The 57,671-nt window shown below is 55.2% G+C and carries 49 protein-coding genes (1 of these 49 cut by a window edge); 30 read left to right on the top strand and 19 right to left on the bottom strand.

Annotated features, from left to right (window positions below; all coding sequences use genetic code 11):
• Positions 1 to 34: 34 nt before the first annotated feature.
• Together EYC98_RS09170 and EYC98_RS09175 are read right to left on the bottom strand one after the other, a co-directional pair.
• A complete protein-coding gene (locus tag EYC98_RS09170) occupies positions 35 to 964 on the bottom strand; it encodes a PEP-CTERM sorting domain-containing protein (RefSeq protein WP_279245047.1) in 930 nt (309 codons plus the stop codon).
• Positions 965 to 1,311: 347 nt separating this feature from the next.
• Positions 1,312 to 2,544 (bottom strand): saccharopine dehydrogenase family protein, encoded by a 1,233-nt coding sequence (locus tag EYC98_RS09175; protein ID WP_279245048.1) that lies wholly within the window; start codon positions 2,542 to 2,544, stop codon positions 1,312 to 1,314.
• Between the two features lie 388 nt (positions 2,545 to 2,932).
• On the opposite strand from EYC98_RS09175, the gene EYC98_RS09180 reads away from it, so the two are divergent.
• The 20 genes from EYC98_RS09180 to EYC98_RS09275 all read left to right on the top strand — a co-directional run bounded on the left by EYC98_RS09180 (position 2,933) and on the right by EYC98_RS09275 (position 24,346).
• On the top strand, positions 2,933 to 5,083 hold the full coding sequence (locus EYC98_RS09180) for an ABC transporter substrate-binding protein (protein ID WP_279245049.1): 2,151 nt from the start codon (positions 2,933 to 2,935) through the stop codon (positions 5,081 to 5,083).
• Positions 5,084 to 5,085: 2 nt separating this feature from the next.
• Positions 5,086 to 6,063: an ABC transporter permease gene (locus EYC98_RS09185; protein WP_279245050.1), complete on the top strand. Its 978-nt coding sequence runs from the start codon at positions 5,086 to 5,088 to the stop codon at positions 6,061 to 6,063.
• Entirely contained in the window at positions 6,063 to 7,433 is a 1,371-nt protein-coding gene (locus EYC98_RS09190) for an ABC transporter permease (RefSeq protein ID WP_279245051.1), read from the top strand. The genes EYC98_RS09185 and EYC98_RS09190 overlap by 1 nt, the downstream gene beginning before the upstream one ends.
• Positions 7,430 to 9,046 (top strand): ABC transporter ATP-binding protein, encoded by a 1,617-nt coding sequence (locus tag EYC98_RS09195; RefSeq protein WP_279245052.1) that lies wholly within the window; start codon positions 7,430 to 7,432, stop codon positions 9,044 to 9,046. The genes EYC98_RS09190 and EYC98_RS09195 overlap by 4 nt, the downstream gene beginning before the upstream one ends.
• A gap of 178 nt (positions 9,047 to 9,224) precedes the next feature.
• Positions 9,225 to 9,470 carry an OadG family protein gene (locus EYC98_RS09200; protein WP_279245053.1) on the top strand — a complete coding sequence of 82 codons (246 nt, stop codon included), beginning with the start codon at positions 9,225 to 9,227 and terminating at the stop codon, positions 9,468 to 9,470.
• A 3-nt stretch (positions 9,471 to 9,473) separates the two neighbouring features.
• Complete coding sequence (gene oadA, locus EYC98_RS09205) at positions 9,474 to 11,273, top strand: sodium-extruding oxaloacetate decarboxylase subunit alpha (RefSeq protein WP_279245054.1); 1,800 nt, start codon at positions 9,474 to 9,476, stop codon at positions 11,271 to 11,273.
• Positions 11,274 to 11,277: 4 nt separating this feature from the next.
• The gene (locus tag EYC98_RS09210; RefSeq protein ID WP_279245055.1) at positions 11,278 to 12,579 is read left to right on the top strand and encodes a sodium ion-translocating decarboxylase subunit beta; all 1,302 of its coding nucleotides are present in this window, start codon (positions 11,278 to 11,280) and stop codon (positions 12,577 to 12,579) included.
• Between the two features lie 152 nt (positions 12,580 to 12,731).
• Positions 12,732 to 13,739, top strand: coding sequence for a type II secretion system protein GspC (gene gspC, locus EYC98_RS09215; RefSeq protein WP_279245056.1), 1,008 nt, complete (start codon positions 12,732 to 12,734; stop codon positions 13,737 to 13,739).
• Entirely contained in the window at positions 13,736 to 15,775 is a 2,040-nt protein-coding gene (gene gspD, locus EYC98_RS09220) for a type II secretion system secretin GspD (protein WP_279245057.1), read from the top strand. The genes gspC and gspD overlap by 4 nt, the downstream gene beginning before the upstream one ends.
• Positions 15,775 to 17,238: a type II secretion system ATPase GspE gene (gene gspE / locus EYC98_RS09225; protein WP_279245058.1), complete on the top strand. Its 1,464-nt coding sequence runs from the start codon at positions 15,775 to 15,777 to the stop codon at positions 17,236 to 17,238. Before gspD ends, gspE begins: the two co-directional genes overlap by 1 nt.
• Before the next feature lie 6 nt (positions 17,239 to 17,244).
• On the top strand, positions 17,245 to 18,456 hold the full coding sequence (gene gspF, locus EYC98_RS09230; protein WP_279245059.1) for a type II secretion system inner membrane protein GspF: 1,212 nt from the start codon (positions 17,245 to 17,247) through the stop codon (positions 18,454 to 18,456).
• Positions 18,457 to 18,891 carry a type II secretion system major pseudopilin GspG gene (gene gspG / locus EYC98_RS09235; protein WP_279245060.1) on the top strand — a complete coding sequence of 145 codons (435 nt, stop codon included), beginning with the start codon at positions 18,457 to 18,459 and terminating at the stop codon, positions 18,889 to 18,891.
• Positions 18,872 to 19,468, top strand: coding sequence for a GspH/FimT family pseudopilin (locus EYC98_RS09240; protein ID WP_279245061.1), 597 nt, complete (start codon positions 18,872 to 18,874; stop codon positions 19,466 to 19,468). The genes gspG and EYC98_RS09240 overlap by 20 nt, the downstream gene beginning before the upstream one ends.
• Positions 19,446 to 19,895 (top strand): type II secretion system minor pseudopilin GspI, encoded by a 450-nt coding sequence (gene gspI / locus EYC98_RS09245; protein ID WP_279245062.1) that lies wholly within the window; start codon positions 19,446 to 19,448, stop codon positions 19,893 to 19,895. The genes EYC98_RS09240 and gspI overlap by 23 nt, the downstream gene beginning before the upstream one ends.
• The gene (gspJ, locus tag EYC98_RS09250) at positions 19,885 to 20,526 is read left to right on the top strand and encodes a type II secretion system minor pseudopilin GspJ (protein ID WP_279245063.1); all 642 of its coding nucleotides are present in this window, start codon (positions 19,885 to 19,887) and stop codon (positions 20,524 to 20,526) included. Before gspI ends, gspJ begins: the two co-directional genes overlap by 11 nt.
• Positions 20,504 to 21,544: a type II secretion system minor pseudopilin GspK gene (gene gspK, locus EYC98_RS09255; RefSeq protein ID WP_279245064.1), complete on the top strand. Its 1,041-nt coding sequence runs from the start codon at positions 20,504 to 20,506 to the stop codon at positions 21,542 to 21,544. Before gspJ ends, gspK begins: the two co-directional genes overlap by 23 nt.
• Before the next feature lie 34 nt (positions 21,545 to 21,578).
• The gene (gene gspL / locus EYC98_RS09260) at positions 21,579 to 22,772 is read left to right on the top strand and encodes a type II secretion system protein GspL (RefSeq protein ID WP_279245065.1); all 1,194 of its coding nucleotides are present in this window, start codon (positions 21,579 to 21,581) and stop codon (positions 22,770 to 22,772) included.
• A gap of 1 nt (position 22,773) precedes the next feature.
• Positions 22,774 to 23,241 (top strand): type II secretion system protein GspM, encoded by a 468-nt coding sequence (gspM, locus tag EYC98_RS09265; RefSeq protein ID WP_279245066.1) that lies wholly within the window; start codon positions 22,774 to 22,776, stop codon positions 23,239 to 23,241.
• 2 nt (positions 23,242 to 23,243) lie between these two features.
• Positions 23,244 to 23,990, top strand: a complete 747-nt coding sequence (locus EYC98_RS09270; protein ID WP_279245067.1) for a type II secretion system protein N — start codon at positions 23,244 to 23,246, stop codon at positions 23,988 to 23,990.
• A gap of 176 nt (positions 23,991 to 24,166) precedes the next feature.
• Positions 24,167 to 24,346, top strand: coding sequence for a rubredoxin (locus EYC98_RS09275; protein WP_279245068.1), 180 nt, complete (start codon positions 24,167 to 24,169; stop codon positions 24,344 to 24,346).
• Positions 24,347 to 24,386: 40 nt separating this feature from the next.
• On the opposite strand, the gene ppdK is transcribed toward EYC98_RS09275, so the two are convergent.
• The gene (gene ppdK, locus EYC98_RS09280) at positions 24,387 to 26,993 is read right to left on the bottom strand and encodes a pyruvate, phosphate dikinase (RefSeq protein ID WP_279245069.1); all 2,607 of its coding nucleotides are present in this window, start codon (positions 26,991 to 26,993) and stop codon (positions 24,387 to 24,389) included.
• A 183-nt stretch (positions 26,994 to 27,176) separates the two neighbouring features.
• Here ppdK and EYC98_RS09285 point away from each other — a divergent pair, with 183 nt between their 5' ends.
• The 4 genes from EYC98_RS09285 (at position 27,177) to EYC98_RS09300 (ending at position 32,711) form a co-directional block, all read left to right on the top strand.
• The gene (locus EYC98_RS09285; RefSeq protein WP_279245070.1) at positions 27,177 to 28,253 is read left to right on the top strand and encodes an MBL fold metallo-hydrolase; all 1,077 of its coding nucleotides are present in this window, start codon (positions 27,177 to 27,179) and stop codon (positions 28,251 to 28,253) included.
• Positions 28,254 to 28,258: 5 nt separating this feature from the next.
• Entirely contained in the window at positions 28,259 to 30,049 is a 1,791-nt protein-coding gene (locus EYC98_RS09290) for an aminopeptidase P family protein (protein WP_279245071.1), read from the top strand.
• Between the two features lie 77 nt (positions 30,050 to 30,126).
• The gene (locus EYC98_RS09295; protein ID WP_320415548.1) at positions 30,127 to 31,299 is read left to right on the top strand and encodes an acetyl-CoA C-acetyltransferase; all 1,173 of its coding nucleotides are present in this window, start codon (positions 30,127 to 30,129) and stop codon (positions 31,297 to 31,299) included.
• 56 nt (positions 31,300 to 31,355) lie between these two features.
• Positions 31,356 to 32,711, top strand: coding sequence for a sodium-dependent transporter (locus tag EYC98_RS09300; RefSeq protein ID WP_279245073.1), 1,356 nt, complete (start codon positions 31,356 to 31,358; stop codon positions 32,709 to 32,711).
• Positions 32,712 to 32,757: 46 nt separating this feature from the next.
• Here EYC98_RS09300 and EYC98_RS09305 read toward each other — a convergent pair whose 3' ends face one another.
• The 3 genes from EYC98_RS09305 to EYC98_RS09315 all read right to left on the bottom strand — a co-directional run bounded on the left by EYC98_RS09305 (position 32,758) and on the right by EYC98_RS09315 (position 35,636).
• Complete coding sequence (locus EYC98_RS09305) at positions 32,758 to 33,189, bottom strand: universal stress protein (protein ID WP_279245074.1); 432 nt, start codon at positions 33,187 to 33,189, stop codon at positions 32,758 to 32,760.
• A gap of 117 nt (positions 33,190 to 33,306) precedes the next feature.
• Positions 33,307 to 34,446, bottom strand: a complete 1,140-nt coding sequence (locus EYC98_RS09310; RefSeq protein ID WP_279245075.1) for an acyl-CoA dehydrogenase family protein — start codon at positions 34,444 to 34,446, stop codon at positions 33,307 to 33,309.
• Positions 34,447 to 34,454: 8 nt separating this feature from the next.
• Positions 34,455 to 35,636: an acyl-CoA dehydrogenase family protein gene (locus EYC98_RS09315; RefSeq protein ID WP_279246060.1), complete on the bottom strand. Its 1,182-nt coding sequence runs from the start codon at positions 35,634 to 35,636 to the stop codon at positions 34,455 to 34,457.
• Between the two features lie 223 nt (positions 35,637 to 35,859).
• Here EYC98_RS09315 and EYC98_RS09320 point away from each other — a divergent pair, with 223 nt between their 5' ends.
• On the top strand, positions 35,860 to 36,609 hold the full coding sequence (locus EYC98_RS09320) for an SDR family NAD(P)-dependent oxidoreductase (RefSeq protein ID WP_279245076.1): 750 nt from the start codon (positions 35,860 to 35,862) through the stop codon (positions 36,607 to 36,609).
• 27 nt (positions 36,610 to 36,636) lie between these two features.
• Here the strand turns inward: EYC98_RS09320 and EYC98_RS09325 are convergent, their stop codons facing one another.
• Both EYC98_RS09325 and EYC98_RS09330 read right to left on the bottom strand, forming a co-directional pair.
• Complete coding sequence (locus tag EYC98_RS09325; RefSeq protein ID WP_279245077.1) at positions 36,637 to 37,683, bottom strand: S1C family serine protease; 1,047 nt, start codon at positions 37,681 to 37,683, stop codon at positions 36,637 to 36,639.
• Positions 37,684 to 37,685: 2 nt separating this feature from the next.
• Complete coding sequence (locus EYC98_RS09330; RefSeq protein ID WP_279245078.1) at positions 37,686 to 38,414, bottom strand: DUF1499 domain-containing protein; 729 nt, start codon at positions 38,412 to 38,414, stop codon at positions 37,686 to 37,688.
• A gap of 167 nt (positions 38,415 to 38,581) precedes the next feature.
• On the opposite strand from EYC98_RS09330, the gene EYC98_RS09335 reads away from it, so the two are divergent.
• Positions 38,582 to 39,358, top strand: a complete 777-nt coding sequence (locus tag EYC98_RS09335; protein ID WP_279245079.1) for a glucose 1-dehydrogenase — start codon at positions 38,582 to 38,584, stop codon at positions 39,356 to 39,358.
• Here the strand turns inward: EYC98_RS09335 and alr are convergent.
• From alr to EYC98_RS09375, 8 genes are all read right to left on the bottom strand, one after another.
• The gene (gene alr, locus EYC98_RS09340; protein ID WP_279245080.1) at positions 39,355 to 40,458 is read right to left on the bottom strand and encodes an alanine racemase; all 1,104 of its coding nucleotides are present in this window, start codon (positions 40,456 to 40,458) and stop codon (positions 39,355 to 39,357) included. The two genes, EYC98_RS09335 and alr, sit on opposite strands and share 4 nt — an antisense overlap.
• The gene (locus EYC98_RS09345; RefSeq protein WP_279245081.1) at positions 40,458 to 41,315 is read right to left on the bottom strand and encodes a D-amino acid aminotransferase; all 858 of its coding nucleotides are present in this window, start codon (positions 41,313 to 41,315) and stop codon (positions 40,458 to 40,460) included. Before EYC98_RS09345 ends, alr begins: the two co-directional genes overlap by 1 nt.
• A complete protein-coding gene (locus EYC98_RS09350; protein ID WP_279245082.1) occupies positions 41,312 to 42,175 on the bottom strand; it encodes a glutamate cyclase domain-containing protein in 864 nt (287 codons plus the stop codon). The genes EYC98_RS09345 and EYC98_RS09350 overlap by 4 nt, the downstream gene beginning before the upstream one ends.
• Positions 42,168 to 43,106: a 5-oxoprolinase subunit C family protein gene (locus EYC98_RS09355; protein ID WP_279245083.1), complete on the bottom strand. Its 939-nt coding sequence runs from the start codon at positions 43,104 to 43,106 to the stop codon at positions 42,168 to 42,170. Before EYC98_RS09355 ends, EYC98_RS09350 begins: the two co-directional genes overlap by 8 nt.
• Complete coding sequence (gene pxpB / locus EYC98_RS09360; protein WP_279245084.1) at positions 43,103 to 43,783, bottom strand: 5-oxoprolinase subunit PxpB; 681 nt, start codon at positions 43,781 to 43,783, stop codon at positions 43,103 to 43,105. The genes EYC98_RS09355 and pxpB overlap by 4 nt, the downstream gene beginning before the upstream one ends.
• A 2-nt stretch (positions 43,784 to 43,785) precedes the next feature.
• Positions 43,786 to 44,526: a 5-oxoprolinase subunit PxpA gene (locus EYC98_RS09365; protein ID WP_279245085.1), complete on the bottom strand. Its 741-nt coding sequence runs from the start codon at positions 44,524 to 44,526 to the stop codon at positions 43,786 to 43,788.
• Positions 44,527 to 44,673: 147 nt separating this feature from the next.
• Positions 44,674 to 46,137: a carotenoid oxygenase family protein gene (locus EYC98_RS09370; RefSeq protein WP_279245086.1), complete on the bottom strand. Its 1,464-nt coding sequence runs from the start codon at positions 46,135 to 46,137 to the stop codon at positions 44,674 to 44,676.
• Between the two features lie 85 nt (positions 46,138 to 46,222).
• Positions 46,223 to 47,116 (bottom strand): N-acyl homoserine lactonase family protein, encoded by an 894-nt coding sequence (locus EYC98_RS09375; RefSeq protein ID WP_279245087.1) that lies wholly within the window; start codon positions 47,114 to 47,116, stop codon positions 46,223 to 46,225.
• Between the two features lie 156 nt (positions 47,117 to 47,272).
• Here EYC98_RS09375 and EYC98_RS09380 point away from each other — a divergent pair, with 156 nt between their 5' ends.
• Entirely contained in the window at positions 47,273 to 48,124 is an 852-nt protein-coding gene (locus EYC98_RS09380) for an acyl-CoA thioesterase (protein WP_279245088.1), read from the top strand.
• 29 nt (positions 48,125 to 48,153) lie between these two features.
• Here EYC98_RS09380 and EYC98_RS09385 read toward each other — a convergent pair whose 3' ends face one another.
• Positions 48,154 to 49,383: an acetyl-CoA C-acetyltransferase gene (locus EYC98_RS09385; RefSeq protein ID WP_279245089.1), complete on the bottom strand. Its 1,230-nt coding sequence runs from the start codon at positions 49,381 to 49,383 to the stop codon at positions 48,154 to 48,156.
• A gap of 203 nt (positions 49,384 to 49,586) precedes the next feature.
• On the opposite strand from EYC98_RS09385, the gene EYC98_RS09390 reads away from it, so the two are divergent.
• A complete protein-coding gene (locus EYC98_RS09390) occupies positions 49,587 to 51,119 on the top strand; it encodes an acyl-CoA synthetase (RefSeq protein ID WP_279245090.1) in 1,533 nt (510 codons plus the stop codon).
• On the opposite strand, the gene EYC98_RS09395 is transcribed toward EYC98_RS09390, so the two are convergent.
• Together EYC98_RS09395 and EYC98_RS09400 are read right to left on the bottom strand one after the other, a co-directional pair.
• Positions 51,116 to 54,190 (bottom strand): efflux RND transporter permease subunit, encoded by a 3,075-nt coding sequence (locus tag EYC98_RS09395; RefSeq protein ID WP_279245091.1) that lies wholly within the window; start codon positions 54,188 to 54,190, stop codon positions 51,116 to 51,118. The genes EYC98_RS09390 and EYC98_RS09395 overlap by 4 nt on opposite strands.
• Before the next feature lie 2 nt (positions 54,191 to 54,192).
• Positions 54,193 to 55,266, bottom strand: coding sequence for an efflux RND transporter periplasmic adaptor subunit (locus tag EYC98_RS09400; protein WP_279245092.1), 1,074 nt, complete (start codon positions 55,264 to 55,266; stop codon positions 54,193 to 54,195).
• A 197-nt stretch (positions 55,267 to 55,463) separates the two neighbouring features.
• On the opposite strand from EYC98_RS09400, the gene EYC98_RS09405 reads away from it, so the two are divergent.
• Both EYC98_RS09405 and EYC98_RS09410 read left to right on the top strand, forming a co-directional pair.
• Positions 55,464 to 56,264 carry a glucose 1-dehydrogenase gene (locus tag EYC98_RS09405; RefSeq protein ID WP_279245093.1) on the top strand — a complete coding sequence of 267 codons (801 nt, stop codon included), beginning with the start codon at positions 55,464 to 55,466 and terminating at the stop codon, positions 56,262 to 56,264.
• Between the two features lie 149 nt (positions 56,265 to 56,413).
• Positions 56,414 to 57,671: the 5' portion of a DUF3336 domain-containing protein gene (locus tag EYC98_RS09410; RefSeq protein WP_279245094.1), read on the top strand. 380 nt of this gene lie beyond the right edge of the window; 1,258 of the gene's 1,638 nt are visible here — the first part of the coding sequence; it begins with the start codon at positions 56,414 to 56,416; its stop codon lies beyond the right edge, outside the window.

The raw sequence follows: 57,671 nt of genomic DNA on the forward strand, positions 1-57,671 counted from the left end.
AGTTCGCCCTTTTATCTGTAAGCTCAGGTATTTTCTAGGGGGTGAGACTTGAGTCACACCCTTGCTTGCGCTTGCGACGCCGCCCCACGCCGGCCAGCAACAGCGCCGCAGAGAAAAGTGCGAGCGTGCCTGGTTCGGAAACAGGTGTTCCGGGTGGCCCGCCGCAGTCAATGCAGGTGTTGTCCAGTTTACGCAGCTCAGGCGACGCGTGAGCGCCCAGTTCCTGCACGGCACCAACCAGGTCCTTGGTGAATTTGAATTCGTAGCCAACGTAGTTTAGCCAGGTACCGTTGCCTTCGTATGCTGAGCTGGCTAGCTCTTTGTCAAAGCTGGCGCCTATTTGACCAATGTTATAGGCCAAAGAAGATTCAATGCCCATGATCGCTGCGGTAAGCAGCCCGCCGCTAGAATCTGCGACCACGCGTGGTTCGTGGTTGTCTCCAGACTCATTATCCTTACCCTCAAAATCCGAGCCGTCAACCCCAGCGGAATCCCAGCCAGACCCGCTGTTGCAGGTGCTGTCACTGCATTCACTGATCAGGTCGACTACTAGAGATATGGAGTCAGTGCCATTGATATGGCCGATAACCATAGGAATGTACTTATCGTCTCCTGGATCATCATCAGGATGGGCATGGCCTAGTGAGTCACTGTCTTCAATTTTCTTGAAAGGGCGCTCTTTGTCGTATCCCTCAGCATCTGCGCCCTTGTCATAACCCGCGGTGTAGACGAGGTTGACGAATTCTTCTGAAAGCTTGACGTAGATATAATCATAGTCGGCGTCGGAGCCGTAGGAAATACTGCCTTGGCCCGGAGCGCCACTGTCAAAGTTGAAAACGACGTTGACGGTGGAGTCATAGGTTTCAGTGCCGCAGCCAAGGCAGCCGTCGACCACAAAATCACCAGCCTGGGCGGCAGCAGTGCCGAACAAAATCGATATCAGCGCGAATAGTCGCAATTTCACCGTAGTACTCCTTGGGGGAACTTGGTTCCCTGAGGCTAAGGAAAAGCAAGTTTCAGGCCAAAAATATAAAGTCTCTTAAAAACAATAGCTTAGCGTTTTTCGTTCTTGCCTATTTAGGGTCATTGTAAAATTTGCTGACACAAGATGCCCACCCCGTGGGCGGCAGTCACATGGCGTCAAGGCACCCTCTACTATCTGTATTTTAGCTGCTGTCGGCGATGACGACCATTTAAACAGCGCTTTATGGCCGCCGTTTACGCCAAACTGTGACCCAGTTCCGTCGCGATGGCTCTTTTTCGACTGCAGCGCCTCTCAATAGTACCGATCCTGCGGCCATAGCCGCTGATTTATTCAACCGTGAAGCTTACACCGGCATTTTGCTGCAGACGCTCAATCAGTCGCGTGCCCATGGCGGAGGCCGGGGTCCAGAAACCGCCACTCACGGTAAGGTTGTCTCGAGCCAGGCATACTGCGCACTCAGCGAGCATTTTTGAGGTTGAGCCATAGCCCGGGTCCATGTCACCGCTGACTTTGACGCGGATATCTTTTTCCATATCATCGGGGTGGTTTGCGTGCAGCAGGATATTGTAATAACCCTGTTCACGGGTCTCCTGATCAGGTCCTTCACCGGGTTTGGGCATAAATCGCGAGGCGAGACCACGTAGGGGGCCAATTGATAGTGCATTCGTGCCTGCGGTCATCGCCAGCGCGGTAATTTTACTCTGTAACGCTCCTTTGCCTTCAGCCAGCACTGCCTCGTCGTAATTGAAGTCTTCGCCCCAGGCGAAGTCGAGCAGTGCGTTAGAGCGGCGCACCACCCGCGTATTGATACCTGCCATCATGAAAGGGAGCGTCCAACTGGCGAAATCCTCGTCATAGATGGCGCCGGTCTGATCATTGACATCGCTGCCGGTGGGGGCACCTTGCGGGTTCAGTGCATAGGGGTCAGCCATCACATCGGCCAGGCCAGGGTCCTGCTTAACTTCCTCCATCATGTTGAGCATGCTGGCCAGCGTGCCTCCGCTGAGACCACCTCCAAAACCTGTCACCCGGTACTTGACCCGGCGGGCGGCGACGCCATGCGCTTCTTGCATCGTGTTTTGCGCAAATAGTACTCCCAGATCAGAAGGGATACTGTCAAAGCCGCAGGTGTGTACGATTCTGGCGCCACTGGCTGCTGCGGCGGCCTGATGGGCGTCAATCATGCGGCGCATCCACTGTACTTCGCCAGTGAGGTCGCAGTAATGGGTGCCATTGTGGGCGCAGGCTTCCACCACACTGGAACCATACAACGCATAAGGCCCCACCGTGGTGCAAATGACCCGGGTTTGACTGGCTAGCCCGGCCATAGCGCTGGCGTCACTGGTATCGGCCACCAGAATGGGAATAGGTGCAGCGGGCTCATAGCCCTGTAATTGCAATCGAATCGATTCCAGCTTGGCTTCATTACGTCCCGCCATAGCCCAGCGCAGGTCGCCGCCGATGCCGTATTGGGCCAACAGATACTCTGCGACCAGGCGGCCGGTGAAACCGCTGGCGCCCAGCAAAATGATGTCGTACTCACGCTCTTGAACTGGCATGCTTGATCCTCTTGGACAATGAATAGTGCGTCTTGGCTGACTGGTAAGCGCGTTCGATGAAGATGACGCCCAGTGCCTGTAGTAGTGCGCCGGCAGTTGCGACATTAAACAGCTTAAATGCGGTTACGGCCAGCCCAGGCACGAATTAGCGTGCTGTTACACCGAAGCCTCGGCAGTTACATTATCTGCGACGCACTCATTAACGGCATTGTATTGTTTTCGATCGGGTTGCCAGAGTAAACTCTGCGCCTTGCAGGGACAATTGTAACATCTTCAAGCGCAACATCTTCAGGGGATCTTTGGTGGTAAACGGCCAGACTGGCGCAAACAGAGCGCTGGGTATCAAATATGGAACTGGCTGCGGGGTTTGCGGTTGAAGCTTCGGGTAATGATACTGTTGCTACTACTGTCTGTTGCAGGAGGTTGCGGAGAAGGGGCCTGGAATAATCCCTATCCGTTGCCGGATCCAGACAAAAGCACCTATTTCTCGTTGATGTCCTCGGTACCGCCCAAGCACCTCGACCCGGCAATTTCCTACGCCTCAGATGAAAGCCTGTTTATTTCGCAAATATATGACAGCCCGCTGGGCTACCACTTTCTTAAGCGACCTTATGAGCTGATCCCGGTTGCCATGCGGAGTTTGCCAGAGACAGAATTTCTTGATGCTAACCGGGAACCCGTGTCCGTAACCGGTGAACCGATAGCTTATACCCGCTACATACTCACCTTGCGCGATGACCTGCATTACCAGCCACACCCCTCGTTTGCGACTGATGCCGACGGTGCGCCACTCTACTTGTTTAAAACTGCTGCAGAGTCCAAAGCTTATCGCGGGGTGCCGGATTTTCCCGAGAGCGGGTCACGCCCGGTTAATCCGCAAGACTTTATGTATGGCATCAAGCGCATGGCCGACCCGCGCAACAAGTCACCGATGCTGAGTTTGATGGGGCAGTACATTGTGGGTATGCCAGAGTTTTCGGAATCGGTTAAAGAGTTGCCGCGTGGTGAGTGGAGTAACCTGCACGATTATCCTATGGCGGGGCTGGAACAGCTCGACGAGCGACGTTACAGCATCACTATCAATGGACTCTATCCGCAGTTTGTCTATTGGCTGGCGATGCACTTTTTTGCACCTGTGCCCTGGGAGGCTGATCGGTTTTATCACAACCCCGGCTTTATCGATAAGAACCTGACCCTGGACTGGTGGCCGGTGGGCAGCGGCGCCTACATGATGGTCAAGAACGACCCTAACAGTGAAATTGTGCTGGAACGTAACCCTAACTATCGCGCTGACTTTTACCCGACCGAGGGCGAGGCCGGTGATCGCGAGGCGGGATGGCTTGATGATGCGGGAAAGCAAGTGCCGTTCATTGATCGCGCCCATTTTCGTCTGGAAAAAGAAATGCTGTCGCTGTGGACCAAGTTCCTGCAGGGCTATTACGATCGGTCCGGAGAGGTGCATTCCAACACCTCGGGCTTTTTCGACCAGGCTTTTGTAGTGGGCCCCGATGGTCTCGAATTATCCGCCGAACTTGAAAACCACAACCTTACCGTGTCGCCAGACGTGAAGCCCGGCATGTACTACTGGGGTTTTAATATGCGCGACCCGCTGGTGGGTGGCTATACGGAAGAAAAACGTAAGCTGCGGCTGGCGTTGGCGCTGGCCTATGATACTGAGGAATATCTGAATATATTTTATAAGGGTAATGCGGTTGCCGCGCAGAGCATTATCCCGCCGGGTATACCGGGTTTTATTGAGGGCGAGACGGGTATAGACCCACATATATACGATTGGGTTGATGGCAAGCCACAACGTAAGACGATCGAATACGCGCGCCAGCTGTTAGCTGAAGCCGGTTACCCAGGTGGACGTCATGCCACCACTGGTGAACCGCTACGTATCTATATTGATGTACAAAGTCATGCGGTGGGTAACGCCTCCATGGATTGGACCCGGCGGCAGTTTGAGCGTATCGGCGTGCAAGTAGAGTTTCGACCTGCAGACTGGAACCGCACGCGTCAGAAATATATGACTGGGAATACGCAGATATTTTCCCACGGCTGGCTGGCAGATTATCCAGACCCTGAAAATTTCCTGTTTCTGGCCTATGGGCCCGAGAGTCCATTGGTGTGTAACTGTGATGGCGCGAATAATTTCAATTACGGCAATGACGAATTTGACGCGCTGTTCCAGCGCATGCGGGCCATGGAAGCCGGCCCTGAGCGCAGCGTTATCGTCGCTGAGATGGTGTCTATGTTGCGGCGCGATGTGATCTGGATGTACGCCTTTCATCCGCTGGAGTATTACCTGAACAATGAATGGGTGCACAACACTAAACGCCACGGCATTACGAAGCGCACGCTGAAATACCTGCGCATTGATGATGAACTGCGCCTCAGCCGACAGGCACAGTGGAATCAACCGGTGGTGTGGCCTCTCTGGATTGTGCTGGGGCTGCTAGTTGCGGTCATGATACCTGCCGTCACGGCGTATCGACGGCGGCAACGCAAGACCATTCGAGCGGGGCAGGGTAGCTAGCCATGTTTGCCTATATCGTACGACGTATCCTCTACGCCATTCCCATACTCATAGGCATTAACCTGCTGACGTTTTCGCTGTTTTTCGTGGTTAACAGCCCGGACGATATTGCGCGTTCACAGTTGGGAGATAAGTATGTGACGCCGGCGGCTATTCAGAACTGGAAGGAGCAGCACGGCTACGATAAACCCTCGTTTTACAATGCTGACGCCGGTGGTGTGTCGAGTGTTACCGAGACCATTTTCTTCACCAAATCGGTGCGGCTATTTACCTTTGATTTCGGCCGTTCCGAAAGTGGTCGTGATATTACCGGTGATGTGTCTCAGCGTATGTGGCCCAGCCTGGCGCTGGCGCTTCCCAGTTTCGTATTGGGCATCTGGGTGAATATCTGCGTGGCATTGTTGGTCGTTATGTTCCATGCCACCAAGCTTGATCGCTGGGCAGTCGCGCTGTTTGTGGTGCTGATGTCGATTTCGTATCTGTTTTACATTATTGGCGGGCAGTATCTGGTGGCTAAAACCTGGCGACTGGTGCCTATTTCCGGTTTTAACGCTGATGCGCAGGCCTGGAAATTTCTCATTCTGCCGGTGATCATCGGGGTGGTTGCCGGCATTGGGTCCGGCGCGCGCTGGTATCGCACTTTGTTTCTGGAGGAGGCGAATCAGGACTATGTGCGCACCGCACGGGCCAAGGGCCTGAGCGAGGTGGCCATTTTGTTCAAACATATTCTACCCAATGCCCTGATTCCCATATTGACTGGTGTGGTGGTGGTGATCCCCAGTCTGTTCATGGGCAGCCTGTTGATGGAGTCCTTTTTCGCGATACCCGGTCTGGGCAGTTATATGCTGGATGCCATTCGCGCGCAGGATTTCGCCATAGTGCGAGCGATGGTTTTCATTGGTTCGATTCTGTATATCGTCGGCCTGATACTGACTGATATTTCTTATACGTTGGCCGACCCAAGGGTGCGGCTGGACTGATGAAATTCCTTTTGCTTTGGTCAGATGTGCTTATTTTCATGCTAGTGATAGCACTGGTGAGCTTTTTCTATACGTTGCGCAACGATCCGCAGTTGAGCGCGCGTTGGCGGCAGGTCTTCGGCAACCGGCTGGGTATGATCAGCTTCGTTATTATGGCCTGCTATATCGCGGTTGCGCTGCTTGATTCTGTTCACTTTCGTTATGCGCTGGACCGGGTGGAGGGTCAGTCCAGTGACATGGTGTCCTATGATAACCGCGTCCACAGTCTGCTGGATTTGGGTATGGGTAATATGGGGGAGTTGCATGAGCGCACTTATTCCGCGCCATTCGCACTCATCTCCTTCGAAAAACAAAACATGAAGGACGCCAACGGTAACGATATCCGTGATTTTCCGCCGTTGCTGCATGCGGGTAAGCATTTGGCGCAGCCCAGTGATCGCGGGCAGGATATTCTGCAGCAGACCTTACTGGCGCTGTTTGTGGGACTGCTGATATCACTGGTGGTGATTGCGCCGCAGTGGTGGTGGTTGCGGCATAGTAGTTTACCCTGGCATGCGGCCTGGGCAACGCAGGCAGCGGTTATCTGCCTGTTTAGTTGGGCCTTGCACCTCAACAGTCTTTACCATGTGTTGGGCACCGACCTTGGCGGCGCAGATGTGCTTTATAAAACGATCAAAGGTATTCGCACCGGCGTGTTACTCGGTACGCTGGCGACGCTGATCATGTTGCCCATCGCGGTGACTCTGGGCGTTGCCGCAGGTTATTACCGGGGCTGGGTGGATGACGCCGTGCAGTATCTGTATACCACGCTAAGCTCGATTCCCGGCATATTGTTGATTGCTGCGTCGGTACTGTTGTTTCAGGTATACATCGACATAAACCCCGATATTTTTGAGGTGGGACTGCAGAAAGCGGACGCACGCTTTGTGGCGCTTTGCTTCATTCTTGGCGTAACCAGTTGGTCCAGTCTGTGTCGCTTGATGCGGGCAGAGACTCTGAAGATAAGTCAGCTCGGCTATGTGCAGGCGGCGCGTGCCTTTGGGGTCAGTAACCCGCGGATTATTATTCGTCACATACTGCCGAACACTGTCCATATCCTGTTGATTACCTTTGTGCTGGACTTCAGTGCCCTGGTCTTGGCGGAGGCCGTGCTGTCCTATATTGGGGTGGGAATAGACTCATCTATGGCCAGTTGGGGCAATATGATCAATGGGGCGCGTTCGGAGCTATCGCGCGAACCAGCTATCTGGTGGACGCTGATCGGCGCCTTCTTTTTTATGTTCGTGCTGGTGCTATCAGCCAATTTGTTCTCTGATCTGGTACGTGATGCGTTTGATCCGCGCACTACTACCGGTAAGGCAAAAGCATGAAGCCTTCGCTGCCCAATCAACGTCGACTTGAAGTGCGTGATCTGAAGGTTGCGGTGAAGGCGGGCGCAGAGCAGTTGCTGCGAGGTGTCAGTTTCAACGTCGACGCCGGCGAGATTCTGGCGTTGGTGGGCGAATCGGGAAGTGGTAAGTCGATCACCTCACTGTCGCTGATGCGTCTATTACCCGATGCTCTGCAGATTACTGGCGGTCAGGTTTCAATGCAGGACACCGATATTTTCAGTCTCACCGAGGCGCGTATGCAGGCGGTGCGCGGTCGACGCGTGGCGATGATTTTTCAGAACGCGCAGACCGCGCTGAACCCCGTCCAAAAGGCCGGTCAGCAAATCGCCGAAACGCTAAAATTGAATACGGCTTTGCGCGGCGCTGGATTGCGCCAGCGCGTCATCGAATTACTGGAAGAAGTAGGTATTCCTGAGGCCGATGCGCGTTATGATTTTTATCCACATCAACTATCAGGCGGGCAGCAGCAGCGGGTCATGATTGCCATGGCGCTGGCCTGTGATCCTGAATTGCTGATCGCGGATGAGCCAACCACAGCGCTGGATGTCACCATTCAGGATCAGGTGTTGAAACTCATTACCCAACTGGCCCGTAAGCGTCAGTTGGCGGTGTTGCTTATCACTCACGACATGGGCGTGGTCAAAAATACGGCAGATCGCGTCGCAGTAATGTATCAGGGTGAGATTATCGAGAGTGCACCTGTCGCGGAGTTTTTCCTGTCACCGCAGCAGGACTATTCGCGGCGCCTGATTGCCAGCTTGCCTGATCTCGAAAAATTTCAGCAGGCCCCAGCGGTAGTGCCGCTGTTGCAGGTAGAAGATGTCGAAGTGCACTTTCCGATCCGTAAAGGCGTGTTGCAGCGGGTCGTTGATTACACGCGAGCGGTAGACGGCGTTTCCTTGCAGATCGGTGCCGGTGAAACCTATGCCTTGGTTGGCGAGTCCGGTAGTGGTAAATCGACGTTGGGGCGGGCGATTCTAAATCTGGAGCGAGCGACGGCAGGACGTATTAGTTTTGATGGGCAAGATCTGGAGAGCTTTTCAACCGCGCAGATGCTGCCACTGCGTAAGCGTATGCAGGTCATTTTTCAGGACCCGTATTCGTCTATGAATCCGCGTATGACGGTGGGTGATATTATTGAAGAGGGTATGGAGAGCCTCAAGGTAGAGTCGCGTGCGACAGAGCGGCAAGAGCGTATCGTGGCACTACTGGAACGGGTGCAGCTCAATGCCGATCACCGCAGTCGCTATCCGCATGAGTTTTCTGGCGGGCAGCTGCAGCGGATTGCTATCGCCCGAGCGCTGGCAGTGCGGCCCGATCTGATTATCTGTGACGAGCCCACCAGTGCGTTGGATGTGTCGATACGTGCCGAGGTGCTGGAGTTATTGAGAGAACTGCAGCGAGAATACGAACTTTCTTATCTTTTCATAACCCATGATTTGTCGATTGTGCCCTCGTTAGCGCATCACGTGGGAGTTATGCAGGCTGGGAAGATCGTGGAGCAGGGCACTGCGCAACAGATCCTGCAGGCTCCCCAACACCCCTATACCCAGGCGCTGCTGGCATCGGTGCCGCGGCTGGATCAGCACTGAGGCTTTGCCTCTGGCTGGATCTACGCCAGAAGCGCTCTATCCCGCGGCAGGAAGGCAGCTACCCCACCTAATCTTCGCTATACTCAGCGCTGGTGTGTAGCGGATAACTTTACTGTGGGCATTAACGCCGCTTGCGCGCCATAAGGACGTCTACTATGACAGCGATCGGGAGCAAACTATGCAGCACAGCTTGATGTCACAAGGGTTGGAGCTGATGTTGTTTGGGATGGGGACCGTAGTGATCTTTCTGACGCTGCTGGTGCTTATTACCACCGTGATGTCAGCATTGGTTGCACGCTTTCCACCTTCGCCTGCAGATACCTTAGCAGCCCCGTTGCCCGTTTCGGCGACCACTTCCGTGACAGACCCCGTTTTACTCTCGGTCATTAGCGCCGCTATCCACCATCACCGCAAAGGACGCTAAGCGATGAACGATGTCAGCAAGCCTCTGGGAATTACCGACGTCGTGCTGCGCGATGCATCACAATCGTTATTGGCAACACGAGTCAGGTTGGAAGATATGCTGCCGATCGCCGGCGCGCTCGACAAGATTGGTTTTTGGTCGTTGGAGTCATGGGGTGGCGCCACATTCGATGCCTGTATTCGTTATCTGGGAGAAGACCCCTGGGAGCGCATTCGTGAGCTGAAAAAGGCGATGCCCAATACGCCGCAGCAAATGCTGTTTCGCGGCCAGAATATACTCGGCTACCGTCACTATGCTGACGATGTCGTCGATAAGTTTGTGGAACGCGCAGCCAGCAACGGGATTGATGTGTTTCGCGTTTTTGACGCAATGAATGATATGCGTAATATTGAAACTGCGCTGGCGGCCGTCAAGCGGGTGGAGAAGCATGCCCAGGGCACAATTTCCTACACGGTTAGCCCCGTGCATACGCTGGATTCATGGGTAGAGCAGGGTAAACGCATTGAAGATATGGGTGCCGATTCTATTGCGATCAAGGATATGGCCGGCTTGTTGCGTCCCTATGATGGCTATGAGCTGGTAACACGACTGAAGGCGGCGTGCTCGATACCGATTCAGTTGCATTGCCACGCCACCACCGGGCTATCCACGGCAACGATTCTTAAGTGCGTAGAGGCGGGTATCGACAATGTTGATACCTCCATCTCTTCGATGTCTATGACCTATGGGCATTCTCCCACTGAGACAGTGGTGGCGATGCTGCAGGGTACTGGTCGCGATACCGGGCTTGATATTGAGGCGCTGGAATCGGTGGCGAGTTATTTCAGGGAGGTGCGGCGTAAGTACGAGCGCTATGAGGGCTCGCTACGTGGTGTGGATTCTCGCATTCTGGTGGCACAGGTCCCAGGCGGCATGCTCACCAATATGGAAAGCCAGCTGCGAGAGCAAGGCGCGCAGGAGCGGTTGGACGAGGTGCTGGAAGAGATACCGCAGGTGCGAAAAGATCTTGGCTATCTGCCGCTGGTGACACCGACCTCGCAGATTGTTGGGACGCAGGCGGTGCTAAACGTGCTGACCGGAGAACGCTATCAGTCAATCAGTCGCGAAACGGCGGGTGTACTCAAAGGTGAATACGGCTCCACCCCGGCTCCGGTAAATGCTGATCTACAGAAGCGTGTGCTGGAGGGTGAGTCTGCCATCACCTGTCGACCTGCAGATCTGCTGCAACCGGAGTTTGACCAGCTAACAGCGGAGTTACAGGAAATTGCCGCTGAGCGAGAGATGCGCCTGAACTCTGGAGCGGAGCTGCTTGATGATGTTTTGACCTACGCCCTGTTCCCGCAGGTAGCCTTGAAGTTTCTTGAGAATCGCGACAATCCCGCGGCTTTTGAAGAGGCGCCGACAGCTGCTGCTGTGACCAAGGCTACGACTGTGGCGACAGGAAGCGCGGCCATAGGTCAGGCGGCTGTCTATACAGTGACGGTGGGCGGGCAGGATTATGTTGTGCAGGTGGCGGATGGCGGTGACATAGATTCTGTGCGTAGTGCACAACAGTCAGCTGCGCCTGCTGCTGCCTCGGCAATAGCAACCGGTGCGCCGGTGCCCGCGCCACTGGCGGGAAACATCGTCAGTATCAATGTGGTGGCCGGTGATCGCATTGAAGCAGGTGCCATCGTTTGTATTCTCGAGGCCATGAAAATGGAGACAGAGGTGCGCGCCGCCAAGTCCGGGCATGTTATCTCCGTGGATGTGAGCGCAGGCGATGCGGTGGCGGTTGGCGACAGCCTGCTGACGTTGGGCTAAAGCCATGGATAATCTGATCAGCCTGTGGGGCGCTTCGGGTCTGGCTCAGCTACAGCCGGGGCAGGGCGTCATGATGGTTATTGGTATGCTGCTGTTGTATCTGGCCATTGCTCGTAACTTTGAGCCGCTGCTGCTGGTACCGATTGGTTTTGGCGGCATTTTGGCCAATATACCCGGTGCCGGGTTAGCACTTTCTGCGCTGGATAATGCCATTATCGGCGCTGACCCTCAGTTGCTGCAGGGTTTGGCGCTGGCGTTGGGCGATAGCAATCTTACTGTGGCCGCTTTGGCCGACGCCTACCACTCGGCGCCAGCCGCCGCGCAATTGCTGGTGCAGCAGTTGGTTCAGGATGGTGGGTATCGCGATGGTATGCTCTACAGCTTTTACACCGTCGCCATTGCCAGTGGTGTTGCGCCGCTGGTCATTTTCATGGGGGTGGGCGCTATGACGGATTTTGGACCGTTGCTGGCGAATCCGAAAACACTGTTCCTGGGCGCTGCGGCGCAGTTTGGTATTTTTGCCACGGTGCTGGGAGCCGTGGGCCTGTCCTCACTGGGCATACTTGATTTCACACTGGCGGAGGCCGCCGCCATAGGGATCATTGGTGGAGCGGACGGCCCGACCGCGATTTATGTCTCCAGTATTCTGGCACCGGATTTGCTAGGTGCGATTGCGGTAGCGGCTTATTCCTACATGGCACTGGTACCCTTGATACAGCCACCGATCATGCGTGCGCTCACCACCGCGGAAGAACGACGTATCGAAATGGTGCAGCTGCGGCCCGTGTCCAAGCGCGAGAAGATCGTGTTTCCGCTCATGCTATTGGTGCTAGTGGCGCTGCTACTGCCAGCTGCAGCGCCCTTGTTGGGGATGTTTTGTTTTGGCAATTTGATGAACGAGTGTGGCGTGGTAGATCGCCTTTCCGATACTGCCCGCAACGCGATGATTAATATCACCACTATTTTTCTCGGCTTGTCGGTCGGTTCCAAACTGGTGGCGGACAAATTTCTGGACGTAAACACCCTCGGTATTCTGGGTCTGGGTATTGTCGCTTTCGCCATCGGTACCGCCTCAGGTGTGCTTATCGCCAAGTTAATGAATCGGTTGGGTGGTACGCCGATTAATCCACTTATTGGCTCGGCCGGCGTTTCAGCGGTACCCATGGCTGCCCGTGTCTCGAATAAGCTGGGGTTGGAAGCTAACCCTCAGAACTTCCTGTTGATGCATGCCATGGGCCCTAATGTTGCTGGTGTCATCGGGTCTGCGGTAGCGGCAGGGGTCATGATTGCCTTGGTCGGTTCCTAGTTCCGGCCTACGGGCCTCCAGTGCGCCTCAGTGCGAGCTAAAAAAGGGCTTAAGTCCTTACATCTCTTTACTCGGCGCGGGTTTTATAATTCACCTTGGCCGCCTATAATCTGCGTTATAATCTCTTCTCAATCAGGTAGTCGGAAATTTTAGTGGCAAGCGAATGGTCCGGATCATTGAACGACAGGATGGGCGCGGGATTGGCATTAGCCTCGACTCAGGTCCGGCGCCTCGCCGAACCCGCCATCCTGCGCAGGATTTTGCGTCTGACTTGTGTGCTGGCAGTGCTATGGATACTGCTAGCCTTGGTGCAATTATTGTGGGCGCTATTGCCGGCGCCTGATGCGGCCGGAGTCAGTACAGTAGTGATTAACCCGCTAACGGGATCACGCGCAGTACAATCGCAGGATCCGGTGGCCGTTGATAAAATGTTGTCCTGGAATTTGTTTGGTACTGAGGATTCGAAACTGGCCCGGGTTGCAGCCAGCGAGGTTCCGGAGGCAGCCCCGGCCGACACCGATGGCATTGAAAAAAATGCCAAGGAGACACGCCTTAGTCTGCGCCTTCAGGGTCTGGCAACCTCGCCCGATCCCCGTTACGCACGCGCGATCATCGAATACCAGGGGCGACAGGAGCAATACGCCATTGATGACAAGCTGCCGGTTTCCGGTCGGGTGACCTTGGCCAAAGTACTGCCAGATAGGGTGGTGCTGAACAATAGCGGTAAATATGAATTGCTCCTGCTATTCAACGAGGCTGAATCGAGCGCGGCACTGGTGGCAGAACCGGCGGCGCCAGCGAAAAAGATGACGCGCCGACAGTCCAAAGACGTTGAGGAGCTGGCACAATCCTACCGAGAGCGTCTTTACAGTAACCCCCAGTCGCTGGCGGAAGTAGTGAAAATTTCAGCCGTGCGGGACGAGGGACGTTTACAGGGTTATCGCGTCAGCGCCGGTAAAGATAAAGAGCAATTTGAAGCCCTGGGTTTCCAGCCCAATGATCTAGTAACTGCTGTTAATGGTATCGAGCTGGATGATCCTGGCAAAGCGATGGAGTTATACCGGGTTATGCGTAGTGCAAAGGAGGCCAGTTTTTCAATCAGGCGTGGTGAAGAAGATGTTACCCTGAGCGTAGGGCTAGACGGGCAGGAGGCGCAGTGAACAGATCGAAGGCAGGATTCAGCGGACTATTGAGCAATACAGGCATTGGCCTGTTGCAGGCGCTGCTGTTGGTCTTGTTGGGAGTCGGTGCTGCCAGTGCGCAGGACTGGACCGTTAACCTCAAAGAAACCGACATTCAAGAGTTGATCAAGTTTGTCTCTGAGGCAACTGACACCACCATTGTGGTGGATCCCAAGGTCAAGGGTAAGGTCAAGGTCGTTTCATCGCGGCCGGTATCCAAATCAGAACTTTATGATTTATTTTTGTCAATTCTTGATGTGCACGGTTATACCGCTGTGCGCAGCGGTAATGTCGTGCGGGTCATTCCTTCCAAAGATGCTCGCTCTGCACCGGTACCGGTGCAGGACGGCGTGCTGAAGCAGAATGACGAGTACGTAACCCAGGTGATTCGGCTGGAGAACATATCGGCGGCCAAACTGATACCGGTGCTGCGCCCGCTCGTGCCACAGCAGGCACATATGGCAGCCTACGCGCCTTCCAACGCGATCATCATTTCTGATATCGCCGCCAATATAGAGCGTATCCGCAGCATTATCGAGCGCATGGATCAGGGCGCGGTGCAGCAGACCGAAATCATGCCGCTGGAGTTTGCTGTGGCAGATGATGTGGTGCGCATGCTGGAGGAGCTGAACAAGACCACCGCCAAGAAGAGTGGTGCACCGGAAGACGAGGTACTGTTAGTTGCCGATAAGCGGACTAACAGTGTATTGATTAGCGGTGACGAATTGGAGCGAGCGCGAATGCGCAAGCTCATCAAACACCTAGACACACCTCTAGAGCAAAGCGGCAACGTCAAGGTGGTGTACCTCGAGTACGCCATGGCTGAAGACATCGCCATGGTGCTCACCAAGGTGATGCAAAATATCGGTAAACTTGAGGCCAGCGACAAGGCCAAACGTACCTCTGGCAATAACGCCACCATAGAGGCAGACGCGGGTACTAATGCCTTGATCATTACCGCCAATACCGATCAGATGCAGTCGATTGAAGCGGTTATTCGGCGACTCGATATTCGTCGCGCTCAGGTGTTGGTAGAAGCGATTATCGCTGAGATGGAATTGATTGATGGTCAGGATCTGGGGATTCAATGGCTGTTTCGCAGTGATAACGGCGCCTTTGGCTCAAATGTAGTTGATGGCAGTAACCGCGCGCAGGGGATTGCGGACGGCTTGTTCCCGCCAGAAAATTTGCCCGAGGATGGCGGTGATTTCGACCGCGGTGGCCTGTTGTCGGCACTGGCAGGCACGCCGGGTACAACATTGGGCTGGGGGCAGCTGGACGACGCGCTTGATTTTGCGGTTATCCTTAACGCGCTCAAATCTGAATCGAATGCGAATATCCTTTCCACGCCGAGTTTGCTGACGCTGGATAATCAGGAGGCGTATATAACAGTGGGTCAGGAAGTTCCGTTTGTGACCGGTTCGTTCACCGGCACTGGCGGCAGCAATACGCCCAATAACCCTTTTCAGACTATTCAGCGCGAAAACGTGGGTATTACGCTGACGGTCACACCGCATGTTAATGAGGGCGATTCAGTGGTGTTGGATATCGAGCAGGAAGTGTCCAGTCTGACCGGGGCATTGAGCTTGCTGGCCTCAGACATCATCACCAATGAGCGCAAGATTCAAACCAAGGTGTTGGCGGGCGACGGACGCACGGTAGTCCTGGGTGGACTGATCAAGGATGACGTGCAGGATGCCACCCAAAAAGTCCCGTTGCTGGGTGACATCCCCTGGCTTGGGCGCTTGTTTCGATCAGACTCGGTCAGTGTGACCCGCTCCAATTTGCTGATTTTTATCAAGCCGACCATTATTCGTGATGAGGCAGCTTTGGAAGGAGCGACGGCGGCCAAGTACAGCTATATTCGCGGCCAGCAGCAGATGCGCATCGACTCTGGCATCGAGTTCCTTGATGAGTCAGAGATTCCGATCCTGCCGGAATGGGAAAGCCAGATTCAGCAGTTGGAGGAGATGAGCACATCTGCTGACGAGCCAGCGGCAGCGGAAGGGCCCTGATGGAAACCGCAGCGCGCAGCCTGCCGTTTACCTTCGCCCAGCAATATGGAGTGTTGTTGGAAGACGCCGCTACCCCGGTAGTGTTGCACCGTGATGATCTCCCTTTAACAGTACTGACTGAATTGCGCCGCTTTTTGGCGGGACCTTATACGCTCGAAAAAGTAGCCGATGGGGATTTTCAGAGACGCCTCACTCTGGCCTATCAGCGAGATAATAACGAAGCGTCGCAGGTGGCAGAGGACCTGAGCGCTGATATTGATCTGTCGCGACTGGCTGAGGAAATACCGGAGCTGGGCGACCTTATGGACGCCGAGGATGACGCGCCGATTATTCGTCTGATCAATGCGGTGCTCTCACAGGCGGTGCGGGAAAAGGCCTCGGATATCCATATTGAAACCTTTGAAGAAAAACTCTCAGTGCGTTATCGCATAGATGGGGTGCTGGCAGAGGTTTTGTCGCCGAAGCGGATGCTGGCACCGCTGCTGGTGTCGCGGCTGAAGGTGATGGCCAAGCTGGATATCGCTGAAAAGCGGGTACCTCAAGATGGCCGTATATCGGTGCGTATAGCCGGGCATGCGGTGGACATCAGGATGTCTACGATACCCTCGGCGCACGGTGAGCGCGTGGTGCTGCGGTTATTGGATAAGCAGGCGGGGCAGTTGCATCTGGAACAGCTGCATATGAACGAATCGGTCCTGGCCGGCTATTGCCGCGGGCTAGCTACGCCACATGGGATTATTCTGGTGACGGGCCCAACCGGCTCGGGCAAAACTACGACGCTTTATGCGGGGCTCACGCACATTAATGAGGCCAGCCGTAATATCCTCACGATTGAGGACCCGGTTGAATATATGTTGCCCGGGATCGGTCAAACTCAGGTGAACACTAAGGTCGAGATGACGTTTGCCCGAGGTTTGCGTGCGATATTGCGGCAAGACCCTGACGTAGTCATGGTCGGGGAGATCCGCGATCTGGAGACCGCAGAGATAGCGGTACAGGCGTCGCTTACCGGTCACTTGGTGCTATCAACGCTACACACCAACACTGCGATTGGCGCGGTCACGCGCTTGCAGGATATGGGTATTGAGCCTTTTCTACTGTCTTCCAGTTTGATTGGCGTGATGGCGCAACGCCTGGTACGACTGTTGTGCACTGAATGTCGTGAACCGCGCCAGGCGACCGCAGTCGAGGCCGCCTGGCTAGGTGAAACGCAGGCGGAAATCTATCGCCCGGTAGGCTGTGAGCATTGCAAGGATTCCGGCTATAAAGGCCGCACCGGTATCTATGAACTGATAGAAGTGACCGATGCACTGCGTGCCATGATCCACAGTGGCGCCAGCGAAACGGCGATGATTGAGCAGGCGCGCAAAGAATCACCTGGCATACTCCAAGATGGTCAGCGCCGGGTGCTGAGCGGAGAAACCAGTATGGAAGAGGTCATGCGGGTGACCTCGGCGGCGTAAGCGGTTATGACTGCGTATCGCTACCGAGCTCTTAATGCTACTGGCAAGCTGGTTAAAGGCGTATTGGAGGGGGACTCTGAGCGCCAGATAAGGGCCAATCTGCGCGGTCAGCAATTGCGCCCGGTGGAAGTCGCTGAAGCAACACAGGCAGCGCGGCCTGGCATAGACCGGTTTCTGGCAGCCCGCGTCAGCACATCCGATCTGGCTCTGATTACACGTCAGTTATCGACCCTGGTCTTATCCAATCTGCCGTTGGATGAATGCCTGCAGGCAGTGGCAGAGCAGACCCGTAAAAGTCGTATAAAAGGCGTTTTGTTGCAGGTTCGTTCGCGGGTTGCGGAGGGGCATACGCTGGCTTATGCGATGGGCGAGTTCCCGCGCATTTTTAATGAAATGTATCGCGCCATGGTCACGGCGGGCGAGGCCGCTGGTTTTCTGGGCCCTGTGTTAGAACAGTTGGCGGACTACGGAGAGCAGCGCCAGTACACCCAGCAGAAGCTTAAAATGGCCATGATTTACCCGTTTATCCTGTTGGGTGTGGCCATTACTGTGGTGGTCGCGCTGATGGTTTTTGTGGTCCCCGAGTTGATTGGCATTTTCGCGCACACAAATGCCGAGTTACCGTTGTTGACGCGTATTCTGATCGCCACCAGTGACTTCATACGAGATTTTGGTCTCTGGGTATTGGTAGGAGTGGTGGTAACCGGGGTCGTGATTCAGCAGCTGTTGCGTAATCCCCAGCGTCGGCGCCGTTGGCATCTTACGCTACTTTATATACCGGGTATTTCCGGCTTACTGAAAGCTCTGGATACGGCACGCTTTGCCTCGACGCTGAGTATTTTGATGGCTTCCGGGGTGCCGCTGCTGGAGTCTTTACGGATTGCCGGTGCGGTGCTCACCAATTTGATTCTGCGTGAATCCAGTGTCAATGTGGCAGAACGGGTACAGGAGGGTTCCAGCTTGCATAGAGCGTTGCAGCAGAGCGGTCACTTTCCACCGATGATGGTGCATATGGTGGCTAGCGGCGAGGCCAGTGGTGAACTGGAGAACATGCTGGAGCGCTCGGCGATGAACCAGGAACGCGAGCTGGAAACCGCGCTAGGTACCATGATGGCCTTGTTTGAGCCGCTGATGGTGATTTTCATGGGAGTAATGGTGCTGCTGGTTGTGCTGGCTGTATTACTGCCGATTTTCCAATTGAATACGATGGTGAACTGAATGTACAAGCAACGTGGCTTTAGTCTGGTCGAGATTCTGGTAGTACTGGTTATTCTTGGGCTACTGGTGAGTGTGGTTGCACCAACTGTGCTGAATCAGGCGGATGATGCGCGGATCAAAAAGGTCTATGCTGATTTTGCGAATATACAGACCGCGCTCAAGCTATACCGGCTCGATAATTTTGTTTACCCAACCTCAGAGCAGGGGCTGGAAGCGCTGGTGGAGCGTTCTTCGCTGGATCCGGAGCCGCGCAATTTCAAGACCGGCGGCTATCTGGAGCGGATACCGTTCGATCCCTGGGGGCGTCCTTATCTGTATCTGAGCCCCGGCGAGAACGGCGACTTTGACCTCTACTCATTGGGTGCCGATGGTCTTGCCGGTGGCAATGATCAAAACGGAGACCTGGGCAACTGGGATGACGGCGAAGCAAACTAGCCACGCTGGCTTCAGCTTATTGGAGCTGCTGCTGGTCCTGGTGATCGTGGGGATGATCGCAACTATTGCGGGCGTCTCGGTATCTTCGGGTAGTCGCTCGCAGCAGCTTGCCGGTAGCGTTAGAATCTTTGCCGATATCGCTGCCTATGCGATGGATGAAGCCCAGCTGACAGGCCGCGATCATGGCTTACTCATTCGTCAGCGGCAGGGGCAACGTAGCTTGGCCTACAGTTACGAGTGGCTGCAGCGCGGCGATAACGGCTGGATTCCAGCGCAAACCGATGTGGATATTTACCAAGCAAGGGATTTTCCCGCCGGGCTTGAAGTGCTGTTGGATGTGGAAGAGCTGCCAGCCAACGCCCGTTATGAACAGACGGATAGCGATACGGAGGAAGGTGAAGATAAGCCGGTTGAGCCACAGGTTATCTTTTACAGCAGTGGGGAAACGACCCCCGGCACACTGACGCTGCGTGATGCTGACAGCGGCGACATTATGTGGCTGTTGGATTGGGACCTGCTGGGACGCTTTGAGCTGAAGCAGCGAGGTTTGGCAGATGATGAAACCCCGCGCGGCTGAACGCGGCTTTACCCTGGTAGAGGTGATGGTGGCGCTGATAATCGCAGCGGTGCTATTGCCGACTTTGTTGATGGCCTATGGGTCGCAGGCCGACGGTATCGGTTACCTGCGCGAGAAATCGGTGGCGCAGTGGGTGGCCGCTAATAAAATGACAGAGATGCGTATACAGCTGCGTCGCACTGGGCAAATTTTTAGCGGTAAGCGTGAAGGCGTGGACGAAATGTCCGGACGCGAGTGGTCATGGGAAATGACCAGCGAGACCACCACGGTGGAAAAGTTTATGCGCATTAGCGTTGCAGTATTCGGTGCTAGTGCCGACGGCAATGCTGACCCTCTATACACACTAGTAGGTTATCTGACTCTGCCTACGGCGCAAACAGCTGGCGCTGGCGGGGGTAACGAGGGAGGTGAGGGAGATGAGGGCTGATTCCTCGCCGGGTTTTACCCTGATTGAGGTGCTAATTGCTATGGGGGCGACGCTACTCATCGTGAGTGTGGCGTTTGCCACGTTTACCAACCTGCTTAGCGGTATAGAAACTCTGCGTAGCAGTGGTGGGCAGGCGACCGAACTGAATCGCACCTGGATGCTGTTGGGTCGCGACCTGCGACAATTTGTCAATCGCCCGGTGCGAGACGAATTCGGGACGCTGGAGTCAGCCATGATTGGCGGAGAGTTGGCCGATAACAGTCTCAGTTTTACCCGGATTGGTTGGCACAACCCCAATGCGCAGCCGCGCAGTCATTTGCAGCGCGTCAGGTACGAGCTGGAAGAAAATATTTTATGGCGGGTGAGCTATGTGGTGCTCGACCGAACCGATAGTAATGAACCGGCCCGGGTTGAATTACTCAGCGGGGTAGAGCGCTTTGAAGTCGCCTTTCTGGGCCCGGAGCAGGAGTTGCGCGAAGGTGATTTCGACAGTCGCGATTGGCCGCGCAACTGGGCCCTGGATCCTTTGGAGCAGGGTGTGCTGCCGCCGCCAGAGGCTGTTGAAATAGTCATAGAGCTGGCAGGCATGGGTGAACTGCGGCGACTGTATGAGTTACCTGAGAGTGAGTAAGCGAGTGCGCCTTATGCAGCGCGCCGGTCCACGTTGGCGTCAGCGTGGCAGTGCACTGGTGGTTACGCTGCTGGTGTTTGCCATTGGTATGGCGCTGGTGGTGCCCATGTACAGTGAATATACCCTGCTGCTGAAGCGTCATTCCAACAGTTACATAGCGGAGCAGGGTTACGCCTATTTACGCGGCGGTGAAGAATTGGCTGCCATGTTATTGCTGCGTGATACTGAGGAAGATACGGCGCGAAATCTAGTGCGCGATGACCTGTCTGAGGACTGGGCGCAGCAGGTACCACCCTATGCACTGGATGACGGCGGTTGGCTGGCGGGTAAGCTTGAGGATCTGCAAGGTCGATTTAATCTTAATAGCCTGTCTGGGCAGGCGACAGAAACCGAGCGCTTTACCGTGCCGCAGCAGCAGTTTATTCGATTACTACAGGCACTTGAGGGCCCTGAATTGCAATTGCAGGACGCGATAGCGATTACCCACGCCGTTGCAGACTGGATAGATGTAGACGCTAATCCGCGTGAATATGGCGCTGAGGATGACTACTATTACGATGCGACGCCGCCGTATCGAGCCGCCAATCGAGCGTTGGTCAGTGTCAGCGAGCTACGTGCTATAGCCAATGTTACGCCAGAAATATTCCGCGCCCTGCAGCCGCTGGTAACGGTCTGGACTGCTGATCAGAAGATCAATATCCATACTGCACCCCTGGGGGTTTTACGGTCGATCAACAGTGATGGCGATTTGAGTCCATTGACTCTGGAAGATGGTGAGCAGCTGATTGAGTTACGCGGCCCGGCAGGGTTTGCGGGTTTGACTGAATTTCTGTCCAGCCCAGTGTTGTTAGATCGCACAATTTCACCGGGCCTGCGCGCCAGTCTCAGCGAATCGAGTAATTACTTTTTATTCGAGGCCGAAGTCGATGTTGCCGATCGCATATCACGCTTGTACAGTGTGCTGCATCGGCAGAATAATAGTGTTACTACTCTGGTGCGCGCCAGTGGTAGCTTGTAATAGTGATGCCTTGTAAAAACAGCGGAGAGAATAAGTGCGCGATAGTGCGGTAGTCAGGATTATTGACGATGAGCTGTTTTGGTATCCGCCTGGCGCTAATGCGGAGCCGCGGCCGCTGTCTGATGAGTCGCAGGCGCAGCAGTTGCGGCTGGTACTGCAGGGTAAACGTGCTCCGGTGATTTTTGCAGTGCCGGGTGGTGATTTGTGTCTCCGTGAATTCCATTTCACGGCAGCAGAGCGGCGCCATATCCGCAAATCACTGCCATTTTTGCTGGAAGCCGAATTTGCCAATGATGCCGAAGACCTGCACGTCGCTGCACAGCCTGTGGCAAAGCTTAGCCTGGCGGTAGCCAGTTGTGCGCATCGCTGCATGCAAGACTGGTTGGAGCGTCTACAAGCTTTTGCTGGCATTACCCAATGGCAGCCGGAGCCCCTGTTATTGCCCTGGCGTGAAGGCGAGGTCACGGTGGTCAATGAAGGCCATATGGCCATTGTGCGCAGCGGTCACTGTACCGGCTTCAGCGTAGAGCCAGAGATGCTGGCGACAATGTTGGCAGCGCTGCCGCAAGAGACCGTAACGGCCGTCATTATTTATGGACAGGATCAGCAGGGTGACACCGAGCTGATCCCGGTTGAATTGCGTGAAAAGGTGCAATGGCGCAAAGGTGGCTTCGCTGCCGCGCTGATGTTGAGCGGCGATGTTTCGCCACGGCTCAATTTACGCCAGCAGGAATACGGTATTAGCTTGCCGCTCAGGCAGTGGTGGCAACAGTGGCGATGGCCGGTCATTTTATTGGGCAGTGCGTTTAGCCTGCAAGTTGCGGCCAGCTATGTAGATTACTCTCAGCTGGAAGCCGAGAATCTCAAACTTCGCGGACAAATTCAGTCAGCCTATCGCGACGTTAACCCCCGAGGTGCCATTGTAGACCCAGAGAAACAGCTTAACCGTCAGCTTACGGAGCTGCGCGGTAGCGGCGGCAGTAGTAATTTTGTCAGCCTGCTGGAGTCTGTGGGCGCGGTGATTCAGTCGCAGCAGGGCACTCAGCTAGCAACGATTAACTACAGCAGTAAGCTGGGTGAGGTTCGTGTCACCTTGCTGGCGCCTGACTTTAAGGCGGTTGAGAGCGTCCGCAGTCAGTTAGCCAGTGCCGGTCTTGAGGCCGAGATGGAAAATAGTAATGCTCAGGGCGAGCAAGTACGGGCGCGCCTGCGCGTGGGGAGGAAATAGAGTGGAGCAGTGGCTGCGTCAGTTTAATGTGCGTGAGCAAATGGCTCTGTTGGCTTGTGCTGTAGCATTGGCGCTGTATCTGCTTTATGTGGCCATATGGAATCCGGTGCAGACTATGCGTGCCGATATGAGCCAGCAAAACTCCCGGATCAGTGAGTCGTTGCAGCGGGTACAAGGCCTGGCTGGAGAGCTACAGAGGTTGCGCAGCAGCGGCGCTCCCTCCCGCGCTAGCAATTTGAATCAAGTGATCAACAGCTCCACCGCCAAGCAGGGCATAGCGCCTACCCGCATTCAGCCCAGCGCCTCCGGTGACATCCAGATTCGGTTTGAGGATGTGCAGTTTGCAGGCCTGTTGCGGTGGATGCATCAACTCGAGTTCGAGGAAGGGCTGGCGATTCGCGAAGTATCTATCAATCAAGGTGCGCGTGGTGGTCTAGTCAACGCCAGTATCAGGGTCGGGAAAAGCTGACCATGATCAAGTTACGCTGGCTGCCGGTATTGGCAGTCTTGTTATTACTGTTGCTCGTGGTGACTGCTCCCGCGCGTCTGCTGGGGTATTGGGTCGCGCCTCAGGCTGTCTCGCTGTCGGGGTTTAGTGGCACCATCTGGAATGGGCGTGCGGCTGCAGCGGCGGTACCTCTGGCTGGCGGCGTATTGCAACTGGGTGAGCTAGAGTGGCGACTAAGACCGTGGTCTTTGCTGCTTTTGTCGCCGCGGGTGAAGGTGACTACACGTTGGGGCCAGCAACGTATTGACGCCGAGATCAGTGTTGGCGTGAGTGGCACCATAAAATTGCGTGACGCTGTAATAACGGTTCCCGCCGAGATAGCGAAGCACTGGTTCCCGGTGCAGTTGCAGGGAAATTTGACGCTGCGCACGGAATACCTGGTACTGGAGGATTCGCGTCCCACTGCAGGAGACGGTGCGCTGGTTTGGCAGCAGGCGGCTTGGTCTGCAGGTGGCGCCGTGGGAAGACTGGGTGACTACGCGCTGGAGTTTCAGGTGGTGGCTCCAGGGCAGGTCGAGAGCACTATCCTGACTCTGTCGGGGCCGATTGAAGTGGCGGGCACAGCGAATCTATATCCCGACCGGTATACGGTCGATGCCCGTCTTAGCAGTCCTGATGCGCTTAGCCCTGGGCTAAGTAATGCGCTGCGTCTATTTGCTGCGCCCACAGCGTCAGGTTTTCATATAAAGTTGGATACACCGATCCCCTAGCCGCATGCGTAACCGATAATATAGTAGGCAGAGAGGGCTACTGTCCGCAGCACTGCGTGCGGCTGCTCTCACTATCAACCGGCGGCGAGAGTAAGCTATACTGCTGCGCGAAACGAGCCTGGTGGCGCCGCAGTAGGCACTATCGGGGGACACCATGACATTGACAGATAGAGGGAATGATGAGCACCGATTTCAAGAAATACGAATGCGTTATCTGCGGTTTTATTTACGACGAAGCCGCTGGCCTGCCTGATGACGGCATCCCCCCCGGCACACTGTGGAAAGATGTACCCGAAGACTGGGAATGTCCTGATTGTGGCATCAGTAAGTTCGATTTCGACGTGTTGGAAGACTAACTTGGAATACAGCAGCCAGCTTGCGCTGGCTGCATGAAGACTACTCGCTGCTGCTTGGACCGACGTTAGCCTGGGCTGCAGCAATACGTGCTACGGGTACCCGGAAGGGTGAGCAGCTGACGTAGTCCAGCCCAATGTCGTGGCAGAACTGGATCGATCGCGGGTCGCCCCCGTGTTCTCCGCAAATGCCGTACTTAATCCCTTTCTTGCGCTTCTTACTGTCTTCGATGGCAATTTTCATGAGTCGACCGACTGCACGTTGGTCTAGCGTGACAAAAGGATCATCTTCGACCAGCTTTCGATCCAGGTAGGCAGCAATGAACTTGCCGACATCATCCCGGGAAAAACCGTAGGTCATCTGGGTCAGGTCGTTAGTGCCGAAGCTCATGAATTCCACAGCTGTGGCCAAGCGCTCCGCGCCCAGACAAGCTCTGGGAGTCTCCATCATGGTGCCAATCTTATACGGAATAGACACTTTCTCGCGTGCCAGAACCTCCATAATGACTTTCTCGATGACGTCGGTTATGGCGCGAATTTCGCGCACGTTAACTACCAGGGGAATCATAATTTCGGGGTAGGGGTTGTGGCCATCGCGTTGGGCCTCAACCGCGGCGCCGATAATGGCAGCCACCTGCATTTCAGTAATTTCAGGGTGGATAACCGATATTCGGCAGCCCCGGAAGCCGAGCATGGGGTTCACTTCCTGCAGATTTTGGCTGATTTCTCGAACTTTATCGGCGGGCTTACCGAGGCGCTTGGCCAGTGCTTCTAACTCTTCGTCCCCATGGGGCAAAAATTCATGCAGCGGTGGGTCTAGCAGACGCACGGTGACGGGTAGGTCATGCATGACCCTGAACAGCGCTTTCATATCGGCCTTCTGGAACTCTAGTAATCGGTCCAGATAGACCTGTCGCTCCTCACGATTCTCGCTGAGAATCATGCCGCGTATGTGGTCAATGCGATCGGCTTCAAAAAACATGTGCTCGGTACGACACAAGCCGATACCTTCGGCCCCAAGTTCGCGAGCCTTGGTGGCGTCCTCTTCGGTTTCAGCATTGGCGCGAACCCCAAGGCGACGATATTTGTCCGCCCAGCCCAGCAACTTCTGAAAGTCGTCGCTGTCGCTAGCTGCGGTTTTGGCGATATCACCGAGCATGACATCGCCGGTAGCGCCATCGAGCGTAATGGTGTCCATACGCTTGATTACCACACCATCGTTTGTAGTGGCGGTACCCTGTTCATAATTGATGGTGAGTTCAGCACAGCCGGTAATCGCGCACACACCCATGCCTCGGGCAACTACCGCAGCGTGTGAGGTCATGCCTCCCAGCTCTGTGAGAATACCCTCGGCGACCTTCATCCCGTGAATATCTTCTGGGGTTGTTTCACGCCTGACCAGCAGTACTTTGGTGCCGTCTGCGGCCACCGTCACTGCTTCGTCGGCCGAGAACACTACCTTTCCGGTGGCGCCACCGGGGCTGGCGGGCATACCACTGGCGACAATGTCGGTTTTGGCGCTGGGATCAACCATGGGGTGCAAAAATGATTCAACGTGCTCTGGCGACACACGCATCAGCGCTTCTTTATCGCTGATCAGTCCTTCGTTCACCATGTCTACTGCGATCTTGACTGAGGCTCTCCCGGTGCGTTTACCGGACCGGGTCTGCAGCATGTAGAACTTGCCCTGCTGAATGGTAAATTCGATATCCTGCATGTCGCTGTAGTGTTCTTCAAGACGTTTCTGGGTCGCGAACAATTCCTTGTAAACAGCTGGCATCTGCTGCTCCAGGCTGGAGATCGGTTGCGGCGTGCGGATACCGGCCACGACGTCTTCGCCTGCCGCATTGACCAGATATTCTCCAAAAAACTGCTTATCGCCGGTGGAGGGATTACGGGTAAACGCCACACCCGAGCCGGAGTCATCACCGAAGTTTCCAAACACCATGGCCTGGACACAGACTGCTGTACCGATACTGTCGGGAATATTATTCATCTCGCGGTAAAAAATGGCGCGGGGAGTATTCCAGGACAGAAACACCGCTTCGATAGCCTGCCGCAGTTGCACCGCCGGGTCCTGAGGAAAACTCACCATACCTTTGTAGATTTCAATGATCGCCTGCCAGTCCTCGGCTGTCATTTCCGTATCCAGCGTTTTATTGTGCTCTTTTTTGTAATCGATGATGGCTTCCTCGAAGCCGTCGCCCTCAATACCCAGTACGACATCGGCAAACATCTGGATAAAACGACGATAAGAGTCATAGGCGAAGCGAGGGTTGCCAGTCTTGCGCGCCAGTCCAGCGGCGATGACGTCATTCATACCGAGATTGAGAATAGTGTTCATCATGCCCGGCATAGACACGGGCGCACCTGAACGTACGGAAAAAAGCAGGGGGTTGTCAGGGTCCCCAAACAGACTCCCCATGCGATCCTCTATCAGCTTCAACGCCACATTGTATTCCGTCTGCAAATGTCGCGGCAGGCGGTTACCGCCTTCAAAAAATTCACGGCAAGTGGGCGTTGTAATAATGAATCCAAAGGGCACGGGCAGTCCCATGCTGGTCATTTCACAGAGATTGGCACCTTTGCCGCCGAGCAATTCACGGTCATCTTTGCTGCCTTCGTTGAACAGGTATACCCGCTTTGCCATGGTTAGTTTCCGCTTGCTGAAAAAAGGTGTCTAGTATGCGCAAAATCCGCTGAAAATGCCTGTCCAAATTTTGTGCGAATTGATGCCTCCGTCACGCTATTGCTGGAAAACCTCGCGCACGCGAAGCTGCGGCTGGCGCAGAATTTGTATATGCTTGCGCATCGTTGATCAGAGAGCTGTGTTATGCCAGAGGAAAAATCGGAGAAGGTCAGGGGGCTGGTATATCCCTATGGGGCCAAACCTGAGGTAAATCCTGGTGAACCGTTCGAAGTGGCGGCTGGTGTCTACTGGGTACGCTTTGCGATGCCGATGTCTTTGGACCACATTAATATTTGGTTATTGGAAGATGATGATGGCTGGACCGTCGTCGATACCTGCCTGGATCTGCCTGGGGCCCGAGCGCAATGGGAAAACCTGTTTAGCGATTTTATGCAGGGTAAACCCGTCAAGCGCGTGATTTGCACCCATTTGCATCCCGACCATGTGGGCCTTGCCGGCTGGATTACACGCCGGTTTGATGCCGAATTATGGATGTCGCGGGAGGAGTTTTTGATGTGCCGGTCACTGGCTGGCGATACGGGTCGCGAGGCGCCGGATGTGGCGATTCGATTCTATCAGGCAGCCGGCTTTGACGAAGCGCAACTGGACGCCTACCGCAAACGTTTCGGGGGTTTTGGTCGTGCTATCTCGGCTTTGCCGGACAGCTTTTACCGTCTCAAGGACGGTGAAACAATATCGATCAATAATCGGTATTGGCAGTTGGTCGTCGGTAGTGGGCATTCACCAGAACACATGTGCCTGTACTGTCCAGCGTTAAAGCTATTGATCTCTGGTGACCAGGTGTTGCCGCGTATTACGCCCAATGTCAGCGTGTTCCCCACCGAGCCACGGGGCGATACCCTCAAGGACTGGTTGCAGTCCAACGCCCGGATTCGTGATCAGTTGCCTGACGATGTGCTGGTATTGCCCGCTCATCAGGCGCCGTTCTACGGACTGCATGTACGCCTGACCCAATTGATCGAGGCCCATGAGCATGATCTCGACAAACTCTATGATTGGTTAGAGGAACCGCGTCGCGCAGTAGACTGTTTTCCGGCCCTGTTCAAGCGACCGATAGATGGCGGCGTTATCCAGATGGCGACCGGCGAGACCCTCGCCCATTTGAACTGCTTGATGGGGCGGCGTCGTATCAAACAAGAACGCGACGCTAACGGCGTTGATTGGTATACGCGTAAGCCGGAAACAGCGGAGTTCGATTAACTATTATGAATATGGAACCTTATAGCGACCGTCTTGAGTCATTGCGAGCCCAGATGGCCGAGCAACAGCTGGACGCATTGCTGGTACCCCGTGCGGATGAATACCTGGGCGAGTATCTGCCGGCCTATAACGAACGTATGGCCTGGCTAAGCGGCTTTTCCGGCTCCGCGGGAGCGGTGGTGGTACTGCGCGAGTCGGCGGCGATATTTGTCGATGGGCGTTACACTCTGCAGGTTCGGCAGCAGGTGTCGCAACAGCTATTTTCAATTCACAGCCTGATCGATGAGCCGCCGTTGCAGTGGTTAAAGGCGCAGCTGAGCCCAGGGCAGAAAGTCGGCTATGACCCGCGCATGCATACTCAGGCGTGGGCGCTCCAAGCGCAGTCGGCTTTGGCGCGCAGCGAGCAAGAATTGGTAGCGCTGGAGCGCAATCTGATTGATACATGCTGGCAGGACCGGCCGGTTCCGCAGAGCCAGCCCGCCATGTTGCTGGAGGAAATGTATACAGGTCAGGCGAGTGCCGATAAACGCGCGCAGATCGGTAGCGCCATCCGCGCCGCCGGCGCAGATGTGGCCTATATCTTCGCCGCGGATTCCTGTGCCTGGCTGCTGAATATCAGAGGTCGCGATATTCCCTGCCTACCGCTGGTTTTGGGTAGCGGTCTGCTTTATGCCAACGGCGAGATGCAGTTTTTTTGCGATCCTGACAAAATACCTGCGGGTTTCGCTGAACACGTAGGTACCGGCGTAGAAGTCTTTGAGGAAGCCTCGCTGGCGCAGGTGTTTGCGAGCTTAAGCGGTAAAGTGGTGTTACACGATGCGCAGGCGGCGAATGCCTGGAGTCGGCAACAATTGGAGAAGAGCGGCGCCAGAGTCCTGGTCGGCACAGATCCGGTAGAGCTCCCCAAAGCCTGTAAAAACCCAGTGCAGGTTCAGGGCATGCGTGATTGTCATATTCGCGATGCAGTCGCGGAAGTGCAGTTTTTGGCGTGGCTCGATGCAGAGGTGGCAGCGGGGCGACTGCATGACGAGGCGCAGCTTTCTGACCAGCTTTTTGGTTATCGTGCGGCGCAGGATCTGTTTCAGGAAACCAGCTTCGACACCATATCTGCGGCCGCCGGCAATGCTGCGATGGCGCATTACAACCATCTCAACGGCGAGCCATCGCGATTGGGTATGGACAGTGTTTATCTGGTTGATAGCGGCGGCCAATATCTTGACGGCACTACCGATATAACCCGTACCGTCGCTATTGGGAAACCGGCAGCAGAAGTGCGACGTAGTTTTACGCTGGTACTTAAGGGCTGTATTGCACTGGCACAGGCGCGTTTTCCCGCGGGGACTAGCGGTGCAAGCCTGGATATTTTGGCGCGCCAGTTCCTCTGGCAGCAAGGACTGGATTACGAACATGGTACCGGCCATGGGGTCGGCAGCTTTCTTTCCGTGCATGAAGGGCCGCAGCGTATCGGCAAAGGCGCCAGCGATGTGGCTTTGCGTCCGGGTATGGTGGTTAGCGACGAACCCGGTTATTACAAGAGCGAAGAGTACGGCATGCGCTGTGAAAACCTGCTGGTAGTCATAGAGGTAGGGGAGATGGTCGATAGCGGTAAACAACTGTTGGCATTTGAGACACTGACCCTGGTGCCGTTTGATCGTCGGCTGCTAGATCGTGATTTACTCACCGGCGCCGAGCTGACCTGGCTGAATGAGTATCACAGCCGAGTCTGCTCGGTCTTGTCGCCGCGGCTGGACGGTGATGATCTGACCTGGTTGGAGCGCACTACGAGGCCACTATGAGTCGCTGGCCATAGGCCTGAAAGCGACATAAACTGGGCGCCGCCTACAATTTATTTAATGATAAACAGGAGAAAATGATGTCTGAAGCCTTTATATGTGGTGCTGTGCGTAGTGCTGGTGGTCGCAAGAACGGTCGTCTTTCGAAGGTCCATCCTATTGATCTTGGCGCCATTGTGGTTGATGCCCTGGTTGAGCGCGTTGGCATTGCTCCAGAAGCGGTGGATGACCTGATCTTTGGCTGCGTCAGCCAGGTCGGTGCGCAGAGCAGTAACGTGGCGCGCAACGTCTGTTTATCATCTGTTTTGGGCGAATCGGTGCCGGGCACCTCGGTCGATCGTCAGTGTGGCTCTGGCCAGCAGGCCATGCACTTTGCGGCTCAGGCGGTGATGTCGGGCACCCAGGATGTAGTAGTTGCCGGTGGTGTTGAGAGCATGAGTCAGGTGCCGATTGGCGCCAGTATTGTCGACGGTTATAAGGCTGATCACGGTGTACCCTACGGCGAACGCCTGGGTGAGCGCTACCCCGGTATTCAGTTCAGTCAGTTCGTCGGTGCTGAAATGTTGGCGAAGAAATATGACCTTAGTAGTGAAGAACTGGTGCAGTTTGCCTTTGCCTCGCACATGAAGGCCAAGCAGGCGGTAGAAGAAGGGCGTTTTGATAGCGAGATAGTGCCTATCGAAGTGGAATTGGAAGACGGTAGCCGCGTCATGCACACTCAGGATGAAGGTATTCGCATGGACTCTACGCTGGACGCCATGCGTGGACTGCAACCCTTGCAAGAAGGCGGAAAAATGACTGCCGCTACTGCCTCGCAGATCTGTGATGGGGCCTCTGCTGTGCTGATAGCCAACGCCGATGCGGTTAAAAAATATGGTCTCACCCCGTTAGCCAAAATCACCGCGCTCTCGGTAGTGGGTACTGATCCGGTGATTATGCTGGAAGGTCCTATCAAGGCCACCGAGAAAGTACTGGAACGCGCGGGTCTTACCATGGCTGACATTGACTTGTTTGAGGTCAATGAAGCCTTTGGTTCAGTGCCATTGTCCTGGGCCAAGGCTCTGGGCGCGGATCTGGATAAACTCAATGTCAACGGCGGCGCGCAGGCTCTGGGCCACCCACTGGGCGGAACCGGGGCCAAGTTGATGACGACGCTGGTCCATGAGTTGCACCGCACAGGTAAGCGCTACGGATTACTGGCTATCTGTGAAGGCGGTGGCACTGCCAACGGCACCATTGTGGAGCGTGTTTAACCCGCATTGCGGTTCGTTCTGTTAGCATGGCTACTGATTAGCCGGAGAATAATAAAATGGCAGTAGCCGGTAGCGGCCACGAACAGTGGTCGTCTCGTTTTGGTTTTTTAATGGCCACCGTAGGTTTTGCGGTGGGCCTTGGCAATATTTGGCGCTTCCCCTATGTCGCTGGGGAAAACGGCGGTGCAGCCTTTGTGCTGGTGTACCTGGCCTGTGCCTTTGGGATTGGTGTTCCCATCGTCATGGCTGAATTAATGATCGGCCGCAGTGGACGCATGAGCCCGCCTGAGTCAATGCGACGACTGGCGTTAGCCGCAAAGCGCAGCCCAGCGTGGCGATGGGTGGGTGGCATGGGGCTGCTGGCCGCTTTCACTATCGTCATAGTGTATGCAGTCATTGTCGGGTGGGTGCTCTGGTATCTATATAAGGCGGTTACCACCGGCTTTGTCGGCGTCGATGCCCAGGTGGCCAATAGCAATTTTACCGAGATTCTACAGGACCCGCTGGGGATGATGGCGTGGACGCTGTTGGGCTTGAGTTTCACCGGTTACATCATTTACGCGGGAGTCCAGGGAGGCATCGAAAAAGCCGTGAAGATCATGATGCCCACGCTGTTCGGGTTGTTGGTGTTACTGGCTGTTTATAATGTATTCGCCGGCGGTATGCGCGAAGCACTGGTGTGGCTGTTTACCCCTGACTTTAGCAAGTTAACCCCGCAAGTATTGCTGGCAGCAATCGGTCAGGCGTTTTTCTCGATTGGTGTGGCGATGGGCGGCATGATGACCTTTGGTGCTTATCTTCCAAAGCATGTTTCGATTCCGCGCTCGGTATTGATGATTGTCATCGCCGATACGCTGGTGGCAATTCTGGCGGGACTGGTGATATTTCCCGCCGTGTTTGCCAATGGGTTGGACCCTGCGGCAGGTCCCGGGCTGATATTCCAGACGCTACCGGTAGCGTTCGCTCAAATGCCCGGAGGGTATCTCTTTGGTGTGTTGTTTTTTCTGCTGATTTCGGTGGCGGGCATTACATCTATGGTTGGCCTGGTAGAGTCAATCACGGCCTGGATGGAAGATTATCGGGGTTATGACAGGCATAAGAGTGCGTTACTGGTAGTGGTGGTTATCGCTGCAATCAGCAGCATCAGCGTGTTGTCTTATAATGTGCTGTCAGATTTCACGATTTACGGGCGTGATCTGAACGGGGTTCTGGATTACTTCTCCAATCAGATTCTGTTGCCGTTGGGTGGTCTGATGATTGCGCTGTTTGTGGGCTGGTTTCTATCCCGCGAGATGTTGACTGAAGAACTTGGCTTTCGCAGTCAACGCATGTTTGCCCTGTGGCACTTTTTACTGCGCTACCTGGTGCCGCCAGCCGTGCTTATCATCTTTGTGCGTGGTATCGCCTGGTGACAACGGGCTGTCCCAGCGCTTTGGCCCTCTAGCTTATCGGCGACGCCTACTCGGCGATGCGCACTGCCAGCACGTCGCACTTGGCACGATGCAAGATAGCGTTGGCGGTTGAGCCAAGTACCAGTTTGATGCCGTGTCGGCCATGGCTGCCAACCACAATGAGATCCGTATGCTGATTCCCGGCTTCTTCCAGTATTCGGTCGCTGGACCGGCCAAATTCGACCCGCACCGAGTCCGCGTTGAGGCCGGAGGCTTCCACCCGTTGTTGTAGCCGTTCCAATAGCTTTTGCTGTAGATCGCTTTCACTGATGGGTAGGTAGACAATCCACTGGCCGTAAGCGGCCTGAGGCCTATCCGCGATGTGGATAACTTCCACATTCGCGTTTTCAATCCCGGGCACGTCACGGGCTGCCTGTAACACTTGAATAGCTTCTTCTGATGAATCTACTGCGACCAGAACTTTTTGGTAGAGCGACATGCGGGTTAACCTCGCGCCTTGGTGAGCTTCAGCCGTCATTATGGCGCGCTGCGGCGCACTTGTCTTGACGCATATCAAACAAACTTCGCCTGCGTCGACAAAGCCTGTCGTGGGCGCCTAGTACCCGTTGAGAGTTGCGTAGCGGTCTTTGTGATAGCCCGAGTCCCCCAGCAGCTGCATAGCGACGCGAGAACGTTTCAGAAACAAGCCGATATCAAGTTCATCGGTAACGCCAATCCCGCCGTGCATTTGCACCGCCTCGTTGGTGACCAGCTTGGAGACATCGTTCATACGCGCCTTGGCCAGGCTGGCGATAGCGGGCAGGCCGGCAGGGTCATCATCAACCGCAGAGGCTGCGTGCATAACCACTGAGTTGCTCAGTTCCAGTTCCGTGTACATGATGGAAGCTCGGTGTTGCAGCGCCTGAAAGCTGCCGATTTTGACCCCGAACTGTTCACGCTCCTTGAGATATTCAACCGTGCGGTTAAAGGCCTCCCAGGCACTGCCTAGCAGTTCGGCGGCAAGTGCGATGCGCCCGCGGTCCAGCACTGGTTCCAGAATCGTCCAGCCGTCATCTACCGTGCCGAGTAACTGATCAGCGCCGACTGCGACATTCTCAAGTTCGATATTGGCGGCATTTCGGCCATCTACCATGGTGGTACGAGTGCGGGTGATGCCAGCGCTTGCTGCATCAACCAGAAACAGGGACAGCCCCTGGCTCTCACCTGCGGCACCACTGGTGCGAGCCACAAGGATCAATTGATCGGCACTGTGGCCATCCATGACAAATACTTTGCGGCCGTTAACAAGCCAGCCGCCGTCACTGGGATTGGCGCTGGTGGTGACACCCAGTGGATCATGATGATTGCCATCTTCGAGCGCCAGCGCTAACGTTATGGAGCCGTTAGCCAGCTGTGGCAGAAAATCGTTCTTCTGTTTTTCATTGCCGCCTAACACCAGCGCCGAGGCGCTCAGCACTGAGCTACTAATCAGGGGCGACGCTAATAGCGTGTGTCCGGTTTCTTCGATAATAGCCGCCAGACCCTGGAAGCCGAACTCAAGTCCGCCGTATTGCTCTGGGATGATAATGCCGGCCCAGCCGAGGTCGGCAATTTGCTGCCATAACTCAGCTGAGTAGCCCAGCGCATCGCGACTGTCGCGCAGCTTGCGGAATTCATCCACCGGTGAGTTGGTGAGCAGGAAGTCACGCGCAGTGCTTTGCAGCAGGGTTTGTTCTTCATTCAATACAAGAGACATGGTGATTCCTATTGCGGCAGTTGGAGAATGCGCTTGGCAATAATATTAAGCTGGATTTCGTGAGTGCCTCCAGCAATGGTCAGAGTTTTGGACATCGCCCATTGGCGCAGTGCCTGTTTTTCGGTGGCGCTAAATTCGTCGCCCTCCCAGCCTAGAGCCGAGCTACCCATCAGCGCCAACAGTGCTTCGCCCTTAAGGCGCTCGGCTTCGGTGCCCACGTACTTCATGATCAGCGGCGAGTTGCCCTGAATGTTGTGCATGCGCTCTTCAAACCCACGAAAGTGGGTGAGCCCTACGGCCTGAATATACATGTCGTATTCAGCCAGTTGACGTCTGATTTCGCTGTTGGCGATTTTTCCCTCGGCGTTATAACTGACATAGTCGCGGGCGATGGTGCGCGGATCTACCGAGGGTATATCGGTTCCCATCTCGGACATCAGTTTACGCTCGTGCTTGAGCAGTGATTTGGCCACAGACCAGCCTTTGTCCGCTTCACCGACCAGGTTTTCCTTCGGCACTTTGACATTGTCAAAAAACGTTTGGCAAAACTCCGACTCGCCGGAGATTAATTCGATCAGCGAAGTGCTAATACCTTCAGTTTCCATGTCGATGAGCAAAAAGCTGATACCTTCCTGCTTGATAGCATCGGTATTGGTGCGTACCAGGCAGAATATCCAGTCCGCCACGTCGGCACGGCTGGTCCATATTTTACTGCCGTTGACCAGGTAATGATCACCTTTGTCTTCGGCTCGACATTGCACGCCGGCCAGGTCAGAACCATAGCCCGGTTCGCTGTAGCCCTGGCACCAGCGATGCTCACCACGGACAATCGCGGTCAGGTACTTTTCTTTCTGCTGCTGATTGCCGTATTCCAGCAGGGCGGGCCCCAGCATCCAGATGCCCAGACTGACCAAGGGCGGCCTTGCGGCAATGGCTTTCATTTCATCTTTGAGAATCTTGGCCTGGGCCTCGTCAAGACCGCCTCCGCCATACTCGGCGGGCCACTCCGGCGCTGTCCAGCCCTTGTCACGCATGCGCTCAAACCAGAGCTGAGCGTCCGCGTTGGGAAATTCTGCGCGACGACCGCCCCAGTATTGCTCACCGGGTTGAGCCGGCGTGCGCTGGGATACCGGGCAATTGTCCGCGAGCCATTGGCGAACTTCACTGCGAAATTGATCGAGAGACTCCATCGACATACCTGCTAGATCCTTTTAAACGGCGCTCAGGTTACTCTGGGCGTAGCCGTTGGTTAAGTGTTAAATCGGCCCGAATGTTAACATTTTCGGTCAGCTACGGTGCGTTGACCGGGTATAGCTGTCTGTACCATCATGACGCGCCAGCAGCGACCGGTTGACCCTGTTAGGTGTCACGTGCAAGCTATTGTTTCATAAGTAAAAAAAGGAAAGGCCTGTTATGCAAAGATTCACTGGAAAGGTAGTCCTGGTTACCGGCGCAGGTAGTGGCATCGGCCGCGCCGCAGCGCAGCGATTGGCGGCCGAGGGAGGTAGTATTTTCTGTGTGGATTTGAACCTCGAGAGTGCCACCGAAACCGCAGCACTGATTACCGAGGCGGGGGGCATGGCAAAGCCACAGCGCTGTGATGTCAGCGATGAGGCACAGGTGGAGGCTTGCGTTGCGGCCTGTGTCGAGGCTTACGGAAGTCTCTCGGTGTTAGTGCATATGGCGGGCCTGCTCAAGTTTGAATGGACCCATGAGATGAGTCTAGAGGCCTGGAATCAGGTCATCGGCATTAATCTTACCGGCACGTTTCTGCTGTGCCGTGCCGCACTGCCGCATTTAATAGAGAGTCAGGGCAATATCGTTAACGCGGCTTCTACCGCGGCTTTGGCGGGTCTGCCGTGGGGTGCGGCTTACTCAGCCACCAAAGGTGGCGTGCTGGCCATGACGCGCTCTATTGCAGTGGAGTATGCCAAGCAAGGGGTGCGGGCCAACGCAGTATGCCCGGGTGATATAAAGACCAATATGACGTTTGATATCAGTATGCCGGCCAATATGGACCCGGCACTATTGACGCGTATAAGCTCACTGAACGGGCCCAAGGGCCCTGAAGTAGTGGCTGGTGTCATTGCGATGCTTGCCTCTGAAGATGGCGCCCATATTACCGGTGAATCGATACGCATGGATGGCGGAACGCTAGCCTGATAGCCGCTGCGTCAAATAGCCGCTGTTCTATTGCGGCTCTGCCAGCGTCAGTCGGAACTGGTTTTCCTCGCCGTTGCGCCATGTAGTGATCAGGATTGAGTCACCCGGGCGTTTCTTTTCCATAAAGCTGAGATAGTCATCGCTGTTACTAATGGTCGTGTCGTCGATCTGCACGATGATATCGCCCAGAACCACTTCGCCACGGCCGTTGCGCCATGCACCGGTCATGCCAGCATTGGCTGCGGGCAGTCCTGGAAACACCCGCACTATCGGTACACCCTCAATGCGTTGTCGGCTGAGCCAGCGGTCACTGGCTAGTTCGATACCGATTACCGGTCGAAACAGCCGTCCGTAGCTAATTAACTGAGGGACTACTTCCCTGACGGTGTTAATGGGTATGGCAAAGCCGATACCGGCACTACCACCGCTGGGACTATAGATGGCAGTGTTAACGCCAATCAGCTGACCGAGTGAGTTGAGTAGTGGGCCGCCGGAGTTGCCCGGATTAATGGCGGCATCAGTTTGTATCACGTTGCGAATTTTACGGCCGTTAACCGCGCCTATCTCGCGCCCAAGTGCGCTTACAACGCCTGTGGTCAGCGTAGTATCGAGCCCGAAGGGATTGCCGATGGCAATCACTTTTCTGCCCACCTCAAGCTCTAGTGAGTCACCTAGCGGGATCTGATTTAACCGTTCGGCAGGCGCTTCAATACGCAAAACGGCCAGGTCTTTCTCCGGCGCCACACCAATGACTTCTGCGCTCCATTCGGAGCGATCCTGTAGTTCGATAAGGATACGATTGGCGCCCTGAATGACATGGAAATTTGTCACGATAAGCCCGTTCTTATCCCATACGATGCCGGTACCAGAGCCACGCGGGATTTCTTCAACATTGTGCGAGAACAGGCTGCGACGCAGCGTTTTATTGGTGACGTGAACCACGGCCGGACTGGCTTTCTGGTAAATCTCCATGGTGTTAGCCTCATCTTCCGTATGGAAGCTGAGGTAGTCGGGCGCCGCTGCCGCCCACACTGGCATTAGCAGCAGCAGGCTTAGCAGTATAGGTCGAGCCATGCTCAGGGTTGGTAGCGTTGACCGAAGGCGCGAATACGATTGGCATTGGCGCCAAGGTCACTGACGCCGACGCGTGATACCGAACGCAGGTCCACTTCTGTTCCTGCCTCAGAGGCGCGGATGCGGATGTGGATATCATCAGTGAAGCCGAACCAGAAAGACTGGTAGGAGGCCTCTATCACGCCAATATGAGGTTCGCTGTTATAAATTACCCAATCCAGTGATTCGGCGACCCGGCTGGCGTGCTCAAAGGCTTCAGCGGGCGATTCGTCGGTAATGATAGTGGCAAGATCTGGATACGCCTCGCGCTGAATAGCGATTGCCTCCGGATTGATGACTACAGGGTTAGTGCCAATGGGACGGATTTTAGTGGCGGCTGAGGTAAACGCGGGGGGATCGTCGACGTCGGTAGAAATATCGTGTATTGCCGGGTAGTCGCCCGCCGAGCCCATTAGCGCACCGAATATCAATACCGGCGGAAATACCGGCAGCGACCAGAGAATCGCCTGACGCCGTCTATGCGCGAAACGGGGCATCAGACTGACCACACTCAGCCCAATTAATATCAGCAGGCAGCCAAGGCAGCTGAGGGCAAACAGGGGCAGCCCGATACTGAAATCGAGCAAGCCGACGCGGATGCCGATGACCGAAAACGGCAACATCAGCAGTAGGAATAAACCGCTGCGTCCGACCCAGCGGATCTTGTTAGAAGGTTCGGTCGGCTTATCCATGGCTAATTTCCAGTACGTAAAGCGGGTAGCATACCTTTGTCATCAGCTAATGCCTAGATGCAGGCACCGATGCCCCCATTTGCTCATGGAATGACCGTAGTCGATATTGCGGCCGCAAGCAGTCGATGGTCTACTGTCGCCCTCATCGTGATGGAGTAAAATCGAAAATGGACCGAGTCAAAGGCAAGGTGGCGATCGTGACTGGTGCGGCCAGCGGTATGGGTCGCGCGGATGCAGTGTTACTGGCACAACAGGGCGCACAGGTCGTGCTGACCGATCTGAATGAGAAGGACGGGATGGCCGCTGCCAAAAGTATTGGCGAGAACGCGTTGTTTATCCGCCATGATGTGACCGATGAAGATAACTGGAAGCTGGTCGTGGAGCGCACTCTGGAGCATTTTGGCAGGCTCGATATCCTGGTGAATAATGCGGGTCTGATGACGATGGGCAGTGTGGTTGATACTGATTTGGAGAGCTTTCGCCTGACTAATGCGGTTAACAGCGAAGGCGTATTTCTGGGTTGTAAGCATGCGATTCCAGCTATGGAAGCTTGCGGCGGCGGCGGTTCGATTATTAATATGTCTTCAGTCGCTGCACTGCATGGAATGTCTTTCATCATCGCCTATAGCGCTAGCAAGGGAGCGGTTGCCGCACTGACCAAGAGCGTTGCCTTGTACTGTCGCGAGCAGGCCAATGGTATTCGCTGCAATTCTATTCACCCAGACGGTGTGAAAACGCCGATGGTGGCAAAAGTTATGTCGGGGCGCGATACGGCAACGCAGGAAGAAATCGATGCCATAGCGGCGGCTGTACCCATGTGTGAACCAACCGATATTGCCAATCTGGTGCTGTACCTCGCCTCAGACGAGTCGGGGTTTGTGAACGGCGCCGAAATGGTGATCGACAACGCCGCCACTATCACTCCGCCTACGCCTCGAGTTTAGCTCGGCACAGGTGCCTGGCTTGTCGCGATGACTCGCGGCACGCGATTGTGCAGTCGAGTCAGAATCTCGTAGCCAATGGTGTCGGCATAGCTGGCGACTTCATTGGCGCTCAAATCCTTGCCCCACAGAATTACCTCGTCGCCGATAGCTACCGGCCCCAGGTCGGTAACGTCCACCGTAATCAGGTCCATAGACACTCTGCCGACCAGACGTGCGCGCTGACCGTTGATCAGTACCGGGGTACTATTGGCCGCATGGCGCGGATAACCATCCCCATAGCCTACTGGCACTGTGGCAATGCGACTATTACGCTGCGCAGTCCAGCTATTGGCGTAGCCAACGCTATCGCCGGCTACGATCTCACGCAGGGCCATGACTTCTGAGCGAAACGTCATTACCGGCTTTAATCGGCTCGCCAGTGGGTGGTCGTGAGAGAAGGGGGACTGGCCGTAGAGCATAAAGCCTGGCCGATTCCAGTCTGAGCGAGCCTGTGGCCAGCCTAACAGCGCCGGTGAGTTAGCTAAGCTGGAGAGGGTATTCAACGCCTGTGTATGTCGTTGGAACTGAGCTATCTGCTGGTCGGTAAATGTATTGTCGAGGTCATCCGCGCAGGCAAAGTGGGTAGCTATTACAATATTATCGGCTACCGCTGGCATGGACTGTAATTCGGCGTGCAGGCGTGCCGCCTGTGCTGGATCAAAACCGAGTCGGTGCATACCGGTGTCGAGCTTCAACCAGACCGTGAGCGGCGTGGCGGGTTTGACAGTAGCCAGCGCCGCCAGTTGATTGCGATTCTGTACCATCAGCCAGAAATTGTGTTGTGCTGCCAGCTGCAGTTCATCCTCTGAAAAGAATCCCTCCAGCAGTAAAATGGGTGAGTTGATGCCAGCCGCTCTGAGTTCCATGGCTTCTTCAATACAGGCCACCCCAAATGCCGGAGCCATGGTATCGAGTTGCGAGGCAACTAATATGGCGCCGTGGCCATAGGCATTGGCTTTGACTATGGGCATGGCCAAGCCGCCGCCCGTCAGCTGCTGTGCCAGTTCATAGTTGTGGCGCAGCGCGGTCAGATCGATAATGGCGCGAGTCGGGCGGCTCATCAGTAGGCGTACTTGTGTTGGCTAAACAAGGTCTGTGCCCGCAGCCATACATCTCCCGGTTCACCGTTCCCGATGGCTTTCCCATCGACCTCGGTGACCGGGGCAACTTCCTTGGTAGAACTCGACAGCCAGACTTCATCGGCATTGCGTAGCTCTGCTAATGTCACATCGCGCTCCAGCACGGAGATTTCACCGTCTGCGCGCAGCATATTGAGCAGCAGCAGGCGCGTAACACCCGGCAATATCTGGTGGTCGGTTGGCGGAGTAATGACAACGCCGTCCTTGACTATATACACGTTGCAAGCGCTGGCTTCAGTGAGCTCGCCAGCGTTATTGTAGAGAATAGTTTCATTATTACCGCCACGATAGCTTTGGTTGAAATGCATTACATTGCCAAGCAGAGCCGTTGATTTGATGTTGCAGCGTTTCCAGCGCAAGTCTTCGGCGGTGGTCACTGAGTAGCATTTGGTGGCCGATTTATCAGCCACGGGTGCCGGTGGGATATCAAAGGAGAATGCGAACAGCGTCGGTGTGATGCCTTCAGGGTAGGCATGAGAGCGTTTGGTATCTGCGCCTCGGCTGACATGCAGGTAGATGCCCAGGTCGCCGCCGCCGTTGTGTTCGATCAGCTGTTCGCACAGTGTCCGCCATTGCTGGGCACTGAAGTCTAGGTTGATATCAATAGCCTTCAGGCCCTCTTGCATACGCTCGATGTGAGCTTTGAAACCCACCATGCGCCCGCCGTAAGAGGGTATAACCTCATAGATGCCGTCGCCAAAGAGAAACCCCCGGTCCATCGGTGAAATGCGAGCTTCAGCCATCGGCAGGTAATCGCCGTCCAGATATACAATACTCATAGCAGGTCTCCAAACCCAGTCATCTTACGCAGTTGCAGCAACACCGACTCGCCAGTTTCGACAGGAAGACCATCTTCCGTCAAGGTGTTTTGCCGGGTAACGCCATCGACACTGCCGTGGGCAGACAGGTAGGCAAGGGTGTTGCGAGTAGAGAGTGTGCCAAGCAGGTCCTGTCCCTGCCAATACCCAATTATAGCTATAAGCCCTAGCGCGCCCCAGTTAGATACATCGGCCACCAGCAGTTCGTCGCAACAGGTTATTGTTGGTTCTATGTCGAAATTGAGTAGATGCTCGTGCACATTGCCCATACCTATTTCATTGCCACCATCACCGATGGCAATCGTCGGGCAGCTGGCCTGGTTAAGGAAATCGTCGAAACAGGCGCAGCGCTCACTGATGTCTTCGCCACGTATATTACTGTAATGGCCGCGGGCTGATAGCCCGGGGCGCTCAATGGAAACAATCGCTTCGGGCTGCCAGAGTTGCAAGGCCGCACTTGCCTCTGCCTGTCTTGAATTGCGGCCACCGACCGCAATTTCATGAACCCGGTAATTCTGTTTCAAAACGCGGGACAGCGGTGGGCCACAGACGAGGACAGGGTGCGCGCCGATAGCCTGGAGAGTTTGATAGAGCGCTATGGCGCCCACCGGGCCATCGGTTTCAAAGGTGTCTAGTACGGGGAAACCGGTGCCGATAAGTACCGTGCCACGGACCGTATTAAGCACCCGCGCCGCGCGAGCGTAATATCCCGCTGGCAGAACATTACGAATACTGGCCATGCCGCGCGGATTACGTGCAACCAGTAGCTCTTCGATCGCCGGACTCAGCTGCTCCTCGCTCAGTGCAGTTTGTTCACTCACAGGGCAGCGCCTGCAGTCGACTATAGCGGCTGGCGGCAAGGTGCAGTGCGTTGTGTGCGGTGTACTGGGTGACTGCGGTAAAGCTAACTTCGGCGCCGGGCATCAGTTGGCCTAGCAGTGCGGTATCCAGCGATAGTGCCGAGCCTATTTTAGGATAACCACCGATGGTCTGACGATCGTTAAGCAGCACGATGGGTTGACCATCAGCTGGAATCTGAATGGCACCGTGACAGATACCCTCCGACAGGATGCCCTCAATATCACAGCTTATGGCAGGGCCGTGCAGGCGATAGCCCATGCGATCGGCACGGTCTGTAACCTGATACCGAGCGCTGAAAAAACGCCGCTGTTGCAGGCGGCTGAACTGCTGCTGTTGATAGCCTGGTATAACCCGGACTTGAATCTGGTCACTGTAGTGCGGGCGCTGCTCAATCGGCAGGTTCAGGCACGGCCGCGCTGCGGTTTGAACGCAAGGCAGCACATCGTTCTTGGCGAGACGATTGCCGTTCAAACCGCCGATGCCTTCGCGCGGTACTGTGGAGGTACTGCCAAACTGGGGTGTTACGGTGAAGCCACCCGCGACTGCCAGATAGCAGCGACAGAATCGTCTGGCAAAGCCAAAGCCGAGCATGTCTCCGGCGCGGACTGCGTGGCTACGCCATATTTCCCGCTCTGCGCCGTTGATGGTAAAGGGGCTGTCACCGCCCGTCACGGCGATCATGGTGTCGTGCAAGACCTCAAGCTGCAGGCCACCGAAGCTGATTTCTAATGCGGTGGTGTCCAGCGGGTTGTGCAGTAGCGCATTGGCACAGCGCTGTGCGGGCAGATCCAGTGGTCCACCACAGGTGAGCCCCAGCCGATGCTGGCCAAAGCGTCCACCGTCCTGCAATAGGCTTAGCATGCCCGGTTGCAGCACTCGCAGTCCGGTCATAGCTGGCCTCCCAATTCCAGATAGCGCTGGCGACTGACGGCTTCAAAACGTACCCGGTCGCCAACGCTAACAGGCATATTAGGTTCGTTATTCGGGTCGAACATAGGTTGTGGGCAAAGTCCGATAAGATTCCAGCCGCCCGGGGATGGCGCCGGGTAAACGGCAGTTTGCGCATCAGCGATGGCGACTGCGCCGGCCGGTACTTTTTGTCGGGGCGTGGTCTTGCGGGGAGTCGCTATGCGTGGATCGACCTCACCGAGGTAGGCAAACCCTGGGGCAAAGCCAATGGCGTAAACGCGATACTCTGTCGCCTGATGAATATCGATGACTTGTTCTGGCGTCAGCCCGGCTGTTTCAGCCAGACTCTGCAGATCGGGACCGGACTCGTGGTCATACCAGACCGGCAGGTGCACCAGACGGCCGCTATCCGGGGCTGTCGATTGTGTTGCTATAAGAGCCAGCCGGACGCGGCTGTGCACGCTGAGGTGATCGGTAGTCAGAGGTTGGTAGATAACCAGAACGGAAGCGTAGGAGGGCACCAGATCAATCAGGTCCGCGCCCAGGGCCACCTCAATGTCCTTGCAGGCCTGTTGCACCCTTGCGGAGACCTCCGGGCTCTGACCTTCGCCCAGGTAAACCATAACTGCGTTTTCGCCGGCGCTGTGTATCTCCAGCACGCTCAGACCTGCCGCTGCGCGTCTACCAGTGCGCGAATTTCGCGAATGGCTTGCACGCCGGCTGGGTTATCACCGTGCACACATAGCGTATCGGCGACCATAGGCAGTGTCGCGCCGCTGACCGTGGTAACCGTGGCGCTACTGCAAATTTGGCGTACCTGCGCCAGCATTCGCTCTTGATTGTGCACCGCGCCTGGCTGGCTGCGCGCCAATAGTGCGCCCTGATCGTCGTAGCAGCGGTCAGCAAAGGCTTCGAACCAGACTTCCACATTAGCGGCGGCGGCTTCGGCGCGGTGCAGGTCCTGCTCCGGCGTGGCCTGTAGCATATAGATAAGCGGACGATGGTAGCTGGCGATCGCCTCGAAGATCGCAGCGCGCACTGTGCCCATCGCCATCATATCGTTGTAGAGAGCCCCGTGTGGCTTTACGTAGCGCATTTTCACTCCACAACTGGCGGCCATGCCGTCCAGAGCAGCAATCTGATAGAGCACACTGGCCACGATCTCCTCATGGGAACAGCGCATGGATCTGCGGCCAAAGCCGACCAGATCCGGGTAGGCGGGGTGCGCACCGACCGTAACGTTATGTCTGGCAGCTAACTGCAGGGTGCGATGAATGGTGACCGGGTCGCCTGCGTGAAAGCCGGTAGCAATGTTAGCCTGGTGGATGTGCGGCATAACCTGCTCATCGAGACCCATGTCCCAACTGCCAAAGCTTTCTCCCAAGTCACAGTTCAGTTGCATTGCTTTGCTCCCTATTGGCCGTTAACAGACCCACTATAACGCGGTGTCTGCGCTGGCAGTATCACTGTAAATAGGTAGGCCTAAAAATTCCAGTTAAATCCATTAAAAACAATAGGATAGTCGCAATACCTAAGTCGTAAAATAGCTCTATGGGAGCGCGGTGAAGCCGCAGTGAAAGCCGTGCGGTATGTGGTTACGCAGGGGTACAGAAGCGATTTCTTCATCGAGATTGGTGGCATCCAGTATCAGCAGCTCGGAAAGCTTTGTATTGGCATCGTAAATCACCGCCAGAATGTAGCCATCGCCTTCGTCAGCATCAGGGCTGCGTGGCACAAAGATTGGCTCCGAGGTATAGCGTGCCGGGCCGCAGTCATAGGCTGAAGCTTCGCCGCGCAGCAAGTCTATACGCTGTATCGCATTATAGAAGCCCGGGGTTTCGTTCTCGCAGATGCCGGCGGTATAAATAAATCGTGACTCCTGCCCGGTTCGACGCATATCCCACTGCGGAAATTCACAGGGCACGGCGCAAGGCAGTGCCTCAGTGCTGGAAGCTCCGGTGTTGAGGTTAAAGCGGAACCGGCGCATGGCACCGGTAGCCGGTCGCGGTTGGCTGAACAGGTTGCGTGAAAATGCAGTACCCACTTCGGCATCCTCATCATTCATCGCCACCACATCTATAAACAGCTCGCCATCTTTCTCCCAACAATTGGAGCTATGAGCGTACATGAATGGCTCGACTTCAAAGGTGCGAACCAGGCTGAAATCCTCCAGTGCCACCACGTAGACTTTCATGCCGAGCTCGGCTCGAAACGCCATATTGTTGTCAATGGTGTCGCGGGCGGTAATGACCTTAAATAGACTGCCAAAGGTAACCGGCATGACCATAAATACCAGATAATTCTCAGTCATGGCGTTGTCGTGACAGAACGCCATGCTATCAATCGCGACGTTGCCGCGGCGCGCCATCTTGCCCTGTTGATCAATTTGATAAAGACTCAACTGTGGACCCTTTAGGCCGCCGCCCATGCCGAAATTGAAATAATCTCCCGTGCGCGGATGCAGTTTGCCGTGGGCACTGAAGGTGTCCATGCCCTTCAGAGCTCCGTCAAAGTCCTCTGGTCCTATGGTGGCAAGTGTATCGAGATCAAGGCGCCAGGGCAGGCCACCTTCAAATAGTGTTAGTAGCTTGCCGCCGTGGTAAACAATGCTGGTGTTGGCGGCGTTGGCAGGCATATGCAAATTCCGGAAAAATCCGCCTGGCGCATTGTGCCCATAGCTGCGGTAGCGAACTTGCTGAGCTTCGGTTTCGTCAACATATTTGGGGGTCTTCACAAAGCTGCAACGGTAATCCACAGCGCCGTTTTCGATCCGAAACGTGTGCACGCAGCCGTCGCCATCGAACCAATGGCCAAACTTTTTGCCAGCCAGTTCATTGCGCGCGGGACCATTACGCAGGAAAATCCCTTGCAGCGTCTCGGGTATCTTGCCGCGAATCTGGCTGGCATCGATATGATAGGAAAGATCGTCAGTGCCCGTACGAAAGCCTGAGACGTGCGCCATAAGTGGATCTTGCCAAGGCTTTTGATGGTTAGTGGTCTGCTCAGTTTGCATGGTCGACTCCGGTTATTGTTATTTTTTGCGCTGCGCTTGAGTCTGCGTCTAACTAATTTCAGACGCTGCGGCGCCTGCTGTACGACTAATCATAGCTGGCCGGTGCTAACTCCAGACTGTTGGCTAGGGCCATATTGTGTTCGATCCACAAAGTCGCCGTTTCCGTTTTCAGTAACGTCTCTATTTTATCCATGGACGCTCTAGTTTGGGCTGGATCGGTATTAAATTCCGGGATTGCATGCTTTTCTACGGAGGCTTCGAAATGGTAAAGATCGCCAGACAATAGAACTGTGCCAGTATTGGCGAGGCGCACCAGCAGTACCTGATGTCCGGGGGTGTGTCCGGGGGCGGGGATTATCATCACCGTGCCATCGCCAAAAACATCGTAGTCGTCGTCGAGTAAAACGCGTGGATTGTCCGCGACTGAGGCGTAAAGGCTGAGGTCATAGAATGTGTTCGACTCTGCGTTCTCGAATGCTGCTGTGTATTCTTTATTGGCGATAAGTAAGGTGGCCTTTGGGAATGCGCTAATAGCACCGACGTGGTCAAAGTGCATGTGTGAGGGTGCTATGAAACTGATGTCGTCAGGAGTAAGCGCAAGTTTTTTCAGCTGCTGCAGTAGTGACCTGTCGTATTGCATCCAGGAGCCTGGTTGCAGATCGATTTTGCCGGCACCTGCTATCTCCAGCGGTAAACCGAAGTCCCAAAGTAGTAAACCCTTTTCATGTTGTATCAGGTAGCAGGGGACAAACAGTTCTCGCACCTCTGTGGCATCGTCGCCCAAGCCAAATGCCGTAATGGATTCGAAGTTCAACTTGCCGCAGTCGAAGACGGTAAGTTGCGGGCCTGCGCTGGCCAGACTTGCTGCGCTGAGCAGCACGGCCAAACTTACGGTTCGCAGCAGCAGTGACGAGAGGTTCGCCAAAGAGGCGTAGTGGCTGTGTCTTGCAATAACCTGCTTTAGTCTTACGTAATGCATAACCTTGCCGTTGTCAGAAATCGTGAAGCTTAGTGTCAGTGATATTGAGTTATTTCACAACCTTGAGGTAATAGCAGATGTGTTAGCGCAGGCATTCTGGTTGTACTTGGAATTTGTTGTTCAGTCTGCATAATAGTCGCCCCTAGGAGAATACCCGTGACCGACAGACAGACCCTGACCCACCTGCTCAACACCCTGACACCGACTGTGGTAGACGGTGATAATTTTACGGCTGCTAATACCCACCCGGAAGGGCCGCGCCTTTACGGTGGACAAGTGCTGGCGCAGACCCTGCGCGCGGCGGTGATGACAATAGAGCCGGACCGGCGGGTGCATTCCCAGCACGCGTATTTTCTGCGACCCGGTGATCCAGCTGTAGCGGTTGAGTTGGAGGTAGAGCGCGCTCGAGACGGCGGCAGTTTCAGTTCTCGTAGAGTGGTCGCCCACCAGCATGGCAGACCGATTCTGGTCAGTTCGTTGTCGTTTCAAAAACCCGAACAGAGCGACGAGTATGCGCTGGAGATGCCGGACATTCCAGGACCCGAAGGCCTGCAGAGCGAGCGCGCCCGTGAACTGGCCAATGGCGAGATTAACCCGCAGTTTATGATTGTTACCGGCTCCGACCTGGACGTCCGCGTGGTCAATCCGGTGGACTGGGTTAAGCCAGTAGCTAGGGAGCCAGTGCTGCAGGCCTGGATGAAGACCACTGCCCCGGTAGCCGATGAGCCCGGTTTGCACGAGGGTCTGCTCGCCTATATGTCAGACGCATTTCTGATCGACGTCGCGTTAATTACCCATGGCAAGCACTATAGCGAGGGCATGCAGTGCGCAAGTCTGGATCATGCTATCTGGTTTCATGCCCCTTTCAGGGCCGATGAGTGGCTACTGCATATCACTGAGGCGCAACGGCTAGGTGGCGGCAGAGGACTTAGTCACGGTCGTTTCTACAATACAGCGGGCGCGCTGGTAGCGACCTGTATGCAGGAATCATTGATGCGGCAACTGTAACAGTCGCCGCCCAATGCGCCCGGGCTAGCCTAGACTCGCTCGATAATAATAGCCGGTGCCATGCCGCCACCCGCGCACATGGTAATCAGGCCGCGTTGCAGATCACGGCGCTCCAACTCATCGAGCATGGTGCCGATCAAAATCGAACCGGTGGCGCCAATCGGGTGCCCCAGCGCCATGGCACCGCCGTTAACATTGACCTTGTCACGATCCAGATTGAGATCCCGAATAAACTTCTCCGCGACTACGGCAAAGGCCTCATTGATTTCAAACAGATCGATATCTGCCAACTCTAACCCCGCCCGCGCCAACACTTTGCGTGCAGCAGGTACCGGTGCGTTCAGCATCAGAGTAGGGCAGTCGCCCATGTTGGTCATTGCCACAATACGTGCGCGTGGCTTCAGGCCATTGGCGCGAGCGTAGTCTGGCGAAGCCAGTAGCACCGCGGCTGCACCGTCTACTACGCCTGACGAATTGCCGGCATGATGGACGTGGTTGATGTCGAGCCCGGGATACTTTTGCTGCATCAGACCACGGAAAGTCAGTCCTGATTCGTCCAGCGCATAGTCGGCCAGTGCAGCAAAGGATGGCTTCAGATCAGCCAATCCCTGAGCAGTGGTTTGTGGCCGCGGAAACTCTTCGTGATCCAGTGCGAGGCTGCCGTCATCGTTGTAAACTGGAATCAGACTGCGCTCGAAGTGACCGTTCTTTATGGCGTGATCGGCGCGTTGCTGTGACACCATTGCCAGCTCATCCAATGCTTCACGGGGGATGCCCTCCAGCGTGGCAATAGTGTCCGCACACAGCCCCTGATGGGTCTGTGGATGCAACTGGCGCAGGTGGGTGTTGCCCTGGTCCATAATGGGGAAGCGCTTAAACTGGCCGCTGAGGGACATCATTTCGGTGCCACCGCCGATGCTGAGGTCCTCCATGCCGGCCATAATATTGGCCGCAGCTATATTTACTGCGGTGATACCGGATCCGCAAAAGCGGTCTAGCGTCATGCCGCTAGAGCGCACGTCATAGCCAGCGTCCAGAGCGCACATACGTCCCAAGTCTCCGGCTTGAGGCCCCATTTGGGCGCTGGTGCCCCAGACGATGTCGTCGACATCAGCAGTAGCAAAGCCATTTCGCTGTGCCAGTGCCTCCAGTACAGTCGCACCCAGGCGCTGTGGGTGACATTCTGCGAGCGCGCCTTTGCCGGGCTTACCAATGCCGCGGGGTGTGCGACAAGCGTCTATGATCCAGGCTTCTGACATGTGAATCTCCATCGTAATTATAAGAGTGCTGCATTTTCTGACTCGGGACGCGTGAATGCAAGCGCGGTCTAGCGCTCATGGATATGGCACTAATTATTGCAGGTTTTTTTACACTAAGAATACGCCACCCACAGCTCTGCGTTGGGCGCTGGTATGCGGCACCAACTCAGGTATGATTGTCGGCTGATAATAAGGAGTAGACAATGGCACATATTAGTGTGACTGCAGCAGAAAACCCCGAACGCCCGGCCATTATTATGGGCAACAGCGGCGAGGTGGTGACCTATAAACAACTTGATGAGCGCTCTAATCAGGGCGCACATTTATTTCGATCGCTGGGGCTTCAGAACGGTGATCACATCGGCATGATGGTAGAGAACTGTCGGCAGTTTCTCGAGATAGTCCAAGCCGCCTTGCGTTCCGGCATTATCTTTACGCCGATCAGTACGCATCTGCGCAGTGACGAAACACGTTACATTCTGGATAACTGTAACGCCAAGCTCTTTATCGGTTCCAAGAAGCTCGCTACAGTCGCCGGGGAACTGCACGGAGAGCTGCCCCAAATACAGCACTATTTTATGCTCAACGGAGCAGATGCAGGCTTTGAATCCTGGGACGAGGTGACGGCTACTATGCCAACCACCCCAATCGCCGACGAGTCGATGGGTACGCCCATGCTTTATAGCTCCGGAACTACGGGCCAGCCCAAAGGTGTGTTGGCCAAGAGTCCGGTAACTGATATTCATGAGACTCATCCGAATCTGGCCGCTTTCGCTGCGATATTTGGTTTCAATGAAAGTACCCGCTATCTGTCACCAGCGCCGCTCTATCACGCAGCGCCGATGCACTACAATAATATGTTGCTGGGTGTAGGTGGCACCACTGTGGTGATGGAGAAATTTGATGCGGAGCGCGCGCTGCAGCTTATTCAAGAGCAAAAAGTAACGCATAGTCAGTGGGTCCCCATCATGTTTATTCGCATGTTGAAGTTGCCAGAGGCGACTCGTCAGAAATATGACTGCAGCTCCATGCAGGTGGCGATTCACGCCGCCGCTCCGTGCCCGATCGAGATTAAGGAAAAGATGATCGACTGGTGGGGCGAAGTGATATTTGAGTATTACAGCGGCTCCGAAGGATCGGGCATGACTATTATCGATTCCGCTAGCTGGTTAACGCACAAGGGCTCAGTGGGGCCCGCCATCTCCGGCGAGCTACATATTGTGGGCGAAGACGGTGAAGAAGTTGCCACCGGTGAAACAGGCACGATTTATATTGGTAACGGCAATCCTTTTGAGTACTACAACGAGCCGGAGAAAACTGCAGGCGCCTACAATAAAAAGGGCTGGTCTACGCTTGGCGATGTTGGTTACGTTGATGAAGACGGTTTTCTCTACCTCACCGACCGTAAGAATTTCATGATCATTTCAGGTGGCGTGAATATCTACCCACAGGAAATTGAAAATCTACTGATCAATCATGAGCAGGTGGCTGACGTCGCTGTGTTTGGAATCCCCAATGAAGAATTTGGCGAAGAAGTCAAAGCCGTGGTGCAGCCAGTGAGTATGGATCAGGCGGGGGATGAACTTTCGCAGCAACTGCTGGAGTGGTGCAAGGAACGTCTGGCAACTTTTAAAGTGCCGCGCTCGGTGGACTTTATGGAGCAGCTGCCGCGCATGGAAAACGGCAAGCTCTACAAACGCCATCTGGCTGATGCCTACCGCGACGGCAAGAGCTAGCCTGTAGCAGGCTCGGCGGCAGTGTCGGTAGCGGCCGCGTTATAGCCGAGACTGTCGACTGTCTTGCCGCGTTTCTCCAATAGCATGTAGAACACCGGCAATACGAAAAGGGTGAATAGAGTACCGACGAGCATGCCGGCGGTAATCATCAGTCCAATGACGTAGCGGCTGTTAGCACCCGGTCCCGCAGCCATCAGCAAAGGGGAAACTCCTAGCACCGTAGCAAAGGTTGTCATCAGAATAGGGCGCAGGCGCAAGCCTGCTGCCTCTATGACAGCTTGTTGCCGGTCGCGGCCCTGTAACACCAGTTGGTTGGCAAAATCGACAATGAGAATGCCATGTTTGCTGATCAAGCCGATCAGCGTCAGCAAGCCTACCTGAGTGTATATATTGAAGGATGCGAAGCCGAGAGCAATAGGCACTACCGCGCCAAAAATTGACATGGGCACACTGATCAACACCACGAAGGGATCGCGGAAGCTATTAAATTGAGCCGCCAGTACCAGGTAAATCAGTAATAGTGAGGCCGTGAAGAGTATCAGGAAGCTGCCGGTCTCCTGAATATAACGCCGTGACTCTCCGGTATAACCTGGCTTAAACCCACTGGGGGCGATTTCCGCCAGTTTTTGCTCGAGAAATTCCAGACCGGTGCCGAGTGTATTGGGTGGCATCACCATGCCGCTGATGGTTGCGCTATTAAGCTGCTGGTACTGAGCCAAGGTGTTGGGTTGCACGGTCTGCTCGATGGAAATCAGTGTGTCGAGGGTGATTAAGCGTCCACTGCTACTGCGCACGTAATAGCGTTCCAGCCACTCCTTGGTCAATCTGAAACCATTGCCTGCCTGAGGAATCACTTTGTAGCTGCGACCCTCCAGTGAGAACCGGTTAACTTCCGCCTCGCCCAACATGATTTGCAGTGTCTGGCCAATCTCCCGCATGGAAACTCCAAGCCGTGCGGCGCGATCGCGGTCTATCTTTACCGATATTTCCGGGCGACTGAAGCGCAGATCTTTGGTGACAAAAATGAACAGCCCCGACTCTCTGGCCGCTTGCATTAATTCTTCTGCAACCTCATCAACCCGTTCATAGTCGGCGGTTGAAGAAACCACAAACTGCAGTGGTAATCCGCCGCCAGTGCCGGGCAGGGCGGGACTGCCGAAACTGAAGACCTCGAGGCCGCTATTGCGGCTTAGCTCGCTTTGTACCTCGGCTTGTATTTCTTGCTGGGTGCGAGTGCGCTCGTCCCAGGGAACCAGTTGAATGCCGCCAAACACAGTGCTGGTGGAATTGACGTGGAAGGAGTGACTGAATTCAGGAACCGCTTTGACCGTGCTGATCAACTGTTTGAGGAACGGAGTGACATATTCAATGTTGCTATAGTCTGGTGGCGTTGCTACCACAAAAAAGAAACCTGAATCTTCGGCCGGGGCGAGCTCTTTTTGGGACAGTGAGAGCAGCAGAGGCAGGCTCACCAATATCACCAGCGCAAACATAATAATCGCGCCGCGATTGGCCAGACTGGCCTGCAGTCCGCGCTGGTATAACGCGCGCAGACTGTCGAAGCGCTGGTCGAGCCAGTCGGCGACCTTGCCCTGTTTCTCGTGATTCTGCAAAAAAGTGGCACACATCATTGGGCTCAGCGTGAGGGCGACGATGCCCGAAACCATCACCGCACCGGCCAAAGTCAGCGCAAATTCGCTGAACAGTGTCCCAGTGATACCCCCGAGAAAGCCAATCGGGGCATAGACTGCAGCCAATGTCAGGGTCATTGCAATAACCGGCAGCGCGACCTGACGCGCACCCAGCAGCGCCGCCTCTCGCGGTTGTTTACCGTCTTCAATATGACGGTGGACATTCTCCACCACCACTATGGCGTCATCTACCACCAGACCTATAGCTATGACCATAGCCAGCAGGGTCAGCAAATTGATAGAAAACCCCATCGCAAAAATGCCAAACAGAACCCCGATGAGTGACAGTGGAATGGTCAGCAGCGGAATAATCACCACCCGTATTGAACCCAGGAAGAGGTAGATCACCAACATAACAATGGCGGCGGCTTCTAGCAGGGTTTTGACGACTTCCAACATGGCTCCCTCGATCTGGATCGACGCATCCATATCGATGAACAGCTCCATATCAGCAGGGAACTGTGCCTCAATCGCCGGCAGCACAGCGTGAATACGTTTCGCTACCTGCAGTGGGTTGGCGCCGGGTGCTTCATTGATCTTGAGGAAAATCGCCGGGCGATCGGTTGAAAATTGCGTGAAGTCGTAGTTTTCCTGATCGAGCTCCAACTTCGCCACGTCGCCCAGGCGCACTCTGCGTTCGCCAATTTGCCGCACGACAATATTGGCGAACTGCCCCGGTGATTGCATATCTGTGGCTGCGTCTACGCTGGCGCGCACCAGCAATCCGCGGGTGGTGCCCGCCGTAGAGACGTAATTTTCGCGTTGAATAGCGCTGCTGACATCGGTGGCGGTGACACCAGCTGCTGCCATACGAGTAGGGTCAAGCCAAACGCGCATGGCAAAAGAACTGCTGAATACTTCCGCTACGCCAACGCCATCGAGGGTGTTGATTTCGGGCTGAATAGATCGAATTACGTAGTCGGTAATCTGGGCGCTGGACATTTCCTCACTCAGGAAAGCCAGATACATCATGGCATCACCGCCGGTGGATGTAGACGCTATGGGGTCTTCAATTTCGCGCGGCAGGGTGGAGCGCGCTTCGTTAACTTTAGCGATGACCTCACTCAATACCTCGCTGGTGTTTTCGCCCAGTCGCACGTGGACCTGAATCCGCGAACTTCCCGGACTGCTGGTTGAGGTAAGGTATTCGACCCCGCGGGCGGCAGAAATTGAGTTTTGCAGCGGCGTCGTGACAAAGCCCTGTACCGTACTGGCGCTGGCGCCTGGATAAAAGGTGTTGACGTAGATAACGCTTTTTTCCAGTTCCGGAAACTGCCGAATCTCAAGTTGGCTGGCAGCCTGCGCTCCCAGTAACAGCAGCAGACAGCTGACCACTATGGCCAGCACCGGACGTTTGATAAACAGGTCAGTGAAGGCCATGCTCACTGCATTTCCACAGAGTTGTCGACCACCACGCTGGCGCCGCGGTAGAGCTTATTCTGGCCCGCCGTAACGACCCTGTCGCCGGGCTCGATACCGCTGATGATAGCGACATTGCCATTCACCACGTTGCCAACCTGCACGACTTTGGCCGTAACCGTCAGGCCTCCCTCGTCGCGCTCGCTGATCACGTAAACCGTATTGCCCTGCAGCGAATAGCTGATGGCGGTCTCGGGCACTACGGTGAGGGCGGCACTCTCACCCATGCGGATTTGCAGGCTGGCGAACATACCCGGCAGCAAGCCATCACCGTCATTGATGCGTGCGCGAGCCAGCAAGTTTAGCGTATCCGAGTCCACACGCGAATCCAGCGCCTGCAGGTTGGCGTTGAAGACCCGGTTCGGAAACGCGTCCACAATGAGGGTTATAGCTTGCCCGGGGCTTAAGCCTGTGGCGTAGCGCGCTGGAATATTGAAGTCTATTTCGAGTTCGGTCAGATCCTGCAGGGAGGCAATTGTTGTCCCCGGTGAAATGTAATCACCGACGTCCACCTGGCGGATGCCGACGGTTCCAGCGAACGGCGCTACGATGCGTTTGTTCCGGATGCGCGCTTCCGTCTCTGCCAACTGCGCCTTGGCTCGCGCCAGGTCAGCTTTGGACCGATCGTACTGGGATTCAGGGATAGACTTCTGCTTGATCAGTTTGCTGTCGCGCTGATAGAGCACATCTGCCAATTCGAGGTTGGCAACCTGACTGCGCAGACTGGCCTGCTCCACTTGGTCATTCAGTACTACCAGCACATCGCCGGCATTCACGGTGCCACCGGAACTGAAGTTAATCGCGGTGATCTCACCACTGGTTTCGCAGGTTAAATCCACACCGCGCACCGCTTTCACGGTGCCTACTGCTTCTAGTTGCGGTACCCGCTGCTGCGTTATGGCAACACCAGCGGCGATGGTCACCGGTGGCGGAGTGAAGTCCATATTGGCAAAGGTGGAGAAACGCCAGGCAAGGTAGCCGGCAATTGATCCAAAGATGGCCAGGAGCAGAGCTCCAACCAGTAAATAAGCGCGCACAAACGTCCCCCAACCTAAAGCGGACTCAAGTGTACTAAAATTCGACGTATTGAGATTATTAATTTCTATCGGTGCGCGTGTTTATACCTGTCAGGGCGTCGGTTGCTGGATAGTTTTTGGATGCCTGTGCTTTACTGTCGCTGGCTTTAGCGGGCGCCGTATGCGGTGCATATGAGGATTACGATTGAGGAGTAGTAATGGGTATTTTTGACAAGTTTCGTCTGGATGGTCAGGTCGCCATTATCACTGGCGCCGGTAAAGGTATTGGAGCCGGCATAGCGCTGGCTTATGCAGAGGCGGGAGCTCACGTGGCGCTAGGCGCGCGTACCGAGTCCGATCTGGAAAAGGTCGCAGCCAAGGTTAGGGCTATGGGGCAGCGAGCCATCGTGGTGCGCTGTGACGTGACCGATGAAGAGCAGTTACAGGCGTTGGCAGACGCGACGATGGCAGAATTTGGCCGTATCGACATATTGGTCAATAACGCTGGTGGCTTTCCACCGGCGCCGGCGCTCAGTACCTCCACCCGTAAATTTAACGACGCCTTCCATTTTAATGTCAGCAGCGCCTACGCGATGACCAATATCTGCGTCCCTAAAATGGTGGATTCTGCGGGGGGCGGGTCAATCGTGAATATTTCTTCGGTGGCAGGCGAAAAACCAACGCCCTGTTTTTCAACTTACGGTACTGCCAAGGGCGCGTTGTCACTGCTGACCCGCGAGCTGGCGCAGGAGTTTGCGCCACTGGTGCGGGTGAATGCCATTGCGGTGGGATCCACCCGTACGGACGCTTTGAACACAGTACTCACTCCTGAGATCGAGCAGACGATGGTGGAATTGACCCCCATGGGCCGTCTTGGCGAGGTCGAGGATATCGCTCTGGGCGCGCTGTACCTGGCATCGCCCGCGGGTAGTTATATTACGGGGGACATTTTGGCGATAAACGGTGGTCTGGAGCGACTGAATATGCAGATGCCCAGGGCTTTTGGTGGTGTAGGCTGAGCTATTATCGGTAATCGTGGGGCTAAATGCGGTGATCGTCTATAAATTAGCGGGTCAGGATATCTGCCTAAAAACTGATATAGTTCCTGTCCTGAGCGTCCAGCTTGCTTTAAGCTTGCAGTATTATCATAACGCCCGAGGTATCGGCAGTGATCAAGAGCAGACGACTAAAGCAGCTGGATAAAAAACTGGAACGCGCGGCCAGCTACGATGAGTGGCGCGATCTTGCGCTGCAGCATGATGATGTCAGTGGCATGCGTCGCTGGCGCGAAGTCGATCAGACCCCGCTTTACGATTTCACCACTATTCGACGCCGTCTCGACCGGCTGCGCAACCTGCGCGCGCGGCATGATGATATTGGTCTTTTGTTCACCCTCAACGAGGGTATACACGGCAATATGGGCGGTATGGGTAGCAGTAAACTCCATCATGAAGCCCTGGGCGGCACTAAGGTGTTGGTCGAAGACTACGTTGAAGAAATTGTGCTGGCGCTGAACCATCTGGCGGAACTGGACGATGGCAAAATTAGCGTGGCGGACAAACTCGACTTCTTTTATCGCGCTAATCACTGCTATGGGCGGTCTGCGCTGATGCTTAGTGGTGGCGGGGTGCTGGGTTTTTACCACCTGGGAGTGGTCAAGGCCTTACTGGACCAACAATTGCTGCCGCGGGTTATATCCGGTGCCAGCGCCGGTTCTATGATTGCCGGAGTGCTAGGCACTCAGACCGAAGACGAACTGACCAAGTTCTACGACCCCGCGCATGTCCAGCAAGAAGCGGTGGAGGAAGCTACGGTATTTGAGCGCTTGCTCCGGGGTGGCAACATTACCATGGACGTACATGACCTGCAGTTGATGGTTGAGCGGTTGATACCTGACCTCACCTTTCAAGAGGCTTACGAAAAGACCGGGCGCCAGATCAGTATTTCGGTAGCTCCCTCAGAGCCGCAGCAAACTTCAAGATTACTGAATGCGATTGCCTCACCGAATGTCTATATTCGTTCGGCGGTGATGGCGTCTTGTGCAGTGCCGGGGGTTTTTCCGCCGGTAACTTTGAGTGCAAAAAATGTGCATGGCGATCCACAGCCCTATTTGCCTTCGCGTAAGTGGGTTGACGGTTCGATCAGCGACGACCTGCCGGCCAAACGCCTGGGGCGTCTCTACAGCACCAATCATTCGATAGTAAGTATGGTCAACCCTATGGTGCTGCCGTTCATGAATACGCGTACCGAGAGCCACAAGCTGGTTGGGTCGCTGAGTAAATTTGGCATTGAGTTAGGCCGCGATGCTCTCAACATCTATCGAACCCGGGTACAGCAGGGTTCGGAATACCCGCGTTTCAACATGCTGCTTAATAGTGTGCATAGTCTGCTCGACCAGAATTACCGCGGCGATATAAATATAGTGC

Source organism: Candidatus Litorirhabdus singularis, from assembly GCF_026262625.1.
GTDB classification, from domain to species: Bacteria; Pseudomonadota; Gammaproteobacteria; order Pseudomonadales; family Halieaceae; genus Litorirhabdus; species Litorirhabdus singularis.

Bases quoted from the DNA above. Each gene is read 5' to 3' on its own strand.
- EYC98_RS09175 (WP_279245048.1), bottom strand. From the start codon at position 2,544: ATGCCAGTTCAAGAGCGTGAGTACGACATCATTTTGCTGGGCGCCAGC.
- EYC98_RS09180 (WP_279245049.1), top strand. From the start codon at position 2,933: ATGATACTGTTGCTACTACTGTCTGTTGCAGGAGGTTGCGGAGAAGGG.
- EYC98_RS09185 (WP_279245050.1), top strand. From the start codon at position 5,086: ATGTTTGCCTATATCGTACGACGTATCCTCTACGCCATTCCCATACTC.
- EYC98_RS09190 (WP_279245051.1), top strand. From the start codon at position 6,063: ATGAAATTCCTTTTGCTTTGGTCAGATGTGCTTATTTTCATGCTAGTG.
- EYC98_RS09195 (WP_279245052.1), top strand. From the start codon at position 7,430: ATGAAGCCTTCGCTGCCCAATCAACGTCGACTTGAAGTGCGTGATCTG.
- EYC98_RS09200 (WP_279245053.1), top strand. From the start codon at position 9,225: ATGCAGCACAGCTTGATGTCACAAGGGTTGGAGCTGATGTTGTTTGGG.
- oadA (WP_279245054.1), top strand. From the start codon at position 9,474: ATGAACGATGTCAGCAAGCCTCTGGGAATTACCGACGTCGTGCTGCGC.
- EYC98_RS09210 (WP_279245055.1), top strand. From the start codon at position 11,278: ATGGATAATCTGATCAGCCTGTGGGGCGCTTCGGGTCTGGCTCAGCTA.
- gspE (WP_279245058.1), top strand. From the start codon at position 15,775: ATGGAAACCGCAGCGCGCAGCCTGCCGTTTACCTTCGCCCAGCAATAT.
- gspF (WP_279245059.1), top strand. From the start codon at position 17,245: ATGACTGCGTATCGCTACCGAGCTCTTAATGCTACTGGCAAGCTGGTT.
- gspG (WP_279245060.1), top strand. From the start codon at position 18,457: ATGTACAAGCAACGTGGCTTTAGTCTGGTCGAGATTCTGGTAGTACTG.
- EYC98_RS09240 (WP_279245061.1), top strand. From the start codon at position 18,872: ATGACGGCGAAGCAAACTAGCCACGCTGGCTTCAGCTTATTGGAGCTG.
- gspI (WP_279245062.1), top strand. From the start codon at position 19,446: ATGATGAAACCCCGCGCGGCTGAACGCGGCTTTACCCTGGTAGAGGTG.
- gspJ (WP_279245063.1), top strand. From the start codon at position 19,885: ATGAGGGCTGATTCCTCGCCGGGTTTTACCCTGATTGAGGTGCTAATT.
- gspK (WP_279245064.1), top strand. From the start codon at position 20,504: ATGAGTTACCTGAGAGTGAGTAAGCGAGTGCGCCTTATGCAGCGCGCC.
- EYC98_RS09270 (WP_279245067.1), top strand. From the start codon at position 23,244: ATGATCAAGTTACGCTGGCTGCCGGTATTGGCAGTCTTGTTATTACTG.
- EYC98_RS09275 (WP_279245068.1), top strand. From the start codon at position 24,167: ATGATGAGCACCGATTTCAAGAAATACGAATGCGTTATCTGCGGTTTT.
- ppdK (WP_279245069.1), bottom strand. From the start codon at position 26,993: ATGGCAAAGCGGGTATACCTGTTCAACGAAGGCAGCAAAGATGACCGT.
- EYC98_RS09285 (WP_279245070.1), top strand. From the start codon at position 27,177: ATGCCAGAGGAAAAATCGGAGAAGGTCAGGGGGCTGGTATATCCCTAT.
- EYC98_RS09290 (WP_279245071.1), top strand. From the start codon at position 28,259: ATGAATATGGAACCTTATAGCGACCGTCTTGAGTCATTGCGAGCCCAG.
- EYC98_RS09295 (WP_320415548.1), top strand. From the start codon at position 30,127: ATGTCTGAAGCCTTTATATGTGGTGCTGTGCGTAGTGCTGGTGGTCGC.
- EYC98_RS09300 (WP_279245073.1), top strand. From the start codon at position 31,356: ATGGCAGTAGCCGGTAGCGGCCACGAACAGTGGTCGTCTCGTTTTGGT.
- EYC98_RS09305 (WP_279245074.1), bottom strand. From the start codon at position 33,189: ATGTCGCTCTACCAAAAAGTTCTGGTCGCAGTAGATTCATCAGAAGAA.
- EYC98_RS09310 (WP_279245075.1), bottom strand. From the start codon at position 34,446: ATGTCTCTTGTATTGAATGAAGAACAAACCCTGCTGCAAAGCACTGCG.
- EYC98_RS09315 (WP_279246060.1), bottom strand. From the start codon at position 35,636: ATGGAGTCTCTCGATCAATTTCGCAGTGAAGTTCGCCAATGGCTCGCG.
- EYC98_RS09320 (WP_279245076.1), top strand. From the start codon at position 35,860: ATGCAAAGATTCACTGGAAAGGTAGTCCTGGTTACCGGCGCAGGTAGT.
- EYC98_RS09325 (WP_279245077.1), bottom strand. From the start codon at position 37,683: ATGGCTCGACCTATACTGCTAAGCCTGCTGCTGCTAATGCCAGTGTGG.
- EYC98_RS09330 (WP_279245078.1), bottom strand. From the start codon at position 38,414: ATGGATAAGCCGACCGAACCTTCTAACAAGATCCGCTGGGTCGGACGC.
- EYC98_RS09335 (WP_279245079.1), top strand. From the start codon at position 38,582: ATGGACCGAGTCAAAGGCAAGGTGGCGATCGTGACTGGTGCGGCCAGC.
- alr (WP_279245080.1), bottom strand. From the start codon at position 40,458: ATGAGCCGCCCGACTCGCGCCATTATCGATCTGACCGCGCTGCGCCAC.
- EYC98_RS09345 (WP_279245081.1), bottom strand. From the start codon at position 41,315: ATGAGTATTGTATATCTGGACGGCGATTACCTGCCGATGGCTGAAGCT.
- EYC98_RS09355 (WP_279245083.1), bottom strand. From the start codon at position 43,106: ATGACCGGACTGCGAGTGCTGCAACCGGGCATGCTAAGCCTATTGCAG.
- EYC98_RS09365 (WP_279245085.1), bottom strand. From the start codon at position 44,526: ATGCAACTGAACTGTGACTTGGGAGAAAGCTTTGGCAGTTGGGACATG.
- EYC98_RS09370 (WP_279245086.1), bottom strand. From the start codon at position 46,137: ATGCAAACTGAGCAGACCACTAACCATCAAAAGCCTTGGCAAGATCCA.
- EYC98_RS09375 (WP_279245087.1), bottom strand. From the start codon at position 47,116: ATGCATTACGTAAGACTAAAGCAGGTTATTGCAAGACACAGCCACTAC.
- EYC98_RS09385 (WP_279245089.1), bottom strand. From the start codon at position 49,383: ATGTCAGAAGCCTGGATCATAGACGCTTGTCGCACACCCCGCGGCATT.
- EYC98_RS09390 (WP_279245090.1), top strand. From the start codon at position 49,587: ATGGCACATATTAGTGTGACTGCAGCAGAAAACCCCGAACGCCCGGCC.
- EYC98_RS09395 (WP_279245091.1), bottom strand. From the start codon at position 54,190: ATGGCCTTCACTGACCTGTTTATCAAACGTCCGGTGCTGGCCATAGTG.
- EYC98_RS09405 (WP_279245093.1), top strand. From the start codon at position 55,464: ATGGGTATTTTTGACAAGTTTCGTCTGGATGGTCAGGTCGCCATTATC.